Origin of the sequence: Alloalcanivorax gelatiniphagus (assembly GCF_005938655.1) — a bacterium.
Classification (GTDB): Bacteria; Pseudomonadota; Gammaproteobacteria; order Pseudomonadales; family Alcanivoracaceae; genus Alloalcanivorax; species Alloalcanivorax gelatiniphagus.
Genome location: NZ_VCQT01000044.1, coordinates 112,839 through 168,923, shown reverse-complemented (window position 1 = coordinate 168,923; position 56,085 = coordinate 112,839). Strand labels below are relative to the sequence as shown.

Sequence of the window (56,085 nt, the reverse complement as noted above, 5' to 3'; positions counted from 1 at the left end):
GGTCCGGGTGCTATAGTCGTTGCGGAGGAACCTGTCTTCGCGGAGAGACCAGTCTTCGCAACGGTACGCATAAAGGTGAGGAGAAACGGGATGGCTTCATTGCTGGTGAAGGATTTGATGGTGAGCCACCCCCTGGCGATCCAGGAGGGCACCGAGCTGACCTCGGTGGTGGCCACCCTGCTGCAGAGCCGCTTCAGCGGCCTGCCGGTGGTGGACGGCGAGCGCCGGGTGATCGGCTTCGTTTCCGAGCAGGACTGCCTGCGCCGCCTGCTGGTGGCCAGCTACCACCAGGAGGGCTCGCCGCGGGTGGAGGAGCTGATGCACGACCAGCCGCTGACCGTGCGCGAGAACGATTCGGTGGTGGACGTGGCCGGCATGATGGTCAAGCAGAAGCCGAAGATCTATCCGGTGCTCGACGGCGAGCACGGCCGCCTGGTCGGGCTGTTGACCCGGCGCATGGTTTTGCGCGCGCTCAATGCCAGCCGGCGCGCCTGACCGCTTCGTACAAGTTTGGTTGGAATTGGCACGCTAGTGTTACTGGACCAATAACAAAAAGGAGTGCGTGCCATGCGTGATCTCGCCACCTTTCTCGCCGACTACGGCGAAAGCCACCGTCACCCGGTCAATCAGTGGGTGCATATTGTTTGCGTGCCGATCATCTTCGTCGCCACCCTGGGCCTGTTCTGGCTGATCCCGGTGGGTCAGTGGCTGGGCCTGGAGGGCGCCGCCGCCTACTGGGTCAATGGCGGTACCCTGCTGGCGCTGGCCTGCATGCCTTTCTACGCGCGCCTGTCCCTGGGCGTGTCGCTGCTGATGCTGGGCTGGCTGCTGGTGTCCCTGTGGCTGATCACCACCGTCGACCGCAGTGCCCTGTCGCTGGGCTGGAGCGCCCTGGCGGTCTGGCTGGGTGCCTGGGTGGTGCAGGTCTGGGGCCACAAGGTGGAAGGCAAGAAGCCCTCTTTCCTGGATGACCTGGTGTTTCTGCTGGTGGGGCCGGTGTTCGTCAGCCTGGAGCTGCCGTACAAGCTGGGCCTGAGCCACACCCCGGGTCACGGCGGCAAAACTTCCTGAGACGTGAGCGTGCACCGATCACCCCTGTATCTGTGGGAAGGTGGCTGGTGCATGCTGGCGCCGCACCTGCACAACCGGCCCCACCGGCATGTGGCGGCATCGCTGCTGGTGGGGCTGACCGCGCCGATCCGGGTGCAGCTGGCCGGCCACGGGCTCACCGCCGAGGCGGTGTGGGCGGCGCCGGATGTGGAGCAGGCATTGAGCAGCGACGGGCCGGTGGCGGTGCTGCACCTGGACCCGGATCACCGGGCCTGGCGGGCGCTGCGCCTGCAGGGGCCCGGCGGCGAGTTTTCCCTGGCCGCCCACGGTGAGGTGGCCGCCGCCCTGAACGCTCTGGTGGCGGCCCCGTCGGCGGCCGGCGCCCTGGCCCTGCGCGCCGCCCTGGAAGCCGGTGAACCGCGCCCCCTGGACGAGCGTATCCGCGCCGCCTGCCTGTGCCTGCGCCGTGGCGACGGCGAGGTGGGCGGCGCCGAACTGGCGGCGGCGGTGGGGCTGTCGGAGTCCCGCTTCCGCCATCTGTTCCGGGAAGAACTGGGGGTGAACCTGAAGCGTTTCCAGCTGCATCTCAAATGTCAGCGGGCGCTGACCCTGTGGCGCGACGGCATGAGCCTCACCGATCTGGCCCTGGCCGCCGGCTTCTACGACCAGCCCCATCTCAACCGCACCCTGCGCGCCATGTTCGATACCCTCCCTTCCCGCTATGCTAGGGCCTTTCCCGTCCGGGTCGAGCACCTGGACCCGGCCTGACGGGAACAACCCGGCCTTTCCAGCGGCACCGCGAATCCGGGCGCAGGCAGCGCTCAACCGTGACCGAGAATACGCCGGTAGCCGCCTGCGATAAGCGCGGCGATATCCAGCTGCAGCGTGGACAGCCGTGTGTCCGGCGGATAGGCCAGATACATCGACTGCCACTCGGGGTGCCATTTGTCCTTGAACGCTTTCAGACCCTTGTAGTTGTGGAAGCGGTTGCCGTGCTCGAACGCCAGCCGGGCAAGCTGTTCCGCCGGCCGTGCCCAGGGCGTATCGCCGACGCCGGACAGCGGCGCCATGCCCAGGGAAAACCAGTGATAGCCCTCGGCCTGGGCGCTTTGCATAAGCCGCACGAACAGAAAATCCATGGTGCCGCCGGGCGCATCGCCCAGATGCCGCATCAGGTCGATTGAATACTCCTCGCGGTGCCCATAGCTGGGCAGAATGCTGGCAAAGGCGATCAGCCGCTGATCCGCGTCGCGCACGATGGCAATCGGCGCGCGCTGCAGATAGTCGCGATCGAAACAGCCCAGCGAGAAGGCTTTTTCGGCCGGTTTTTCGCCCATCCAGTCGTCGGACACCGCCGCCAGGGTGTCGAGCAAGGCCTGGTCGAAGGGCGGCTTGAGGATCTCGAAACTCAGACCCAGCCGCTCGGCGCGGTTGAGCGCGCCGCGCTTGTCGCTGTTGTGTTTGCCCTGCATGGAGAATTCCCGCAGGTTCACACGGGCGATCTCGCCCAGCTTGAACAGCGCGAAGCCGTTGTCGAGATAGGCGGACAGATCGTCCGGGCCCACCTGATAGAACACCGGCGTGCAGTGCTGGGCATCCGCCAGGCGCCGAAAATCCATGATCGCGGCCCGCCGCGCGGCCGCGTCTCCCACCGGGTCGGACAAGGCGACCAGGCGGTTGCGCACGCTGGCATAGCCAATCATGGCGTTTTGCTCGTCGCCGCTATAGCGGATCGCCTTGTCGCCCAGCAGCATCAGATGGGAATAGCCGTTGGAGCCGTGGCTTTCAAGCCAGGCGGCCAGCCCGTCGAGCTCGGCGGCGCCGGGCAGCACCAGCGTCGGCGCGGCCCAGCGCGGCCAGGTCCAGATCGCCAGCACGATCACGCTGATCAGGCCGACGAAGGCGCCGCGCAGAAAACGGGGGGAATGCAGGTCGACACCAAACACCAGCGGGTTGAGTGAGCCGCCTTTATAGAACGACTGCCCCAGCACCAGATAGCCCATCAGGGCCAGCACCAGTGCGATGGTCCAGGGCCAGGCGCCGATCTGGCGCGACAGACTGCCCTGGCGCTCGAACGAACCACGGCTGACATAGAGCAACACCGCGATGACCGCCAGCAGCAGACTGGTGCCCCAGTCGAGCCCCCGGGTCAGGCCGAACACCGCGCCGGCGATCAACAGGCCCACCGCCAGCCACAGGGCCCGCCGCAGCCGTAGCGACAACCCGCGCGCGGCCACGATCAGGCTGAGCCCGATCACCACACTGGCCAGATGGCTGGCCTCCACCGCCGCCAGCGGCAGCCACTGCGACAACAGGCGGTTGTGCGATAACAGATTGGGAAAGGCGGCACCGGCCAGCGCACGACACCGGCCGCCGCCGTCAGTCCGGACAGCAGGCGAATGCCCAGATCCACCGCCCAGGCCACCGGCCAGGCGAGAATCGACACAATCGGATGATGGCGCAGGTTGGCGGCCAGCTTCGAGCTGGCCAGCGCATTGGCGCCCAGAAACAGCGACGCCAGCAATGGCACCAGATAATAGGCCACGCGATAGAGCACCAGCGCCGCCAGCGCGGTTTCGGTATCGGTGCCCTGGGCCACCAGCAGCCCGGCGAGGGTGGCATCGAACACGCCGAAGCCGCCGGGCAGAAAACTCAACATGCCCAGGGTGGCCGCCAGCACGAACGCGGCCAGCACCCCCGCCAGCGGCGGCTGGGCACCGAGCACCCACAGCGCGCCCCACAGCACCGTGGCCGCCAGCAGCCATTCCAGTATCGAGGCGGCGACGAAGGCACCGGCCTGGGGCCCGCTCAGACGTTCCAGCGTGGCCAGCCGGCCGATCCGCAACAGCGACGTCATTGCCAGCAGCAGATACAGCGGCAGATACAACGCGATCACGGCCAGCGCCGTCAGCATCAGCCACTGGGGCACCGGCGTGGCGGCCAGAATCGCCGGCCGTGCGATCAGCGTAATCCAGGCCAGAACGGACAGGCCCAGCGGCGAGGCGGTGGCCACCATGCCCGCATAGCGCAACGCCGGGGCGGAACCCACGCCGTCGCCGGTGACCAGCAGCACGCGCAGGCTCGAACCGGTCAGCCCGGACAGGCTCACGGCGTTGTTGATGCCGGTGGCCAGCATGCCCACCCGCAGCCCGGCCAGCGTGGTTCTGGCATAGCCGATCACCCGGGCGGCGATCACGTCATAGGTGGCCGCCGCCGCCACCGCCGCCAACCCCACCAGGGCCAGCGCCGCCAGCCAGGGCGGCGCGATCGCGGCCAGCTGTTGCTGGATGGCATGCAAATCCACATGCCCGGCCTCGAACACCAGCAAGGTAATCACAATCGCCACCAGGGCGACCGGCATGACTTTTCGCAGAAGATGCCAAGGGAAATCGGAGGTGGTCTGATCGTTCATTTGCAACTCATTGGACAGGGGCGCCACACAGCATACCGTCGGGCCCAAGTTGTGGCACGAAGGCGGGGCCCGGGAAGATCGGCATTATTCACCGTCCCGGTTTGCAACGCCGGCTTTACCGTGCCTGTCATCGGTTATGGCCCGCCCATCAGGGGCGCCCAGGCGCGCCATGTTCGATACCCTCCCTTCCCGCTATGCTAGGGCCTTTCCCGTCCGGGTCGAGCACCTGGACCCGGCATAACGGAACAACCCGGGGAGCCCCCATGGACTACCAGCACATCCAGACCGATCTGGCGGACGGCATCGTCACCATCACCCTGAACCGCCCGGACCGGCTGAACGCCTTTACCCTGCGCATGAAGGACGAACTGGTGCACGCCTTCGGCGAGGCGGACCGGGACAACGATGTGCGCGCGTTGATCGTCACCGGCGCCGGGCGCGCCTTTTGCGCTGGCATGGAAATGCAGCCGGAGGACGGCGGCCATGTGTTCGGCTACGACCACGCGGAGGGCGAAACGCCGCCCCTGGACACCATCCGCGATTCCGGCGGCGAGGTGTCCCTGGCCATTTTCAATTGCCGCAAGCCGGTGATCGGCGCTCTTAACGGCGCCGCCGTGGGCGTCGGTATCACCATGACCCTGCCGATGGATTTCCGGCTCGCCGCCCACGGCGCCAAGATCGGCTTTGTGTTCAGCCAGCGCGGGCTCACCCCGGAAGCCTGTTCGTCCTGGTTCCTGCCCCGGCTGGTGCCCATGCACAAGGCCCTGGAGTGGGTCTACAGTGGCGATATCTTCCTCGCCGAGGAAGGCCTGGAGGCGGGCCTGTTCCGCAGCCTCCACGACAAGGAATCGGTGCTCGACGCGGCCCGCGAGCTGGCCCTGAAACTGGTGGCCAAGAGCTCGCCGGTATCGGTGGCCCTGGCCAAGCAGATGCTGTGGCGCAATCCTGCGTTCGAGCATCCGATGCGTGCCCATGCGGTGGAAACCAGTATGATCTACCGCGCCAATGAGTTTTGGGACGGCAAGGACGGCTTCACCGCCTTCCTGGAAAAGCGGGACCCGGTGTTCGACACGGATCTGAACGACCTGCCCCGCGACTTCGGTTTCTGGCCGGAGCCGCCGCTCAAATAACTGAGCCGCTCAAACAACAGAAAAGCAGTGAGGACCCTGATGAAACGAGAAACGATCGCCATCCATGGCGGCTTCGCCGGTGACCCGGAAACCCACTCCGTGGCGGTGCCGGTCTATCAGACCACCAGCTACTACTTTGACGACACCCAGCACGGCGCCGACCTGTTCGACCTGAAAGTGCCGGGCAACATCTACACCCGCATCATGAACCCCACCAACGCGGTGCTGGAGGAGCGGGTGGCGCAACTGGAAGGCGGTATCGGTGCCCTGGCCATGGCCTCCGGCATGGCCGCCATCACCGCCGCCATCCAGACCCTGGCCCGGGCCGGCGACAACATCGTCTCGGTGAGCCAGCTGTACGGCGGCACCTACAACCTGTTCGCCCACACCCTGCCGAACATGGGCATCACCGTGAACATGGCCGATGGCCGTGATCTGGATGCCATCGCCGCCGCCATCGACGACAACACCAAGGCGGTTTTCTGCGAGTCCGTGGGCAACCCGGCGGGCAACATCGTGGACCTGGCCGGCCTGGCCAAGGTCGCCCACGACGCCGGCGTGCCGCTGATCGTCGACAACACCGTGGCCACCCCGGCCCTGTGCCGTCCCTTCGAGCACGGCGCCGACATCGTGGTGCACTCCCTGACCAAATACATGGGCGGCCACGGCACCACCGTGGGTGGCGCCATCGTCGATTCCGGCCGTTTCCCGTGGAAGGACAACCCGCGCTTCAAGCAATTCAACGAGCCGGACCCCAGCTACCACGGCGTGGTCTACACCGAGGCCATGGGCGAAGCTGCTTTCATTGGCCGCGCCCGGGTGGTGCCGCTGCGCAGCACCGGTGGTGCTTTGTCGCCGATGAATGCCTTCCTGCTGCTGCAGGGCATCGAGACCCTGAGCCTGCGCATGGAGCGCCACTGCGAAAACGCCATGAAAGTGGCCCGCTACCTGCGCGACCACGAGAAAGTGGAATGGGTGAACTTCGCCGGCCTGGACAGCGACCGGGACCACGCCCTGGCCCAGCGCTACATGGACGGCGGCGTGCCGGCCTCGATCCTCAGCTTCGGCATCCAGGGTGGCCGCGACGCCGGTGCCCGCTTTATCGACGCACTGGGCATGGTCAAGCGCCTGGTGAACATCGGCGACGCCAAGTCCCTGGCCTGCCACCCGGCCACCACCACCCACCGTCAGCTCAACGATGAAGAGCTGCGTACCGCCGGCGTCAGCGCCGACCTGGTGCGGCTGTCCATCGGCATCGAGCACATCGACGATATCCTGGCGGACATCGAACAGGCCCTGGCGGCGGTTTAAGAGGGTTCCTCACGGCGAAACCGGGCCGGCGTCTCGCCGGTCCAGCGCTTGAAGGCCTTGGTAAAGGCGCTCTCGTCGGAAAAGCCCAGTTCGCCGGCCAGGTCGGCCACCCGGCGGCCCTGACGCAGCGCCTGTTCCGCGCGCTCCCGCAGCAGGGTGTCGCGCAGCAGTTTGAAGCTGGTGCCTTCCTCGGCCAGCTTGCGGATCAGATGCCGGCCGCTGATGCCCAGCTGGTCGGCGATCCGCTCCTTCCCCCAGCCGGGATTCTCCCGGATCAAAGTGCTCACCCGGGCGCCCAGCGAACGGTGGTCGAGCCGTTCCAGCAGCTCATCGGCGAGCCCGCGCAGATGGCGGCAGAGCGCCGGATTGGCGTGCACCAGCGGCAGCCCCAACTGGTCGGCGTCGAACAGCAGCGCGTTATCCGGCGCCCGGAACACCACCGGCACCCCCAGCTTGTCCTGGTAGCGGCCGGGTTGATCCAGGGGCTCGTGGCACAGGGTCAGCCCGCGGGCGCGGAATGCCTCGCCGGTGCTCCAACGGCTCAGGTTGAGCAGGCTGGCGAGCACCGCTTCCACCCGCTCCGGGCGGCGGGTGGCATAGCGCGGGTGGTAGCGCACCGCCACCTGGCCCTGTTCCTCGGCGACCTGGAAATCCCCGCCCTCGCCGACAATCGGGTGGTAGTCCAGCAGGCTCTCCAGGGCTTCGCCCACGGTCTCGCAACTCATCAGGATCATGCCGGCGGTATCCAGATGCCCGACCTGCAGGGCCAGGCCCAGATCCAGCCCCACCAGCGGGTCGCCGGCGGCCTGGCAGAAGTGCTCCCAGAGCCGGTCCTGGTGCGCCAGGTCCACCCGCTCCCGGTCCGCCGGGGTGGCCCATTCCTCGGGCAGGCGCAGGCCCAGCCGGCGGGCCGCCTGGACGATGGCCTGGGAGAAATGGACGGTAACCGTGGGCGTATGGGTCATGGCGCTGGCCGTTGAAGCCGCTCCCGCGGGTTGTGGGGGACAGGGTGCCTGTCCTGAATTAACCGGTGGTTGGTCACGAATAAGCCGTGCCCGGCGGGTGGGCCCTGGCTAACCTGAAAGCATAACAATAAACCGGAGCAAGCATGTACGCAGTGATCGGAGCCGGCCCCATGGGCCTGGCCACCGCCCGTAATTTGCAAAAGCAGGGGCTGCCGTTCGTGGGCTACGAGCTGCACGACGACGTGGGCGGCTTGTGGGACATCGATAACCCGCACAGCACCGTCTACCAGAGCGCCCACCTGATCTCCTCCAAGCGGATGACCGAGTTCCGGGAATTTCCCATGGACGAGTCGGTGGCCGCCTACCCCCACCACTCGGAACTGAAGCGCTACTTCCGCGACTACGCGGAGCACTTCGACCTGCGCCGCCACTACCGCTTCGCCACCCGGGTCACCGCCCTGGCGCCGGCCCCCGGCGGCGGCTGGCAACTGACCGCCGAAACCGGCGGGGTCAGCGATACCCGCCATTTCGACGCGGTGCTGATCGCCAGCGGCACCCTGCACACCGCCAATCTGCCGACGCTGCCGGGCCGCTTCGACGGCGAGCTACTGCACGCCAGCCAGTACCGCCGGGCGGACCAGTTCCGGGACAAGCGGGTGCTGATCGTCGGCTGCGGCAACTCCGCCTGCGACATGGCGGTGGACGCGGTGCACCAGGCCGCCCGCGTGGACCTGTCGGTGCGCCGGGGCTACTACTTCCTGCCCAAGTTCATCGGTGGCCGGCCCGCCGACACCCTGGGCGGCAAGCTGAAGCTGCCGCGCCGGCTCAAGCAGTGGCTGGATGCGCGGCTGATCCGCCTGATCGTGGGGCGGCCCAGTGACTACGGCCTGCCGGACCCGGACTACCGGATGTACGAATCCCATCCGGTGGTCAACTCCCTGGTGCTGCACCACCTGGGCCACGGCGACATCACCCCGCGCCGGGACCTGCGGGCGGTGGACGGCCACACCGTCACCTTCAGCGACGGCGAGCGGGCCGACTACGACCTGATCCTGATGGCCACCGGCTACAAGTTGGATTACCCCTACATCGACGCCGCCCACCTGAACTGGCACGGCGATGCGCCCCGGCTGTACCTGAACCTGTTCCATCCGGAGCGCGACGATCTGTTGATGATGGGCATGATCGAGGCCGCCGGCCTGGGCTGGGAAGGGCGCAACGAACAGGCGGAGCTGGCGGCGCTGTACCTGCGCCGCCTGGCCGAGGGGCACCCGGCGGCCCTGGAACTGCGCCGCCTCAAGTGGGAACGGGCCGGCCGGAACCTGGACGGCGGCTACCAGTATCTGAAACTGGCGCGCATGGCCTACTACGTCCACAAGGACAGTTACCGGGTGGCGGTGGCCGACCACGTGCGCGCGCTCCGCGCCGAACAATAACAACATGCCCGGCGCCCGCGCCGGCAAGGAGGAGGGGTGCAGAGCACCGTTGATTTCAACACCGGCAGCCTGATCGCGCTCAACGGCATCCTGGCCTGCATGATGTTCGGGGTCTCCCTGTCGTTGCGCGCCGACGACTTCAAGCGTGTGCTGGTCAGGCCGGCGGCGCCACTGGCGGGCCTGCTGGCCCAGTTTCTGCTGCTGCCGGCGCTGACCTGCGCCACCACCTGGTGGCTGGACGTGGACCCGCAACTGGCCCTGGGCATGATCCTGGTGGCGTCCTGTCCCGGCGGCACCTTCTCCAACATCATGACCTGGCTGGCGCGGGCCAATGTGGCGGTGTCGGTGAGCATGACCGCGGTATCCAGCCTGGCCGCCACGGTGCTGACGCCGCTCAACTTCGCCTTCTACGGCTGGCTCAACCCGAACACCCGCGAGCTGGTCACCGACATCGCCCTGGACAGCACCGGCATTCTGCTGCTGGTGGGGACGGTGCTGGCGGTACCGCTGCTGCTGGGCATGGTGGTGGGCAAACACTATCCGCGCTTCGCCGACGCCGCCCAGAAACCCATGCGGGTGTTTACCCTGCTGGTGCTGCTGGCCTTTGTCGGCATCGCCTTTGGCAAAAACATGGACGTGTTCCTGGCCAACGCGGACCGCATCGTTGCCCTGGTGATCGGGCAGAATGCCCTGGCGCTGGCCCTGGGCGCCCTGGCCGGGCTGGCGGTGGGGCTCAGCCGGGCGGACCGGCGGGCGGTGACCCTGGAGGTGGGCATCCAGAATTCCGGGCTGGGGCTGTCCATCCTGTTCACCTTCTTCCCCCAGGCGGCGGGCATGATCCTGATCGCCGGGTTCTGGGGTGTCTGGCATCTGGTCAGTGGCCTGCTGCTGTCGCTGCTGTGGTCACGCAGCGCCGGTGACCGGGCCGGGGAGACCACGCCATGAGCCGCATTCTGATCACCGGCGCCGCCGGCTACATCGGCCGCCAGCTGGGCGAGCGGCTGGCCGCCCACCACCAGGTGCTGGGCCTGGATGTGCGGGTGCCGGAAGGCCTGCCGTTCGAATGCCGCCAGGGCGATATCCGCGACCCGGCCCTGGGTCGGTGGATGGCCGAGCAGGGCACCCGGGTGGTGGTGCATCTGGCGGCGGTGCTGGAGGACTCCGGCGACCGGGCCCGGGACCACGACATCGATGTGAACGGCACCCGCAATGTGCTGGAGGCCTGCGTGGCCAACGGCGTGGAACAACTGATCGTCACCAGCTCAGGGGCCGCCTACGGCTACCACGCGGACAATCCGCCCTGGCTGGACGAGGACGCCCCCCTGCGCGGCAACCCGGAATTCGCCTATTCCGACCACAAGCGCCAGGTGGAGGAGCTGCTGGCCCGCTATCGGCATGACCACCCGCGACTGGGGCAGTTGATCCTGCGCCCGGGCACGGTACTCGGCGCCACCACCCACAATCAGATCACCGCCCTGTTCGAGGGCCGCCGGGTGCTGGCCATCGCCGGCTCCGATTCACCGTTCGTGTTTATCTGGGACCAGGATGTGGTGGGCGCCATTCTCCATGGCATCGACACCGGCGCCCGGGGCGTCTACAACCTGGCCGGCGACGGCGCCCTGCCGATCCAGCGGGTGGCGGCGTTGCTGGGCAAACCCCTGCGGGTGGTGCCGGCCTGGCTGCTGGCCGGGGCCCTGGCGGTGGGCAAGCGTCTGCGGCTCACCGGTCACTCGCCGGAGAAGGTGAACTTCCTGCGTTACCGGCCGGTGCTCGACAACCGCCGCCTCAAGCAGGAGTTTGGTTACCGGCCGCGAAAAACCTCGGAGGAGACCTTCCGCTTTTTCATCGAACAGGCCCGCGCCCGGGGGCGGTTATGAGCACCATGCTGATCACCGGCGCCGCCTCCGGCCTGGGCTGGGCCCTGGCCCGGGCCGCCTGGCAACGGGGCTGGCGGCTGATCCTGGTGGACCGGGACGGCCAGGCACTGGCGGAAAGGAGCGCCCGCCTGGCCGGCGTGGACACCGAACGGCTGCGGCACTTCGCCCTGGACCTCACCGACGCCGAGGCCCGGGACCGGCTGGTGGCGACGCTCCGTGACCAGCCCCTGGACGTGTTGGTCAACAACGCCGGCATCACCCACCGGTCGGCGGCGGCGCGCACCGAGATGGCGGTGTTTCGCCAGGTCATGGCGGTGGACTGGGAAGCGCCGGTGGCGCTCACCCTGGGCCTGCTGCCGGCGCTGCGCGCGGCGCGTGGCACGGTCGTCAATATCGGCTCCATGGCGGGCTGGATGCCGGTGCTGGGGCGGGCCGGCTATTGCAGCGCCAAGGCGGCGCTGGCCCAGTTTTTCGAGGTGTTGCGGGGCGAAGTGGCCGACGATGGCATTGGCGTGCTGATGGTTTACCCCAGTTTTCTCGCCACCCCCATCGAACGCAACGCCCTGGGTTTTGACGGCCGGCCGGCGGCCCATGCCCGCTCCTCGGTGGGGCGGGTGCGCGACGCGGACTGGATGGCGGCGCGCATTCTCGATGCCCTGGCCGCCGGCCGCCGACGCCTGTTTCCGGATCGCTTCACACTGTTGGCCAGCCTGCTGTGGCGGCTGGCGCCGGACCTGTATCATCGGCTGATGCGCCGCCGTTTCGCCGGTGAACTGGATCACTGAATGCTGGATGTTCTGACCTCGCCCTGGGCCCTGGTGGCCCTGTTCGTGTTGCTGGCCTACACCACCGAAGCGATGACCGGCTTCGGCTCCATCGTTATCGCCCTGTCGCTGAGCGCCCTGGTGCTGCCGCTGAGCCAGCTGATGCCGGTGCTGGTGCCGCTCAATCTGCTGCTCAGCGGCTATATGAGCCTGCGGTACCGGCGGCTGGTGGATTGGCGCCTGCTGCTCACCGGCATCCTGCCGATGATGGCGCTGGGCACCCTGGCGGGTTTTCTGGCGCGGCCGGCCCTGGGGCACGGTGCCCAGTGGCTGTTCGGCGCTCTGGTGGTGGCGTTCAGCGTGCGTGAGCTGTGGCGGTTGCACCGTGCCACCGCGGTGGCCGCCCACGGCCCGCTGTGGAGCCGCTTCTGGATGCTGATGGCGGGCCTCACCCATGGCCTGTTCGCCTCCGGGGGGCCGTTGCTGGTGTACGCCCTGAGCGGCGTGCAGCTGGACAAGAGCCGCTTCCGCGCCACCCTGGTGCTGGTCTGGTTCAGCCTCAACCTGCTGCTCACCGTCGGTTTCCTGCTGGACGGTGCCCTGCTGGCGCAATGGCCACATCTGCTGGCGCTGGTGCCGGTGGTGCTGCTGGGCATTCTGCTGGGAGAGGCGCTGCACCACCGGGTCGATGAGCGTCGCTTTCGTCAGGTGTTGTTTTCGGTGCTGCTGCTGGCCGGCCTGGCCCTGCTGATTCGCTAAAGCCCGCCGGTATACCAAAGCCCGCCGGTATACCAAAGATTGACGTGGGTGGGTGACCGCGCCCGGTGATCCGGCTAGCATCGGGGCCATCATCATTGGCGGGCCCCGGGAGAACATCATGTCGGCAGTGGAGATTCGGCCGGTCAGCGGCATCGCGGTGGAGCCCTGGCTGGATGAACTGGCGGACCTGCGCATTCGCGTGTTCCGCGACTACCCCTACCTGTACGACGGTTCACCGGTTTACGAGCGGGATTACCTGGACCGTTACGCCCGCTCCGAGCAGAGCCTGTTCGTGCTGGCCCTGGAATACAACCGTCTGATCGGCGCCGCCACGGCGCTGCCGCTGATGGACGCGGACCCGGAATTCCAGACCCCGTTCCGGGCCCACGGGCCGGCCCCGGAGCGGGTGTTCTATTTTGGCGAATCGGTGCTGTTGCCCGAGTATCGGGGCGAGGGCGTGGGCCATCGCTTCTTCGATCTGCGGGAACTGTACGCCCGCGATTTCGGCTTCGACTTCACCACGTTTTGCGCCGTGGTCCGCGACCATGACCATCCCCGGCGGCCCCGGGATTACCGGTCCCTGGAACCGTTCTGGCGCAAACGGGGCTACCAGGCCGAGCCGCGGCTGATCACCCGCTTCCCCTGGCGCGACCTGGGGGACGAGGAACAGACCGAAAAGACCATGCAGTTCTGGCTGCGGGATGTGACCGCCGTCGAGATTCCCTGATACATATTGAAAAAAAACGTCTCTCTAAGACGTTCGGCGCATGAAGAGCACGTGAAGGTCGGTCTACAGTCGGACCTTCGGAGGCCCTTTATGATGTGTTCCTACTGGCTGCGCCGCGTGGCGCGAGCCCTTTTGGTGATCGTGCCCGTGGCGCTGTTGGCGGTGCTGGCGGCCCTGCTGCTGGCCGGTTAACCGCCGGCGGGCACCGCCACGTTCACGCCGTTGCCGCCTCGGCCGGCGCCCCTTGCCGCTGCCCGGCTTTTCCCCGCCTCAGTAACGCCACCGGATTATCCAGCCAGACCACCTCCCAGCCGTCCCGGCGCGCCAGCCACTCAAAGGTGTGCGGCTGCCAGAAGCACACATGGGTGGGGTCCCGGCGATAGTGCCAGCGGGGGAAATGCCCGTCGTCCACCAGGAAGCGGGTCATCACCGCCAGCCAGCCTCCCGGCGCCACCAGGGTTTGAAAGCGCGCCCATTCCCGCTCCGGCTGATGCAGATGCTCAAGCACCTCGGTGCAGGTGACGAAATCGTACTGGTCCGCCAATACCGCCGGCTGGTCCGCGTAGATCGGGTCCCACAGGCGCATGGTGAAACCCGCTTCCTCCAGCATGCGGGCCAGCGCCGGGCCCGGCCCACAGCCGAAATCCAGCCCCCGGGCGCCGGCCGGCAGGCGGGCCGTCAGCGGCGCCGCCACCTGATCCAGAAAGCGCCGGTAGCCGGGGTCGTCCGGGTCGTTTTCGTGCAGGTCGTACTGCTGCTTCTCCTGGCTCCGGTCCGGCAGCTGGTCGCGGCTGAGAAACGTCAGCCGGCATTGCGGGCAGCGCAAATAGCGCCGCCCCTCCACGGTGGCGAACAGGTCGGCGCCGGCATGGCCACACAAACAGCAAAGGGTCATCGGGCGAGCAGCCACTCCTTGAGGCAGTCGTAGGTGCGCGGGTCTTCCAGCATGGCCATATGGCCGAGGCGGTGGAGCAGCCGGCGGGTCAGGTTGGCGGCGTCCGGGTAGAGCCGCTCGGCCAGGGCGCTGTCCACCCGCACCAGCCAGTCCCCCACCGGCGCGTCGTTGCCTTCCTCGCTGAGGCTGCCGGCCAGGAACAGCTGCTCGACCCGGTCGTCCAGAGGCACCTTCAGGCTGGGGCGGGGCTCGTCCAGGGGCCGGTCGCGCCACTGATCCTCCACCACATAGCCGAAACGCAGGTCACGAATACCGTCCGAGCGCAGATTGCCCAGCCGCATCAGCGGCCGGGAGTAAGGCGTCAGGCCGAGCAGGCGATTGGCCTGATTGCCCAGCCGCTCCAGCATGGCCCCCTGGTGGGGCGCCCCCAGGCAGGCCAGGTGGCTGACCTTGTCCACCCAGGCATCGCCCCGGGCGCGGCCCTGGTGCAGGGCGCTGCGCGCCACCAGGCCGCCCATGCTGTGGCCCACCAGCACCACCCGTTCCGGCAGGGCGGTGGCGGCCAGCAGATCGGCCAGGTCGCGGCCATTCTCGGAAATATGCAGCCCGGTGTTGTAACGCAGGGTGCGGGTATGGGCATCCAGGGCCGGGCCGGCCCAGCGCTGGAAGTCGCTGGCGGCGGGGTTGTCCCAGCAGCCCTCGTTGAGGCACAGGCCGTGCACCATCAGCACCAGGGTGCTCCGTTCCAGGGAGGGCGGGCCGGGCAGCATGGTCATGGGCAGCGCGTAGTGGCTGTCGCGGGCCGCCAGCAACTGACCGAACACGCCGTTGACGATGCTCTGCAGGTCCGGATGCCCGGCCGCCGGGGTTTCGCCTTGGGTGGCGTTTTGCAGCAGATGGACGGCGTTGCCGGCCTGCCGGAAGCCGTAGCGGATCATGTCATAGACCAGCGTGGCGGGCAGTCTGCCCCGGTTGAACGGATGCGCGATGGCGCCGTGCATTTCCTGCACGGTGTCGGTGATTTCCCCGCCAAGCAGGGTGGCCAGGCGGGCCAGCCCCCCCGAAGTCCGGCTGATTGTTTTCACTGCCGCTCCTTTCTTATTCACCGGATGCTTTTTCATCCGATTCTTATTCACCCGATCCCCTCTCGCCGGATCCGTTCTCACCCGATAATAGCAACACCGGACGCGAACACCTATCCACCAAGATCGCGGCGGAGCCTCCATCTTGTTCGTAAAATAGAGGAAAATCAAAGCGCCCGCCCTGTTCATCCGGCGCCGACGCGGATAGATTCCTTTCCAACGTCAACGACACGTCGAGGAGTGACTATGCGTACGTTCAGCAAAGGACTTGTGGTTCTTCTGTTTGGCACCATGCTTGGCCTGGCAGGCTGTGATCAGCAAGGTCCGATGGAAAAAGCCGGTGAAAAGGCGGATAACGCCGTTGATGAAGTCACCGGGCAGGGCCCGATGGAACAAGCAGGCGAAAATGTGGATGACGCCTGGGAAGATACCAAGGACGCCGGTAAGGAAATGGGCGAAGCCGTGGACGGCGACAACCAGTAAGGTTGTAGCCTGCTCCCGCCGCCAGGGACGGTGGCGCGCCGACCGCGATAAAATGGAAATGCGTCGCGCCGGGACAGCCGGTAAAAAAAGGACTCTCGCCATGGATGGCGAGCCAATCAGGACGATTGATAAAAGGCCGCTGGGGGTGAATCGCCCGGCGGCCTTTTTGCGTTCAGAGGGGCCCATGGCGAAGCCGATACATTCCACTACATCCGTTCACTCAAAATTGACTCATTGCTTCTTTGGTATGGCGCGGCAGGCTGGCTACAGTAGAAGGTCCGAGCCGGCGGCACCCGCCCCACCCGCCGAAGCAATCAACAAGGAGTCGTTCGATGGGTTCCCAGGTGAAATGGGCAGGTCCGAGGAAACGGACGTGTCTGGCCATTGAGGCGGTGGAGAACCGCATCGTGGCGCTTACCGAATACCTGCTGGTGTATCGTGCCGGCGCCGGCTCCCCCGGCCGGGGCCGCCACCAGAGAATCCGGGAATTGCGTCACGATATCGCCCGCCTGCGGGCCTGGGGCCAGTATTTGCGTGGCGCCGATCACCGCCCGCTGTGGTGGCGGCTGCTGCGGCGGCTGGGAACCTGGCTCGGTGGCGCCCGCCATGCCCGCCCCGGGCACCGCTGCGCGCGCCGCGCCGGCGTGCAGCGTCTCAGCGCCTACAGCGTGGTGGACCGGGCCTATGCCGCGCAGATGGAAGACTGCCAGGGGCGCCTGCTGACCCTGGGGTTGGCGGCGGGACCCTGGGTGGCGGATTTGCGGGCCAGCCGGGAACGCCTGCTGGCGGAGGTGGAGCTGTTGCGCGATGAACGCCGCCAGCTGGCCGAGGAAGCCGGCCGCGTGGCGGTGGTGTGCTGGGTGCTGAGCCGGACGGCCCGGGTGCGTGGCTGGCTGGGGTTCAGCGAGGGCAGTTCACGGATCATGGACCCGTGAGCGGCGAATCCGGGCACCCGCCGCTCCCGGCGGTCTTCACCCTGGCCGACCTCAAGCAGCAAATGGGCGGTGACGAACAGGCGGCCATGGATCTGGCCGGCCGCTGGCTGGACAGCGGCCAGGTGCGCCAGGTGGCGCCGCCCCGGCCGGTGTTTGTGCGGCTGAATGGCGCCGAACCGCCGGACGAGGCGCAGCTGTGCCTGGCACTGGCCCGTACTTTCCCCTCGGCGGTGGTGGTCGGCGGCTCGGCGCTGTGGCGCCAGGGCGTCAGCCATCAGCGTGACGCCCTGTTGCATTGCGCGGTGGCCGAGCCGGTGGACAACTGCGCCTTGCCCGGCGTGCGTTTGCACCGCCGCCCGGCCGGCTGGCTGGAGGCGGTATCCCGGGCCGACGGACTGCGCGGCCACGTCCATCAGCTGCCCATGCTCAGCGCGGAAATGGCGGTGGCCGACGCGGCCCTGTTCGCCGATGTGTGGGTGCCGGACCGGGAGCGCCTGGACCTGGACCGGCTGGCGGCGGAGGGCGTGGCCGCCGCCCAGGCGCAACTGGCCACGCTCGGCGACCACCTCTGATCCGTCCGATCCCCGGCGCCTCGATTGACCGGGCGGTGCCGGGCGCGTATAAATGCGAATAATTGTCAGTATCGTTATGTGCGCGCCATCATGCCTCTTCTTCTGCTCGCCGTGCAGCTCGGCGGCTGCTTTCTTCTGTATCTCTCCGACCGCCAGCAACGGGCGTTGTATCGCCCGTTGCCGCCGGCCGCCCGGCTCGCCGGTGGGGTGCTGGTGGCCGGCGCCGCCGCCGGCTGGGCCTGGCAACTGGGCATCGGCGTCGGGCTGTTCACGGCGCTGTGGGTGTTCGCCCTGGGGGCCATGGCCCCGGCGCTGATGGTCGGCCACTGGGTGGACGGCTACCGCCCCGGGCGCCGCCAGGGCGCGGGAGAGCGCCCATGAGAGGCCTGCTGGGCACCTTGCTGGGTCTGCCGCTGGCAATGATGCTGTGTGGCCTGCTGGCGGCGGCGGTGCCGGTGGACTGGCGCCAGTGGCTGGTGCCGCTGATGCTGCTGTCGCTGCTGGTCTGGGCGGCGTTGATCGTGCTGGCCGGGTTGGCTCGCACCCCCTGGCGGCTTGGCGCCGGTCTGCTGGTGGCCAACGGCCTGGCCTGGCTGTTGCTGCAAACCACCTCGCTGTATGGGGGAGCCTGATGCGCGCCGCGACCCTGAAACGGCACATCGACCTGCACGCCTGGGTGGGCATCCTGGCCGGCCTGGCGCTGTTCGTGGCGTTCTTCGCCGGTGCCCTGAACATGTTCCACCATGAGTTGCACCACTGGCAGGAGCCGGCCCATGACGACGCCGGCCCGGCCCGGGACGCCAGCCTGCAGGCCCTGCTCGACACGGTGCTCGCCAACCATCCCGAGGCCGGCCAAAGGATGTATCTGATTCCCGGTGACGACCCCTCGGCGATCTGGCGGGACACGGTGGACGGTGAGCCGGTGTGGCGCACCGAACACGCCGGCGACTTCAACGACGCCGGCGAGAACCTGGCGGTGGAAGGCTCCGGGCTGTCGGAATTCGTCAACCAACTGCACTACGAGCTGGCCCTGCCCAAGGTCGGTATCCACCTGATGGGCATCGTCTCGGTGCTGTATGGCGCCGCCCTGATCGGCGGCCTGTTGATCCACTGGTCCCGGCTGAAGAAGGAACTCTTCGCCCTCAAGCACCAGGGCAACCTGCGCCGCTACTGGAAGAACCTGCACAATCTGGTGGGCGTGCTCAGCTTTCCCTTCCATGTGATCTTCGCCTGGACCGGCGCCGCCATGTGCTGCGTGGCGTTGTTGGCGCTGGTAATGAGCGGCCTGGTGTTCGGCCCGCAATTCCAGAGCGCCTTCACCGAGGCCACGGAAGCCTGGCCCACCCCGGAGGCCAGCGGTAATCCGACAGCCATGGCCGGCGTGGACCGTTACCTGGCCCGGGCCGAACAGGCCCTGCCGGAGCTGGAGGTGGGCTGGATCGAGCTGCGGCAGTACGGCGATGAAAACGCGGTGGTGGACGTGGGCGGTTCGGTGCACGGCAACGTGGGCCATTACGCCCATGTGGTGATGCGCGGCGACGATGGCGCCCTGCTCACCACCACCGGGCCGGGCAACCGCACCCTCAACGACCGCTTCCTGGCGCCGGTCTATTCGTTGCACTTCGGCGACTACGGTGGCCTGTTGGTGCGTCTGCTGTATTTCGTGCTGGCGTTGCTGGGCTGTCTGCTGTTTTTCTCCGGCAACATCATGTGGTGCGAGCGGCGCACCGACCGCCAGGGCCCGAGCCGGGCCGCCGCCGTGATGCTGCGGCTGACCCTGGGCGTGACCTTTGGCGTGATCGCCGGCCTGGCGGTGAGCTTCCTGATCAGCAAGCCGGTGCTGTATTCGCCCTGGTCCGCCTGGACCGCCCCGGCGGAAAGAATCGCCTTCCTGGTGACCCTGTTGATCGCCCTGGCCGCCGCCTTCCGGGCGCCGCCGTTGACCACCGCCCGGCTGGGCCCGTTGCTGTGCGCGGGCCTGTACGGCCTGGCGCCGCTGGTGCAGGGGGCCTTCGAGGGCTTCGGTGGCTGGCGGGACCCGGACATTCTGCTGGTCAACGGCGCGCTCTGGGCGGTGGCCGCCAGCCTGCTGCTGGTGGCGGGGCTGAGGGGACGCCGCCAGCGGCGCGCGGCGCCCCACCCGTTGTGGACCGGCACGGCGCGGGCCGCCGCTGGTGCCGCCGCCGACCCGGCCTGACACCGGCCGCCGGGGCCGGTCCGGCCCCATGTTAGGCTGGCGTTTTGCTGCTGATAGCGAGAGGCCAACCATCATGAGCGCGGAACCGATAAGCGCTGAACAGTTGCAACGGGACTGGGCGGCGATCACGCCGGCCCGCGCCAAAGCCCTGCAGTTGGAGACCGCCCGGCAGGTGCGGCTGCAACCGGACCTGCCGACCCCGGCCACCGTGGCCGGGGTGGACGTGGGCTTCGAGAATCGTGACACCGCCCGCGCCGCCATCGTGGTGCTGCGCCATCGGGACCTGGAGCCGGTGGACTACGCCCTGGCCCGTCTGCCGGTGCGCTTTCCCTATGTGCCCGGCCTGCTGTCGTTCCGCGAGTGTCCGGTGATTCTCAAGGCCCTGGAACAACTGCAAACCCTCCCGGACGTGCTGCTGTGCGATGGCCACGGCGTGGCCCATCCGCGCCGGCTGGGCATTGCCGCGCACCTGGGCGTGCTTACCGGTCTGCCCACGGTGGGGGTGGCCAAGAAGAAGCTGTATGGCTGGCACGGGCCGGTGCCGGAAGGGCGCGGGGAATGGACCCCCCTTATGGCGGGCAGGGCAAGCGCCGGTAAGGCGAGTGCGGGAAAAGAAAACCAAGCTGGAGAAACCCTGGGCGCGGTGCTGCGCACCCGGCCCGGGTTCAAGCCGCTGTTCGTGTCACCGGGGCACCGGTTGGATCTGCAAGGGGCCCTGGATCTGGTGATGCACTGCACCACCCGTTACCGGCTGCCGGAAACCACCCGCTGGGCGGATGGCCTGGCGTCCAACCGGGGCCAGCGTTGGCTGGCCCGGCTGGAAGCGTTGCCCGGCGCCGGGGGGTAGCCGCTCAGGGCGCCAGGGACAGGCGGTGCTTGGGGCTCAGCGCGGTGCCGCTGACCGACTCCACCCGGGACAGGGTGGCGCCGACCCATTCGGCCACCCGCGCCTTGCCGACCACCTGGCCGGCCCGCCAGGCCACTACCTGACCGGTGGGCGAGCGCACCGCGCGGCCCGGCTCACGCACTTCCAGTTCAGTGCCTTCCGCCAGACCGTTAACGCGGCCGGCGGCGATGTACAGATCATCGCCCTCGCCCACGAACGGGCGGGCGGACCACTCCGCCGCCGCTACCTGGTTGCCCAGGCTCTCCAGCAGCCGGGCGGCGCCCTGGTCGTCATTGGCGACCCGCTCTTCCAGTTCCTTGTTCAGCGCGGTGTCCCAAACCCGTACCGAAGCCTGGCCGCCGCTGGCGGCGTCGATGCGTACCACCAGGCGCGCGCCGGGATAGACCGACAGCGCCGAGCGGCAGGCCTCGCTGGCCAGGTCATCGCAGCCGGGGGTGTTGTTGAGGGCGTCCTGGACCAGCCCCTTGGGCAGCACCAGCATGCCGTGCTCCGCGGCGCCGGCGGTCAGCGCCCGGGGCAGGGTGGCGTCCAGCCCGTCGTCGAGAGCGATGGCCACGTTCGCCAGGGGCGCGTCGCGGCGGGTAAAGCTGGGGGCCGTCTTGCCATCGTCGGCGGAACCGGCGCGATTGCCCCGTTCCCAGAACGGCGTGCCCCATTCTGCCTGCGGTGTATTGAGAGCGGTGGGGCTATCGACGATGTCCATGGCCTGCTTCGCCTCGGTGTCGGTAAGCGCGCAGCCGCTCAGGCCGAAAGCGGCGAGGGCGCCGGAAAGCAAAACGGTGCGGGAATTGAACTTGATCATGAAAGGGTTTCCGTATCAGAAGAACCGGTAGCGCGGACAAAAGAGTTTGGGCAAGGAAGGGAGGCCTTGTCCAGTACCGTAAGACGCTTCGAAAAAACGGATGCTGAAAAGAAAACGGGGCGACCAAGGTCGCCCCGTTTCCACGTCGGAAAGTGACAGCCCCGCGAACTTAGAAGTTCACGGTCATGTTCAGGCTGGCGGCTTTCACGTCTTCGTTGGCGAAGGTGCCGAGGCCACCACCGACCAGGTCGTTACCGGCCAGGGTGCCCACGTCGTTCTTCTCGATCATGCCCACGGACAGCCAGGTGCGCAGTGCTTTGTTGGCCTGGTAGGCGAACTGCAGGTCGTACACCATGCTGTCGTCGTCGTTGGTGCCGTTGTCGATGGACAGCTGGCCAACCGCGCCGGTAACGGAGAACTTCGGCGTGACGTTGAACTTGGCGCGAGCGATCAGCAGATCCTCGTCGAAGTCCTTCAGGCCCAGGGTGCCGCCCATGCGGTACATGCTGCTGGCGCTCTGGGTGGCTTCCGGGTTGGAGTTGATCAGGCTGGACCAGGTGTCGAAGCCGGGGGAGATCAGGCCGCCGTCACGGGTAGCAGCGTACTGCACGCCCAGATCAACCATGCCCAGGTTGGTGCCGAGGCGCAGGTAGGCGGACGGTGCGTCTTCCTGGAAGAAGCGATCGTCATTCGGGGCACCGGTTTCCACGTTGCCGTTGGTGAACAGGTTGAAGCCCACGGCCATGTCCAGTGCTTCGGTCAGGCTGCCGTCCAGGTAACCGGAGAACAGGGTGACGTTGGACAGGGGGTAGGCGTCCGGGTTGGAGCCGGGGTTACGCGCGCCTTCGTAGTTGTTGTACCACTGAACCCACAGGATGCCCGCGCTCCAGTCGCTGATCTTGGTGGTCAGACCCAGCAGGCTCATGTCGCCGTTATCCTGGTTGCGATAGCCGCTGGTGTCGGAGCGACGGTCGTAGCCCGCTACCACGCTGGTGGTCTTGCTGAACGGCTGAACCACCAGGATCCGGTCACGGCGGTCGTCACACACCAGGAAACAGTTGTTGTAGCTGGTGGCCTGACGGCCCACGCGGAATACGGTGTGGCCTACCGGAATCTGTACATAGCCCAGGTCCAGACGCACGTTGTCGCCACGGCTGGTGCTGTTGAAAGAGGGGTTCACGGCGCCGCCGTGGTTGTCGCCAGCCCAACGGTCACCGGCCACTTCCACACTGGTGTAGACGGAGATGCCGGTATCTTCGTCCAGGAAGTTGCCTTTGATGCGGATCAGGTGGCCGAAGCCGGTGTCGGTATCAGTGGTGCCGCCGTTTGCCTGGCCATCTTCATCGATCTGGTTGGCGAAGGCGGTGGCACGGTATTCCATGCCGAAATCGGTTTTCAGCGCCTGGGCTGCCGGAGACAGAGCGGTCATGGCACCGAACACGGTGGCCGCGCCGATGGCTTTGGTCAGTTTGGAAAGGCGGGGTTGGTCAGCACTGCTGTTCAGCGCTCCCGGAGCGTTTTTGGTCCACTTAAGTGCCATTGTTTTTGTCCTGTTCTTCGAAGTTTTGGTATTGCGAGGGCCGTAATCCGGTCATCCCTGGAACCGGCCACCACCCCCTGGGTGAAAGACCCGTTTCGGGCGATGAACGTAAACCCCTCTTTTATGTGCCCTTCCCAGGGCATCGTCTCCCGAGCGGACACGTTCGCGCTGAACAAGTCCACTAGACTTTCGGCGAAGGCCCCGAAAATACAGGCTTCACCCGGTCGTCACGAGCTATCTTAGAGCCCCTTTTGTCGGCGAAGCAATACTGTAAAGAACCAAAATACCGCGCGGTATGTAAGGGCCGTTGCCGTATTAAGAGCGTCTTTTGCACTTAATGTGCACAGCTGTTAACTATATGGGCCGGCTCCGGATCATTTGTTGGTAGACAGAAATTGCTGACGATGTTTCCGGGCCTTTGAGCCCCCCTGATTCCGCTATACAAGCGCTCTGGGCGATTTCGTGGAATGGAATACCGAAAAAAAGAAGAGAATCTTTTTTAAACAGAAAACAAGTGTTCACTCATTCAGGTTGGCATGGCGCGACCCCGGACAGCGGGGTCGGACCACGGGAAAAATGTTGCAAGATGTGTCGACCGGGAACCTTCACACCTGATCGACGGTGACGATTTTCAGGGTGTTGGTGCCGCCGCCCTGCCGCACCGCGTCGCCCTTGGTAAGAATCACCCGGTCCCGGGGCTCGATCAGGCCGGCCTCCAGCAGATGGGCGATGGCGGCCCGGTTGGCCTGGTCGGCGGGCAGGGTGGTGTCGAAGCGCAGCGGTTCCACGCCCCGGTAGAGGGCGACCCGCCGCAGGGTGCGCGGGTTGGGGGTGAACGCGAAGATCGGCAGCCCGGAGCGTACCCGGGACATCAGCAGCGCGGTGGTGCCGGTTTCGGTCATGGCGATGATGGCCCGCACCCCGTCCAGATGGTTGGCCACGTGCATGGCGGCCCGGGCAATGGCTTCATCGGTGCGCTCCATGGCATGTTCCAGCCGGTGCGCCGGCGGCCGGTTCTGGTAGGTGCGCTCGGCGCCGAGAATGATGCGGTCCATGGCCTGCACGGTGGCCACCGGGTAATCGCCCACGGCGGTTTCCGCCGACAGCATCACCGCGTCGGTGCCGTCGAGCACCGCGTTGGCCACGTCCGACACCTCGGCGCGGGTGGGCTGGGGGCTGTGGATCATCGACTCCATCATCTGCGTGGCGGTGATCACGAACCGGTCCAGGTCCCGGGCGCGGCGGATAATGTGCTTCTGCACCCCCACCAGTTCCGCGTCGCCGATTTCCACCGCCAGATCCCCCCGCGCCACCATGGCGCCGTCGGAGGCCTGGATCAGCGCATCCAGGGTGGCCGGGTCGGCCACCGCCTCGGCCCGCTCGATCTTGGCGACCATGGCGCCGTGGCCGCCGGCGTCCCGGTACAGGGCCCGGGCCTGGTGGATATCGTCCGCGTGGCGGGGAAAGGACAGCGCCAGGAAGTCCAGGTCCAGTTCGGCGGCCAGCACCAGGTCGCGCCGGTCCTTGTCGGTGATGGTCTCGGCGTTGAGGCCGCCGCCCAGCCGGTTGATGCCTTTATTATTGGACAGCTCGCCGCCCACCTTGACGCGGCAATGCACCCGCGTGTTCTCGATGGAGGTGACCTCCAGCTGTATCAGGCCGTCGTTGAGCAGCAGAACATCCCCTTCACGGCAGTCCTGCGCCAGGCCCGCATAGTCGGTGCCGACCACGCTGGCATCGCCGGCGTCCTTGTCCAGGGCGGTGTCGATGGCGAAGGCTTCGCCGACGCGCAGCCTGACCGGCCCGTCCCGGAACCGGGCCACGCGGATCTTCGGGCCCTGCAGGTCGCCCAGCAGGGCCACGGTGCGGCCCAGGGCCGCCGCCTGATCGCGCACCCGGGCGGCCACCGCGCGGTGGTCGTCGGCGCTACCATGGGAGAAGTTGAGGCGGAACACGTTGACCCCGGCGTCGATCAGCGCGGCGAGGGTGTCGGTATCGGAGGAGGCGGGGCCGAGGGTGGCGACGATTTTGGTGCGGCGGAACATGCGGTGGTTTCCCCGTGGGCGATGAACGGTGACGCTATTGTGGCAAAAAATGGTGACGGTTTGGTGGGTATGTAGGAGCGGCTTCAGCCGCGATGGGGAGGCGGGGTGCGGCCTGCCGTGGGCCGGTGGGAAGAGGCGTGGAGGAGAGGATTGATGGAAACGGCTTTTGGCCGTTTCCACCCCTGCGGGGCTTCGCGGCCTTTGGCCGCTCGTCGCCGACTCGCTTTTGAAGCGAGTTGGTCGAACCTGGAGAGGTCGATCCGACGGGCGTGCCAAATAAAAAGGGGCCACCCAAGCGGGTGGCCCCTTTTTATTTGGCACGCCCGAGAGGATTCGAACCTCTGACCTTTGCCTCCGGAGGGCAACGCTCTATCCAGCTGAGCTACGGGCGCAGAACTCTTTTTTATTTGCGTTTGGCGGTGGCAGCTTCACCGCCTGACGGCGCTTCGCGCCGTTAACGCTCCCCGACTTCGTCGGGTCCGGCCTCCCGCGCTGCATCGCGGGAGGCGCTTCGCCGGGCGGAAGCGGTGCTTCCGCTTGTCCGGCTACGCCCAGCTGAGCTACGGGCGCAGAACTCTTTTTTACTTGCGTTGGGCGGTGGCAGCTGCACCGCCTGACGGCGCATTGCGCCGTTAACGCTCCCCGACTTCGTCGGACCCCATCGAAGGGACGCGCATAATACCGGGTTGTGGCGGGGGAGTCCATGGACCGGTGGGGTTCGGGCATTTTACAATCTTTTCCCGCCAAGCGGCGGCGCTTTCGTTACCCTCAGGCGGCATAAGGATGGAGAACCAACGGTGCGTATTGCTTACCTAGAAGACGATCACGCCCAGGCCGAGCTGGTCACGCACTGGCTCAGAGAGGCCGGGCATACCTGCACGCATCTCTCCAGTGGGCGGGAGTTCATGAGCCTGCTGCGCAGGGATACCTTCGACTTACTGGTGCTTGATTGGGAAGTGCCCGACATGAGTGGCTACGCCGTACTTGGAGAAGTACGCGCCAGTGGCAACAAGACGCCGGTACTGTTCGCGACCCAGCGTGATGACGAATCCTCCATCGTCGGCGCGCTGAGCCAGGGGGCCGACGACTATATGGTTAAGCCTGTTAAACAAGCGGAACTGCTGGCTCGTCTGACCGCCCTGGGGCGCCGGGCGGGTGTGGCCGACATGGATGATCAAGGAATGATGACCGTGGGACCCTGGACGATCGATCGTGGTCGGCGCCAGATCTTCCTCGACGAAGAACCCGTCAAACTCACCGACAAGGACTACGAGCTCGCCTGCTATTTGTTTCAGAACGTGGGCAAGCTGATGTCCCGCGCCCACCTGCTGGAAAAGGTCTGGGGCATCATGACCCCGATCGAGTCGCGCACGGTGGACGTGCATATCAGCCGTATTCGTCGTAGTCTGCAAATCCGGCCCGAACGGGGCTATCGGATCAAAACGGTGTATCAGCACGGCTACCGCCTGGAACCGGTGGACGAATAGCCGCCACCGCCGGCGGGCCTGCCCCGTCCGGCCAGTCCGAGGTGCCTGTCTGGCCGGGCCGTCCGTTGATTGTCGATACCTCCCCGGAGCCGGGCATCCCCGCGCGCGCGGAGGGGCGAATAACAAATGTTTGACGGCTGCGCAGTAACGAATTTCTAGGGGCACCATGGCGAACTCGGGTTCCGAGCAGAAACGCTACTTTGTTGAACACCTGTCGGTGCTGTTGGTCGTGGCCGGGCTCTGTGTGCTGCTCTCGATCAGCGGTGCGCTCTCCTTTTTCAATCGTTACGTCTACGACAGCATGATGCAGTGGCTCCCCATGGAGCCCTCCGGCGACGTGCTGATTGTTGGCATCGACGAGTACAGCCTGCGGGAAATCGGCCGCTGGCCCTGGGACCGTCGGGTCCACGCCCAGATCATCCAGCAACTGGAAAAACAGGGCGCCCGGGCCATCCTCATGGACCTGATCCTGTCCGAGCCGGACCGTGCCCGGCCGGAGTCCGACCAGGCCCTGGTCAAGGCGATCCAGGACGCCGGCAGTGTCTATCTGCCGGTGCACGTGGAGCAGCTGCGCTCCGGGGGCCAGTTGATCGAGGTGCTGCCCCACTCCTTCTTTGCCCGGGCCGCCAAGGGGCTGGGCCACGTGGACCTGGAACTGGACGGCGACGGCGTGGCCCGCTCGGTGTATATGCGCTCGGGCATAGGCCAGCCCTGGTGGCCGCACATCACCCAGGCGCTGCTGGAAGGCGAGGGTCTGTTGTCCCCGGACAAGTACCCCGCCGGCGAGGACGAGGGCTTTTCCGGTCTCGCCAATGTGCGCAAATACCAACGCTATATCCCCTTCGCCGGCCCGGCCGGTACCTACCCCCAGGTGTCCGCGGTGGACTTGCTGGAGGGCCGGGTGCCGGATCAGCTGGTCAAGGACCAGTTCGTGCTGATCGGCGCCACCGCCGCCGGCCTGGGCGATGTGCTGCCCACGCCGCTGGCCGGGCAGGGCGAGCTGATGGCCGGGGTGGAGATCAACGCCAATATTTTCGACGCGCTGCGCCGGGACAAGCTGATCCAGGCCATGGGCCAGGTCTGGGCGCTGGTGCTGGGCGTGTTGCTGGCGCTGCTGGCGCCCCTGTGTCTGCCGCTGGTGCTGCCGCGCTGGAGCATCCCGGTGGTGATCGGCTTCCTGGGCCTGACCCTGGCGGTCTGCTATGGCCTGCTGGCGCTGTTCAATCTGTGGTTCCCGCCGGCGGCGGCGTTGCTGTCCGCCATCGTCGCCTACCCGCTGTGGACCTGGCGGCGCCTGGAATACTCCATGGCCTATATGCGCAACGCCCTGGCGCGGCTGGCGGAATACAGCGACCTGAACCGGCGCCTGACCGAGCCGGCGCCCATGTCGCGGATGCTGCGCATGCTCGACCAGGTGCTGCCGGTGCGCGCCTGGCGGCTGCAGACCCAGGGCGGTGCGCCGGTCACCGGTGGCGAGCAGCTGGCGCCGGTGGACTGGCGCGGTCAGCTGGCCCGCCGGTATCCGTTCCGCCATGAGGGGCGCCGCTACGAGCTGTGGGTGGCCTGGCGCCAGGGGCTGGACGCGGACACCTACGACTATTGGATTCGCGCCATGCTGTCGCGCACCGAGGCGCGGGGCCGCAATACCGGCCCGCGCTACGAGGTGATCGAAAAGCACGTGGAGAAACTGCGCAATGAAGAGCAGCGCCAGCAGGCGCTGACCCGCTTCTTCCAGGTGGGCCTGGCGCAGATGAGTGAGGGCGTGCTGATTTGCGACGCCTGTGGCGGGGTGGTGTTCATCAACCCCCAGGCCGCCTACCTGCTCAGCCTGGAGGGGGTCGGCCAGGATACCCTGGGGCTGGCGGACATCGGCCGCGAGCTGGAATTCGGCGGTGACCGCCACTGGATCGAGCTGGTTCAGGCGGTGCTCGCCGACGGCCGGGTGCAGAAGGAGTGCCGCAACCGGCGCGGCATGGACCTGTACCTGGACATGATTCTGGTGCACGCCGGCGATCAGCCCGGGCGCATGCTGATCATCAGCCTCAAGGACATCTCCGACGTCAAGCAGGCCATGCGCACCCGCACCGAGATGCTGGATTTCCTGTCCCACGACCTGCGCTCGCCGATGGTGTCGGTGCTGGCGCTGATCGGCAAGATGCGCCACGGCGAGGATGGCGAACGGCTGCGCGACTTCCTGGACAATGTGGAACACTACGCCCAGCGCAACCTGAACATCGCCGAGCAGTTCCTGCAGTTGGCGCGGGTGGAATCCGAGGAAGCGGTGGAAATGATCGAGCAGGACATGCTCGACGTGGTGGAATCGGCCATCGACCAGGTGCAGATCCAGGCCCAGACCCGGGACATCGGGCTACGCTTCGTCTACGACCAGGACGTGGATGTGTGGGTGCGCGGCAACAACGAGCTGCTGGAGCGGTTGGTGGTCAACCTGCTCACCAACGCCATCAAGTACAGCCAGGAAGGCGGTGCCGTGGAAGTCAGCCTGTACGCCGACCAGGACAAGGTGCTCTGTCAGGTGCGTGACAGCGGTGTCGGCATCCCCGAGGAATTCCAGGACAAGCTGTTCGAGCGCTTCAGCCGGGCCAGCACCAGCGGGGGTGCCCGGACCCGTGGCGCGGGCCTGGGGCTGCGCTTCGTCAAGGTGGTCACCGAGCGCCACGGCGGCGATATCGAAGTGCAAAGTACCCCCGGCGAGGGCAGCTGTTTTACCCTCTCCCTGCCTCGTATCCAGGTGGATCATCTGTAATCCTGGGTCGATGTGCCTTTTTCCCCGTGTTTTCTACGGGTATAATCCGGCCGCCCCCGGGGCAAGTCACAGCTATAATGAGGTGTCATCGTGAGAAAAATGCTGTCCGCCAGCCTGGTCCTTCTGGCTACCCTGTTCGCCGGAATGGCCGCGGCCGCCGAGAGTTCCTCCTACCCCCTGGGTCAACGCTCCATTTTCAGTGATCGCGCCACCGCCGAACGCCTTAAGCCGGTGGGTAGCGTGTGCGTGGAAGGGGAAGAGTGTGGCAGCCAGGTGGCCGCCGCCGAAGGGTCCGCTGAACCGCGTTCCGGGGAAGAAGTGTACAACAGCGGCTGCGCCGCCTGTCACGCCTCCGGTGCCGCCGGCGCGCCGAAACTGGGCGATACCGCTGCCTGGGCGCCGCGCATCGACAAGGGCATCGACACCCTGGTCAAGCACGCCTACGAAGGCTTCAACGCCATGCCCGCCAAGGGTATGTGCGCCAACTGCTCGGAAGACGAAATCCACGCCGCCGTGGAATACATCGTCGGCAAGAGCAAGTAACAGCCCCACCGAACACCTCTCCGGCCCGGGCCTGCCCGGGCCCGAGCCGGGCGCCGGCGTTCAGCCGAGCAGCGCCTTCAGGTTGGCGATGCTGGTTTCCGCCACCTGATCCTCTCTCTCCTGGTCCTTCTCCACGCCCTCGCCGATGCGCAGCAGGTCGTCCAACGGCAGTTCATCCAGAAAACGGCTGGCGATGGTGTCCACCTTCTCGCCGTACTGCTTGCGGGTCAGCGCCTGGGTCAGCGCCAGGCTTTCCCGGGCCCGGGTAATGCCCACGTACATCAGCCGCCGCTCCTCGACGATGTTGTCGTCCTCGATGCTGGCCCGGTGCGGCAGCAGTTCTTCCTCCACGCCCATCATGTAGACATGGGGAAACTCCAGGCCCTTGGAGGCATGCAGGGTCATCAGCTGCACCCGGTCCGAGTCGTCGTCCTCTTCCTGCTGTTCGAGCATGTCCATCAGCACCAGCTTGCCGATCACCGCTTCCAGGTCCGAGGCGCCGTCGTCGTCCTCTTCCTGTTTTTCCAGCATGCGCTGGATGTTGCGCACCAGCTGCCAGACGTTTTCCATGCGTTTCTCGCCGATGCGCGGGCTGGAGGCGTTCTGCATCACCCAGCCCTCGTAGTCCATCTCGGTGATCAGCTCGTGGATCGCCTGCAGGCTGTTGTGGCCGAAGCAGGCGCGGCGCTTCTCGTCCAGCCATTGTTTGAGGGCGCGCAGCTTCTCCGCCGCCTTGCCGGGCATCACCTCGGCCAGGGCGAAGTCGTCACAGACGTGGTACAGCCCCTGGTCCCGTTTCGCCGCCCAGCCGGCCAGCTTCTCCAGGGTGGCGGGGCCGATCTCCCGGCGCGGGGTGTTGATGACCCGCAGGAAGGCATTGTCGTCGTCCGGGTTGACCAGCAGCCGCAGGTAGCACATCAGGTCCTTGATCTCGCCCCGGGAGAAGAAGCTGGTGCCGCCGGACACCTTGTAGGGGATCTGCAGGGCCTGCAGCTTCATCTCCAGAATCCGGGACTGGAAGTTGCCCCGGTAGAGCACCGCGAAATCCTTCCAGTGCAGGTTGCCCTGCAGGCGCCGGTGGAAGATGTCGCCGGCGATCCAGTCGGTCTCCGCGTCCTCGTCGCGCAGCGCCGCCACCCGGATCGACTCGCCGTAGCCGTGGTCGGACCACAGGCTTTTCTCGAACACGTGGGGGTTGTTGGCGATCACCGTGTTGGCCGCCTTGAGGATACGGCCGGTGGAGCGGTAGTTCTGCTCCAGCTTCACCACCTTGAGCGCCGGCCAGTCCTCCTGCAGGCGCGCCAGGTTCTCCGGCCGGGCGCCGCGCCAGGCATAGATCGACTGGTCGTCGTCGCCGACCACGGTGAAGCGCCCCTCGGGCTGGGTGAGCATGCGCACCAGCTCATACTGGGCACCGTTGGTGTCCTGATATTCGTCCACCAGCAGGTACTGAATGCGGTGCCGCCATTTCTCCAGGATGCGCGGCTGCTCCCGGAACAGCACCGCCGGCAGCAGAATCAGGTCGTCGAAGTCCACCGCGTTGCAGGCCCGCAACATGCGGCTGTAGCCCTCGTAGGCCATGGCGGCGCGCAGGGTGCCGGCGTCCTCGGCGTGGCTGACCGCCTCCTGGGGCAGGATCAGCTCGTTCTTCCAGTCGGAGATGCGTTTTTGCACCGCGTCCACCGCGTTCAGGTCGTCCTCGGATTCGCCCTGGCGCAGGATCTCCTTGAGGATTTCCTTGCTGTCGGTCTGGTCCAGGATCGAGAAGCCCCGGCGCAGCCCGCTGCCGGCCAGCTCCTGCTTGAGGATGCGCAGGCCCAGGTTGTGGAAGGTGGAAACGATCAGGCCACGGGTCTCGCCGCGCCGCACCAGGGTCTGCACCCGCTCCTTCATTTCCCGGGCGGCCTTGTTGGTGAAGGTCACCGCCGCGATACGCCGCGCCGGCACCCCGCGCTCCTGGATCAGCCAGGCGATTTTGCGGGTGATCACGCTGGTCTTGCCGGAGCCGGCGCCGGCCAACACCAGCAGGGGGCCGTCGGTGTACAGCACCGCTTCCTGTTGACGGGGGTTGAGCGTCGACATAAGGCTCCGGGGAAGGGATCGTGAAAAGGCGTATCATACCAGCGAAACCCCGCGATTCCTGCACGAGGCTGCAATGCGACTGGACCGTTTTCTGGCCCGGGAGACCGACTTGGGCCGCCGTGGCGTGCGCCTGGCCCTGGCCGCCGGCCGGGTCAGGGTGGATGGGCAGCCGGTGGGCGATGGCCTGTACCCGGTGGATGGGTTCAGCGCGGTGACCCTGGACGGCGTGTCCCTGCGCCGCGGCGTGCCCCGTTACCTGATGGTGCACAAGCCGGCCGGCTGCGTCAGTGCCACCCGGGACCGCCACCACCCCACCGTGCTCGACCTGATCGACGAGCCGGAGCCGGTCAAGGCCGGGCTGCATCTGGCCGGGCGGCTGGACTTCAACTCCACCGGCCTGGTGCTGCTCACCAATGATGGCCGCTGGTCACGGCGGCTCACCGAGCCCGGCAGCGGCGAAAAGATCTATCACGTGCGCACCGAGGACCCCATCGGCGAGCACTATGGGGAGGTGTTCCGGCGCGGGCTGTATTTCCGCTACGAGGACCTGACCACCCTGCCCGCGGAACTGGAGATCCTGGGGCCCCGGGAGGCGCGGGTGACCCTGCGCGAGGGCCGCTACCACCACATCAAGCGGCTGTTTGGCCATTTCGACAATCGGGTGGTGGCCCTGCACCGGGAAAGCGTGGCCGGGATTCGCCTGGACCCGGCCCTGGCGCCGGGCGGGTACCGGCCGCTCAGTGACGAGGAGCTCAGGACCAGCCGGCGAACAGGCGGCGCAGATGTTCGCCGCCCAGCCGGTTGAGGGTGGCGATGTTGCGCTCGGGAATGGCCTCGGCGTCCGGGTAGGCGGCCAGGGCCCGCTCCAGGCTGTCCTCGCGCAGCACATGCAGGATCGGGTAGGGCGCCCGGTTGCTGTAGTTTTCGGCGTCCCCCGGGTCGGTGCCGGCGAACTGGTAGTCCGGGTGGAAGCTGGCCACCTGGTAAACACCGCCGCCGCCGTGTTCCTCCAGCAGCGCGTCCACCGGGTCCAGAAAATCGTTGTAGTCGAGGAAATCGGCGAGCGCCCGGGGCGTCACCAGCAGGGTGGTTTCCACCACCGGGGTGCGGTCCAGGTGCAGCAGTTCCTCCTGCAGCTCCGCCAGGACCTGCTCGGGAGTGGTGGCCTCGCTGACCACCAGGCGCACCCGGCCGTCGGCGTAGGGGCGGGCCGCGAACGGGCACAGATTCAGGTCCAGCACCGCCCCTTCCAGCCAGGCGCGCACCTGCCGCTCCACGGCGCTCAAGCGGACGGCTCCGGCTCGTGGGCGCGGATCGGGTCGCCCTCGCGCAGCACGCCGGACGCCAGCACCTCGGCGCGCAGGCCGCCACGGCCGGTGAGCCCGCGCACCACCTGGGCCGGGCTCAGCGACGGCCCGGCCAGCAGATGGCCCACCACCGAACAGGGTTCGCACAGTTCGATGCCGCGCATCAGAATGCCACCGACCTGGAACAGCCGGCCTTCCAGGGCGTTCAGGTCCACCCCCTCGGTGATCACATTGCGGCGCAGGGCGCCCGGTTCCACCCGCACACCGAACTCCCGGTTGAAGGCCGCCACCTGTTCACTCTCGATCAGGGTGATCTGCTCCGCCGGCGGCGTGTTCCGGCGGTAGCGGCGATCGCCGACGATGCCGCGACCGGCCTCCACCTTGAGCGCCGGATGGCGGCTCACCGGGCCGCGCTTCTCGGCGGCGATATAGAGGGCTTGCACCTGGGCCATGACCGGCTCCGCTGTGGAACGAAGCGGCCATGTTACTGCAGCGCGGCGGGCTTTGCAGGGCCTGGCCCGGGCCAGCGGGAGCTGTCATTTTCGGACAGCGGCGAAAAAAGCGGTATTCTTGCCCCATGGACACCACCGCCACCGGCTCCGGGCAGCGTGTCGATGACCGCTCCCCCATGCCCGTGAACTATGTACGCAACCTGCTGGAACTGATCGGCGACTTCGGCCTTGACACCGACCAGTTGCTGGCCCGTGTCGGCCTGGACGCGGACGCCGTGTACAGCCCCCGCCCGGCGCTGCGCTTTGACCAGTTCCGGCGCGTCATGGAAGGCGCCCGCGCCATGGGCGGCGACCCGGCCATTGGCCTGGCCCTGGGCCAGCAGCTGACGGTCACCGCCCACGGCCTGCTGGGCTACGCGGCGATCAGCAGCGCCGACCTGGGCGAGGCCCTGGAGTTGCTGGAGCGCTACTTCCGCACCCGCACCCGGCTGTGTCTGCCGCGCCTGCGGGTGCAGGGCCCCTGGGTGCGCTTCTGCCTGGCCGAGCCCTACGACCTGGGTGACATCCGGGTGCCCTACCTGGAGGTGGTCACCGCCGCTCTGGTGGGCGGGCTGCGCTATCTGCTCGGCGACCGGTTCCGCGACGCCACCCTGGAGCTGCCCTACACGGAGCCGGCCCATGCCCGCCGGTACGCCGAGGTGCTCGCCATGCCGGTGAGTTTCGGCGGCGATGTGGCGGCGCTGCGCTTTCCCGCCGCCCTGATGAGCGAACCCCTGGCGCTGGCGGACCCGGCTTCCCGCCAGATGGCCGCGCAAAAATGCGAGGAAGAACTGCAACGGCTGGAAGCGGACCAGGATTGGGCGTCCCGGGTGCGCGGCCGGCTGATGCAGGCGGAGGGCATGCTGCCTTCCCTGGAACAGCTGGCCGCCAGTTTTCATCTCACCTCGCGCACCCTGCGCCGGCATCTGGCGGCGGTGGGGGTCAGTTACCGGAACCTGCTTGAGGAGGTGCGCATGACGCGCGCCGTGCGCTACCTGCAGGCCAACCTGCCGGTGCAGAAGGTGGCCGATCTGCTGGGCTACGCCGACCCCAGCAATTTCACCCGGGCGTTCCGGCGCTGGACCGGGCACCCGCCCAGCTTTTACCGCCACTGAGCGGTGATCCGCCGGCCGCCGACCCGCCATGGCGGAACCCCGGCTCCCCGCCGCGCCCCCATTCCGTTACAGTAAAGTCCTTTGACTGAATTGCCCCTTTTTTGAATCGTCAGCCGTCCGCCGAAGGCGGAGGGAGAGGAGAGAGCATGAGCGAATCGCGTTTCGATATTACCGGCAAACGGGTGCTGATCACCGGCGCCTCCAGCGGCTTTGGCGCCCACTTTGCCCGGGTGCTGGCGGAAAACGGCGCCGATCTGGTGCTGGCCGCCCGCCGCGTGGACAAGCTGCAGGAAACCGCCGAGGCGGTGCGCGCCCAGGGCCGTGACGCCCTGGTGCTGCCCATGGACGTGTCCGACCCGGCCAGCGTGGAAGCGGCGTTCGCGGACATGCCGGCCCTGGACGTGGTGGTGAACAACGCCGGGATCTCCCGCGAAGGCGCCCTGGACACCCTGGACGAGGCCGACTGGAACGCGGTGATCGACACCAACCTCAACGGCGTCTGGGCGGTGAGCAAGTTCGCCATCCAGCAATGGCGCCGGGACGGTCGCCCGGGCAACATCATCAATATTGCCTCCATCCTCGGCCTGCGGGTGGGCGCCCTGCTGGCCCCTTACACCGCCTCCAAGGCGGCGGTGGTGCAGCTCACCAAATCCATCGCCCTGGACTACGCCCGCCACGGCATCCGCTGCAACGCCATCTGCCCCGGCTATGTGGAAACCGACATCAACCGGGACTTCTTCCAGGGCCCTCACGGCGAGAAGCTGATCAAGCGCATTCCGTTCCGGCGGCTCGGTCAGATCGACGAACTGGTGGGCCCGCTGCTGCTGCTTGCCTCGGACGCTTCGTCCTACATCAGCGGCGCCGCCATTCCGGTGGACGGCGCCCACCTCTGCAACTCCCTTTGATGTCTTTGTGAACCCGCGGGCGCCGTCGGCGCCCGCCGTGAGGAGTGTGTTTTGGCCTACCTGTTTCCGCTGGCCGCGGTGATGCTTTGGTCGGGCAACAACGTCGTCAACAAGCTGGTCGCCGGGGTGCTCTACCCGGCGGAGATCGGCTTCTATCGCTGGCTGCTGGCCGGCGTCCTGCTCACCCCGGTGATGCTGGTGCCGTTGTGGCGCCAGCGCCATGCGGTGCGCCCCTGGTTCTGGCACAACGTGGTGCTCGGCATCCTCGGCATGGTCGCCTACCAGACCCTGGCCTACTACGCGGGCATCACCACCAGCGCCACCAACATGGGCATCATCCTGTCGCTGATGCCGCTGCTGGTGCTGTTGCTGTCCGCCGCCTTGCTCGGCCAGCCGCTGACCCCGGGGGCGGTGCTCGGCGCGCTGATCTCGCTCACCGGCGTGGTGGTGCTGGTCTCCTCCGGCGACCCGATGGCGCTGATCGCCCACGGGGTCAACTTCGGCGACCTGCTGATGCTGCTGGCGACCATCGCCTACGCCACCTACGGGGTACTGCTGAAGCGCTGGAAACCCACCCTGTCGCCACTGCTGATGCTGTACCTGCAAATCCTGGTGGGCATCGTGGTGCTGCTGCCGCTGATGCTGCTGTCGCCCCGCCAGGGCCTCAGCGCCGAAGCGGTGCCGCTGGTGCTCTACGCCGGGGTGGCCGCCTCCCTGGCGGCGCCCTGGCTGTGGATGAACGGCATCACCCGGCTCGACCCCAGCCGGGTCAGCCTGTTCTTCAACCTGGTGCCGCTGTTCACCGCCGCCATCGCCTCGGTGATGCTGCGCGAACAACTGACCCTGGCCCACCTGTTCGGCGGCCTGCTCACCCTCACCGGGGTGATGCTGGCGGAGCTGTGGCGGCGGCGCGCTACGCCGGCGGCGCCCGATAGCTGAGCGCCTCGCGCAAATGGGCGCGCTGGATCTCGTCGCTGCCGGCCAGGTCGGCGATGGTGCGCGCCACCCGCAGGCTGCGGTGCAGACCCCGGGCGGTAAGATCGAGCCGTTCCATGGCGCCGCGCAGCCAGTCCCGGTGCGGGCCCAGGGTGGCATTGAGGGCGTCCGCCGGCAGGTCCCGGTTGAGCCGGCCCTGGCGCCGCCATTGCCGCCGCCGCGCCGCCGCCACCCGTGGGCGCACCGCCGCGCTGGGCTCGCCGTCCGGCTCCCCCAGCAGGGTGTCCGCCGCCACCGGCGGCACGTTCAGATGCAGATCAATGCGGTCCAATAGTGGCCCGGACAGCCGCTGCTGGTAGCGGCGCGCCTTGTCGCAGCGGTAGCCGCAGCCGCGCTCCGGGTCGTCCAGATAGCCGCAGGGGCAGGGGTTCATGGCCGCCACCAGTTGAAAACGGGCCGGGAAACGCAGCTGCTCGGCGGTGCGCGCGATGTGCACCTCGCCGGTTTCCAGCGGCTCGCGCAGCACCTCCAGCACCTGCCGGCCGAACTCCGGTAACTCATCCAGGAACAGCACGCCGTGGTGGGCCAGGGAAATTTCCCCGGGCCGGGGCCGGCTGCCGCCGCCCACCAGGGCAGTGGCGGAGATGGTGTGGTGGGGGCTGCGGTAGGGACGCCGCAGGAAGGCCGCCGCCGGCCGCGCGCCGCGCAGGGAATACACCGCCGCCACTTCCAGGGCCTGGTCCCGGCTCAGGGGCGGCAGCAGGCCCGGCAGGCGCGAGGCCAGCAAGCTCTTGCCGGCCCCCGGCGGGCCGCACAGCAGCAGCGAGTGGCCGCCGGCGGCGGCGATCTCCAGCACCCGCTTGCCGGCGGGCTGGCCGCGCACATCGGCCAGACAGGGCTGCTCATCCAGGGGGGCCTCCGGCACCGCCGGCGGATCGTGCCAGGGCAGGACGGTGGTGCCGCTCAGGTGGGCGCACAGCGCCGCCAGGCTGGCCGGTGCCAGGGTGCGGGCCCCGGCCAGGGCGGCTTCGTCGGCGTTGCCCGGCGGTGCCACCAGGGTATGGCCGGCGCGGGCGCAGGCCAGGGCCGCCGGCAACAGCGCCGGCACCGGATTCAGATGGCCGCTCAGCGCCAGCTCGCCAATGAACTCCAGGCCGTCGGTGTCCACCCGGCCCAGCTGGCCGCTGGCCAGCAGGATGCCCAGGGCGATGGGCAGATCGAAGCGGCCGCCGTCCTTGGGCAGGTCCGCCGGCGCCAGGTTCACGGTGATGCGCCGCTGGGGGAAATCGAAGCCGGCGTTGACCAGGGCGGAGCGCACCCGGTCACGGCTCTCGCGCACGGCGGTGTCCGGCAGGCCGACAATGGTGAAGCCGGGCAGGCCCGGGGCCAGGTGGGTTTCCACGCGCACCGGCACGGCGTCCACGCCCCGGGCGGCGCGGCTGTTGAGGCTGGTGATGTTCATGGGCCCAGCCTAACCCGGCGGGCCGGGGCGGCCTGTGCGAGATCCGCCCGGATTGGCGTGCGTCAATGGCGCTGTCTGGTGTAAGCCCGGGCGCTCAGCGTTTCTCCCTATTTCATGTATCCCGCCAACGCCGGATAATGCAGCCTTGGCATGTAAATGGATTTGCGTATTCTTGATGGGCGGTGCACAACAAAAACAGCCGCTCCAGGTTTTTTTGGGGGAACTATGGTCGTTTTGTCCAGACGCCGGACCGCTCTGCCCGGCTCCTTGGTGTTTCTGCTCGCCGCCGGCCCGTTGGCCGGCCCCGCCCTGGCCGCGCCGGATGATCATCTGATCGATCACGGTGCCATCGTGAACCTGCCGGGTGACCGGCCCGATCCATGGACAGTCGATATCAATCTGTTCGTTGGTTTCGAAGGCGCGGGCACCTTGAACGTGACCGATGGCGTCGAGGTGAATGCCGGTTTCGCCATCCTGGGTAACCTCGTCGGTTCCGCGGGGACGCTCACGGTGACCGGGCCGCAGACCCGCTTCAACAGCCCGAATGGTCAGGCTTACGGAACCCACGGGAGCGCCGATGTACGGTTCGCCGACGGGGCCCGTATTGTTTCCGGCGGCACCGTCCTGGGCCAGGAAGAGGACGGCCGGGCCAGCGTGCTGTTGGAGGACGAGGATACCCAATGGGACCTGTCCGGGTCGCTCGCCGTCGGTCGTTGGGGGCAGGCCGACCTGACCGTCCGTGATGGCCAGGTAAACGTGGGTACCTTTATCCAGCTGGCCCGCCGTGACGGCGCTGAAGGGAGCATCACGCTGGACGGCGGTTCCCTGAGCAGCCAGCGGTATACCTACGTGGGCATGGGCGGCCGGGGTGTGATGACGCTGATCAACGGCGCGCGCATGGATACCGCCCAGGGGCTGCTGGGGTACGAGTCCACCGGCAGCGGTGAATTACACCTGTCCGGCGCCGACACGCTGTGGTCCGGTAAGACCTATCTCTATGTCGGCTACGGTGGCGAGGGGCTTGCCACCGTGGCCGATGGCGCTACCGTGCGCATCGCTGCCACGGGCGACGATCCCTCCCTGGTGATCCTGAGTGGGCTGGAAGGCTCCAGCGGTACTCTGTATATCGGTGGCGAGAACGACGTCACCGGCGCCGGTGTCTTGGATGTGCAAGAAGTGCGCTATGGGGCGGGAGAGGGGACCCTGGTGTTCAACCACTCCGACGCGGATTACCGCTTCCTGCCGGTGTTGAACGGGCATGGCCGGGTGGAGCACCGCGCCGGCGATACCTGGTTGACCGGTGTATCGGAGGGCTTCAGCGGTGAAGCCTCGCTCACCGGCGGCACCCTGACCCTGGCCGCCAACGATGCCCTGGGCAGCGCCACCCTGGAACTGGACGGCGGTACCCTGGCCACCTGGGGCGACATCACCCTGGGCCATGACACCGTGCAGCTCAGCGATACCACCCTGCGCGCGGAGAGTGGCACCGCCACCTTCACCGGCGCCCTGGATCTGGGCGATTCCCTGCTCACCGTGGATGGTCCCGGCAACACCGTGCTCAGCGGCGATATCAGCTCCGGTACCGGTGCCCTGGACATGATCGGCAGCGGCCGTTTGACGCTTACCGGCGACGCCAGTGCCTTCAGTGGCGAACATCGGGTCAACGACGGCGTGCTGTCCGTGGAGGGCACCCTGGGCGGGCAACTGAGCGTTTTCAGCGGTGGCCGGTTGCAGGGCAACGGCCAGGTGGGTGCCACCGAGGTGGGGGCCGGCGGCGTTCTGGCGCCGGGCAATTCCATCGGCGCGCTCACCGTGAACGGGGATCTGACCCTGATGGACGGCGCTGTTTTCGAGGTGGAGGTGGACCCGGCGGGCAGCGCCGCGGATCACGTCCACGTCACCGGGCAGGCGACCCTGGCCGGCTCGGTGGTGCACCTGGGCGAGGTGGGAGAGTACCGGCCGATCAGCCGCTACCGGATTCTCACCGCCGACGGCGGCCTGGTGGACCGTTTCGACCAGGTGACCTCGGATTTCCTGTTCCTGGACGCGGGCCTGATCTATGACGCCAACAACGTGGACCTGGAACTGCGCCGTAACGACCTGGACTTCGCCGAGGTGGCCGGCACCGACAACCAGCGGGCGGTGGCCGTGGCGGTACAGAGCCTGGCGGCCGGCAACGCCCTGCATGATGCGGTGGCAATGCAAACCGGTTCGCCGAGGGCGCTGGCCAACGCCTACGACACTCTGTCCGGGGAGGTGCACGCCAGCGCCGCCGGGGCGCTGCTGGAAGACAGCCGGCTGCTGCGGGACGCGGCGCTGGAGCGCTTCGGCGACGACGACCGGCTGGCCGCCGGCACCACCCTGGCCCGGGGCCAGGGCGTTACCGCCTGGCTACGGGCCTACGGCAACGTGGGCAAGACCGATGGCGAGCCGGGCACCGCTGATCGGCGGCGCGACAGCCACGGCGCCCTGCTGGGCGTGGACCGGGTGTTCACCGGCGCCGGCCGTGTCGGCGCCCTGCTGGGGGCCGGCAGTACCGATCTGACCCTGGCGGACCGGCGCGGCGGGGGCGATATCGACAGCGTCCACGCCGGCCTGTTCGGCGAGTACCGCCATGGGCCCGGTGCCCTGCGTGGCGGCCTGTTCTACAGCCATCACCGCATCGACACCCGGCGCCGGGCGGTCCTGGAAGGCCTGGATGAATCCCTGACCGGCCACCGGGACGCGGACACCTGGCAGGTGTTCGTGGAAGCCGCGCACCGGTTTGGTACCACTACCCGCCATGCGGAGCCGTTCCTGCGGCTGGCGCAGGTGCGCACGGTGTTGCACGGTGGCGATGAGCACGGCGGCGACGCCGCTCTGCACGGCGCCCGGGAAAGCCTGGACGCCACCTTCAGCACCCTGGGGGCGCGGCTTTCCACCACCCTGCCCGGCGAGCCGACCACCCGTCTGTATGGCAGCCTGGGCTGGCGGCATGCGCTGGGGGACACCACGCCAGAGGCGTCGCTACGCTTCGCCGGCGGTCAGGCATTCACGGTGGAAGGGGCACCGCTGGCCCGCGATACCCTGGCGACGGAGGTGGGCTTCAGCTGGCTGCTGGCACCGCGCGCCACCCTGACCCTGGGTTATCTGGGCGAGACCGGCGATGGCCGGGCCGACCACGGTGGTCAGGCCCGCTTCGGCTGGTCGTTCTGATTCCCTTCCTGACGCTTTCTTATATCAAGGTTGCCCGGCGGCGCTTTCCAGCGCCGCCACTTGCTTCTCCAGCGCTTCCAGACGGGCGCGGGTGCGTTCCAGCACCTGGCGCTGCACCTCGAATTCCTCCCGGCTGACCAGATCCAGGCGGGTCATGGTCTCGCCCAGCACGGCACGCACGCTGTGCTCCACATCCTGACGCAGACGGCCCAGATCGGTGGGCAGATGGCGGCTGATGTCAGCCATCAGGCGGTCGATAAAGGCTTGGCTTTGCATGGCCGGAAGCTCCACTATTTGCGGGTCGGGCTGAATGAGGTCCGATGGTAGCATGACGGCGGCTTTGCGGAGCACCGCATCGGCGTGCACTATTTTGGGGTGCGCCCCAAAACAGTGCTCCATATTGCCGCGGTCGACCCGGCAGGATGCCAGGATCCAGGTTCCAACCCTCTGAAAATGCGTGACTTTTTAAAACTGGCATGGGTCGTGCAGAAAACGGGCTAGAGCGTTCGATCATGTGGACGGATCGGGAACCAAAGCGGGGCCTGAAACCCGGCGAACGCGTCAACGGACGCAGCATAAGCGTTTGAAGGAGATAGAAATGAAACTGGTTACAGCCATCATCAAGCCGTTCAAATTGGACGACGTGCGTGAAGCACTGTCCGAGATCGGCGTCCAGGGCATCACCGTTACCGAGGTGAAGGGCTTCGGGCGTCAGAAAGGGCACACCGAGCTCTACCGCGGCGCGGAATACGTGGTCGATTTCCTGCCCAAGGTAAAGATTGAAGTGGCCATCGCGGAAGCCAGCCTGGATCAAGTGATCGAAGCCATCACCAAGGCGGCCAACACCGGGAAAATTGGCGACGGTAAGATTTTCGTCACCACCCTGGAGCAGGCCATTCGTATCCGCACCGGCGAGACCGGCGAGGACGCGATCTAAGTCAAGCAACGTGTAAAACGACCCATGCCAAGGTCCTGATCACGCTTCCAAATTCTCGGAGGGTTGCAACGTGGAAAATCAAATTTTCGAGCTTCAGTACGCCATCGACACCTTTTATTTCCTGGTGTGTGGCGCGCTGGTAATGTGGATGGCCGCCGGCTTCGCCATGCTTGAGGCGGGTCTGGTGCGTGCCAAGAACACCACTGAAATTCTTACCAAGAACGTGGCGCTGTATGCCATTGCCTGCATCATGTACCTGGTGTGCGGCTACGCCATCATGTACGACGGCGGCATCTTCCTGAACGGCATTGAGTCCTTCGATCTGGCCGGCGTGCTGGCGGATTCCGCCTCCAACGGCTTCGACGGCGACTCCGTGTACTCCACGGCGTCTGACTTCTTCTTCCAGGTGGTGTTCGTGGCCACCGCCATGTCCATCGTCTCCGGTGCCGTGGCCGAACGGATGAAGCTGTGGGCGTTCCTGGCGTTCGCCGTGGTGATGACCGGTTTCATCTACCCGATGGAAGGCTCCTGGACCTGGAACGGTGCCGACGTGTTCGGCATGTACAACCTGGGCGACCTGGGCTTCTCCGACTTCGCCGGCTCCGGCATCGTGCACATGGCCGGCGCTTCCGCCGCCCTGGCCGGTGTGCTGCTGCTCGGCCCGCGTAAAGGCAAATACGGCCCCAACGGCCAGATCCACGCGATCCCCGGCGCCAACCTGCCGCTGGCTACCCTGGGTACCTTCATCCTGTGGATGGGCTGGTTCGGCTTCAACGGTGGTTCCGTGCTGAAACTGGGCGACGCCGCCAATGCTCACTCCGTGGCCATGGTGTTCCTGAACACCAACGCCGCCGCCGCCGGTGGCGCCGTGGCCGCCCTGATCGTCGGTCGCTTCCTGTTCGGCAAGGCCGACCTGACCATGCTGCTCAACGGCGCCCTGGCCGGTCTGGTGACCATCACCGCCGAGCCGTCCACGCCCACCGCCCTGACCGCCACGCTGTTCGGTGCCATGGGTGGCGTGCTGGTGGTGTTCAGCATCATCGCCCTGGACAAGATGAAGATCGACGATCCGGTCGGTGCCATCTCCGTGCACGGTGTGGTCGGTCTGCTGGGTCTGCTGCTGGTGCCCTTCACCAACGACGGCTCCACCTTCGTCGGTCAGATCGTCGGCGCCATCACCATCTTCGTGTGGGTGTTCGTGGCCAGCCTGATCGTCTGGGGCGTGCTCAAGGCGGTGGTCGGTATCCGTGTCAGCGAAGAGGAAGAGTACGAAGGCATGGACCTGATCGACTGCGGGATGGAAGCCTACCCGGAATTCGTGAAAAGCTGATTCTGTTTCCTTCCTTGGAACAAAGCTGGGCGCCTTCGGGCGCCCTTTTTTATGGCCGCAAGCCGGGACTACCGTAGGAGCGGCTTCAGCCGCGAAGAAGTTGGCACCGCCGGGATCGCGACTAAAGTCGCTCCTACAGGGTTTATCGCCGACCCAGGTCGGGTGTGTTGTAGGAGCGGCTTCAGCCGCGAAGAAGATGGCACCGGGCCGGATCGCGACTAAAGTCGCTCCTACAGGGTTTGTCGCCGACGCAGGTCGGGGTGTTGTAGGAGCGGCTTCAGCCGCGAAGAAGTTGGCACCGGCCGGATCGCGACTAAAGTCGCTCCTACAGGGTTTATCGTCGGCGCAGGTTGGGTGTGTTGTAGGAGCGGCTTCAGCCGCGATGAAGTTGGCACCGGCCGGATCGCGACTAAAGTCGCTCCTACAGGGTTTATCGCCGGCGCAGGTCGGGGTGTTGTAGGAGCGGCTTCAGCCGCGATGAAGATGGCACCGCCCGGATCGCGACTAAAGTCGCTCCTACAGGGTTTGTCGCCGGCGCAGGTCGGGGTGTTGTAGGAGCGGCTTCAGCCGCGATGAAGATGGCACTGGGCCGGCATCAGGTCATGCGGCGGACCAGCGACAGGGGCAGCACCCGCATGGCGAAGCCCAGCGGCGCCCAGGGCCAGGACGGCACATAGGCCTTGGCCGGCTCCTTCTCGATGGCGGCCACCAGGGCCCGGCAGCCGGTCTCGGTGTCCACCATGAACGGCGCCTTCTCCACCTTCTCGTTGATTTCCGAGCGGATATAGCCGGGGTAGATGGTGCTCACCTTGATCGGCTTGCCCAGCATCTCCATGCGCAACCCTTCCGCCAGGCTGGCCACGCCGGCTTTGGTGGCGGCGTAGGTGTTGATGTTCTTGCGCATGCCGCGCATGGCGCTCATCGACGACATCATTACCAGATGGCCGTCGTTCTGGGCCCGGAAGATTTCCATGGCCGCCTCGCACTGGGCCAGGGCCGCCACGAAGTTGGTTTCGGCGGTCTGCCGGTTGGCGTGGAAATAGCCGGTGCCCAGCGGCTGGCCCTTGCCCAGGCCGGCATTGACGATCACCCGGTCCAGGCGGCCCAGCTCCCGCTGGAAGCCCTGGAACACCTCGAACACCCGGTCGTAATCGTTCACATCCAGCGGCTGGATCGCCACGGTGATGGCGGGGTTGATCGCCAGCAGTTCATCACGCAGCGCTTCCAGCCGGTCCAGGCGCCGGGCGCACAGGGCCAGATTGCGTCCCTTGGCGGCGAACAGGCGGGCCATGCCGGCCCCCAGGCCGGAACTGGCGCCGGTGATCAGAATGTTGGCGCGGGTGGTCATCGGGCAATCCTCTTTAGCGGTAGGTCAGCAGGTCTCCGCTCAGATGCAGGTGCTCGTTGAGCGTGGCCAGCCGCAGCCGGCCGGTGTTCACCAGCAACCGCGTTACGCTGGTATTGATCAGCCCCCGATTGAAGGTGATCAGGGCTTCGTCGTCCAGCCCGAGCAGGTGCTGGATCGCCACGCTGATGGCGCCGCCGGAGGTGAACACCAGAGCGCTGTCGCCCTTCTCCAGGCCGTTGCCCAGACTGTAAAGGGACGCCAGCACCCGCTCGCGGAACGCCGGCCAGCTCTCCGGGTACTGATCCTCGCCCCGTTGCCAGCGCCGCAGTGCTTCCTCGAAGCGCGCCTGAAAGGCGCGGCGCGGCTGGGCCTGTTCGGCCATCCAGCCCGCCACCACGGCCCGGTCCCGGGACTCCGGCCAGTGCACCTGCATCAAGCTCTGGTGATCATACTCATTAAAGCCGGGATCAGTGTGCCATTCCCGTGGCAGGTCCAGGGCACCGAGGGCGGCGTCGGCGGTTTCCCGGTGCCGCCGCATGGCGCCGCACAGCACCCTGGGGGCGCCCAGGTTCTGCTCGCGCAGATGGCGGCCCAGCACCCGGCTCTGTTCCCAACCCAGATCCGACAGGGCGTCGTAATTCTCCGCGCCAAAGCTGGCCTGGCCGTGACGGATCAAGTAGATAACCGGCATGAGGACTCCTGATGTGCTGCTTGACCTCATGCTAGGGAGCGGTTTTGAATAAATCGAATGAATCTTGGAAATAATCTGGAATAAATCCCATGCATGTATCGCGCTTCGATCTGAACCTGTTCGTGGTCTTCGACGCCATCTACACCGAGGGCTCCCTGACCCGGGCCGCGCGGGTGCTCAACCTGACCCAGCCGGCGGTGAGCCATGCGCTGGGGCGCCTGCGGGAACGGCTGGACGACCCGCTGTTCGTGCGCCAGGGCGCGCGTATGGTGCCCACCAGCCGGGCCCGGGCCATGGTCACGCCGGTGCGCCATGCCCTCGGTGGCCTGCAGCGGTGCCTCAGCGACGAGGGCGGCTTCGATGTGGACGAGGCGGAGCGCACCTTCGTGCTGGGGCTGCGCGATGGCCTGGAAGGCTGCCTGCTGCCGCCGTTGCTGGCCGGGCTGGTGGACGAGGCTCCGGGGGTGAAGCTGCAATCGATGACGGTGGCGCGCCGGCAACTGGCCACCGAACTGGCCAGCGGCCGGCTCGACATGGCCGCCGATATTCTGCTGCCGCTGCCGGAGGCCATCGAGCACCGGCCGATCATGAGCGGCCCGCTGGTGGTGCTGATGCGCCAGGGCCATCCGCTGGTGGGCAAGCTGGACCTGCCCGCCTATCTGGCCGCCCAGCACGTGCTGGTGTCGTCCCGCCGGGAGGGCCCGGGGATGGAGGATTTCGGTCTTTCACGGCTGGGCTACCGGCGCAATATCCGCCTGCGCTGCCAGCACCACATGGCGGCCCTGGCCACGGTGATGGGCACCGACCTGCTGCTCACCCTGCCGGGGCTGCTGGCGCGGCAACTGGCGCCGGCGGGCAGCCATCTGGAACCCCTGCCGGCGGAGGTGCCGGGTCTGGAACTGCATCTTTACTGGCACCGGGATCAGAGCGCCGACCCGGGCCACAGCTGGTTGCGTCAGCGGGTGATGGCGATGCTGGCGGAGCAGCAAATCAATGACTTGAAAGATGGCGTCTGAGCGGCGCCGGCGGCGGAAGGTGATGACGATATCTTCGTAGTGCCTTGACGAGTGCTTCACGCCTTCGCCTGATTGCGTGAAGGCGGCCCCGGGAGCAGGATCAAAATTGTGAACAATTTCACATTTTGGCTGTAAAAAAATATGCGTAAAAATTCCCGGGGGGGACCCAAAGTGAGCTTGCCGAAAGAACTGGCACATGTGGATTGGAATGCGGTGACGCGTCGGGCGCTGTTGGTTGTGGTGCTCGGTGTGCTGGCCTGTTCCCTGGCCATTATCGTCAGCGGCTGACGTCTTCCACGTCAACACCGGCTTCCACCAGAGCCTCATCGCCAAACGCCGGATTTTGCCGCACCCGCAGGTCCCGCGGCCCCACCGCCTCACCGCAGGCGGTGCAGGTAAGTTGTGCCTGAAACCGCTCGCCACAATCACGGTGCTCATGAATCAGCGGCGCCCCGCGCCCGTCGGCCAGATAGCGGTCGCCCCACTGCACCAGGTGCACGATCACCGGATGCAGGGCGAGCCCCTGTTCCGTGAGCCGGTATTCCTCGCGGCGCGGGCGTTCCTGATAGGGCGTTTTCTTCAGTACACCGTTTTCCACCAGCTTGCGCAGACGATCACTGAGCACATGCCGGGTTACCCCCAGCCGGCTCTGAAAGTGTTCGAAGCGGCGCACGCCCAGAAAGCAATCGCGCAGCACCAGTAAGGTCCAGCGGTCGCCGATCACGGCGAGACTGCGTGCCAGGGAGCAGGGTTGCTGATCCAGTTCTTGCCAGCGCACGGGTGCCTCCAGTTGATCCTTTGTGCCAGTGTACGGGTTTGACAGGTTCCAAAAAAGAACCCACCATCCGGATACCCACAGGAGACCGCCATGTCCGCCCCCGCCATGCTGGTAATCGGTGCCGGTGACGCCACCGGTGGCGCCATTGCCCGACGCTTCGCCCGAGAGGGCTACACCGCCTGCGTGACCCGCCGCCATGAAGAGGCGCTGGCGCCGCTGCTGGCGGCCATCGAGGCCGAGGGCGGACGGGCCCGGGGCTTCGGCTGCGATGCCCGCGACGAAGCCCAGATGGTGGCGCTGTTCGACACCATCGAGGAGCAGGTGGGGCCGCTGGAGGCGGTGGTCTTCAACATTGGCGCCAATGTGAACTTTCCGATCCGCGACACCAGCGCCCGGGTGTACCGCAAGGTCTGGGAAATGGCCGCCTTCGCCGGCTTCCTGACCGGCCGGGAAGCGGCGCGGGTGATGGTGCCACGGCAGCGCGGCACGCTGATCTTCACCGGCGCCACCGCGTCGCTGCGCGGCGGCAAGGGCTTCAGCGCCTTCGCCGGCGCCAAGTTCGCGCTGCGCGCCCTGGCCCAGAGCCTGGCGCGGGAGCTGGGCCCGGAGGGCATCCATGTGGCCCATCCGGTGATCGACGGTGCCATCGACACCGCCTTTATCCGCGATAATTTTCCGGACCGCTACGCGCTCAAGGACCGGGACGGCATTCTCGATCCGGAGCACATCGCCGACCAATACTGGATGCTGCACAGCCAGCCCCGGGACGCCTGGACCCACGAGCTGGACCTGCGGCCCTGGATGGAAACCTTCTGACTCCCCACCGCCAACCGCGAGGACACCCGATGAGCCAGACCCTGGAGTTTTTCTTCGACGTGGGCAGCCCGGCCTCCTACCTGGCCTGGACCCAGGCGCCGGCCCTGGCGGCGCGCACCGACGCCACCCTGCGTTACCGGCCGATGCTGCTGGGCGGGGTGTTCAAGGCCACCGGCAATGCCTCACCGGCGGCGGTGCCGGCCAAGGGCCGCTACAGCCGCCACGACATGCAGCGCTTCGCGCGGTGCTACGGCGTCACCCTGACCATGAACCCCCATTTTCCGGTCAACACCCTGATGTGCATGCGGCTGGCCACGGCGGCGCTGGACAGCGACCAGCACGACACCATGCTGCGGGCCCTGTTCGAGGGATTGTGGTTGCGGGAGCGGGACCTGTCGGACCCGGAGGTGCTGGGCCGGACCCTGGCGGAAGCCGGCCTGGACGCGGAACACTGGGCGGCCCGCGCCCAGACGCCGGCGGTGAAGGACGCGCTCAAGGCGACCACCGAGGAAGCGGTGGCGCGCGGCGTGTTCGGCGCGCCCACCTTCTTTGTCGGCGAGGAGATGTTCTTCGGGCAGGACCGGATGGACTTTGTTGAAGCGACGTTGAGTGGTTACTCAATCTGACCCGCCAGGCGGGTGATCGCGGCTGAAGCCGCTCCCACGGATTCCCGTACCCCCCCCCCAGGGTTTTGTAGGAGCGGCTTCAGCCGCGATTACTGAAGAACATCCTGCATGAACGGCGGCAGCACCAGCGCCGCCTTGTGAATGTCGGCGCTGTAATAGCGGGTGGCGAAGTCGCGGCCGGCGGCATCGCTGGCGCGGAACTCGCCCACGTCGTGGTTCTTGCCCGCCAGGGTGCAGCTCCACCAGCCGCTGGGATAGACCGGCTGCGGGAACGGCAGGGTGCGGGTGTGGCTGAAACCGGCCTCGCGCATATTGTCGTGCAGGTCGCGGATAATGGTATCGGTGTGCAGCAGCGGCGACTCGGATTGCTGCACCAGCACGCCGCCGTCCGCCAGGGCGCGGTGGCAGTGCCGGAAGAACTCGGCCTTGAACAGTCCCTCCGCCGGGCCCACCGGATCGGTGGAATCGACGATGATCACGTCGAAACGCTCCGCCTCGCACTCCTGCATGAACTTGACGCCGTCCTCGAAGCGCAGCTCGGCGCGGGGATCGTCGTTGGATTCACACAGCTCCGGGAAGTACTTCTCTGAAAAGCGGGTGACCTGCTCGTCGATATCGATCTGGATGGCGCTGGCCACGCCGCCATGGCGCAGCACCTCGCGCAGGGTGCCACAGTCGCCACCGCCGATGATCAGGACATTGCGGGCGCCGGCGTGGCTGAACAGCGCCGGATGGGCCATCATCTCGTGATAGAGAAAATTGTCCCGGGTGGTCAGCATGGTGGCGCCGTCGATGGTCATCAGGTAGCCGAAGGTTTCGGTGTCCCACATCTCGATGTGCTGGTAGGGGGTGCGCGCCTCCTCCAGCTTGCCCTTCAGGCGCAGCCCGAAGGCGGTGCCGGCGGAGTCGAAATGTTCGATGAACCAGTTATCGTCTTGGTTAGCCATGGCAAGAAATCCGCTGCGTTAAAGACCGGCATTGTACGGTGGCAAGGATGATTTGCCAGCGTCCGAGCAGGCATAATGCCGGTATCCGTTTCACAACCCCATAGACCCGCCGCCGAAGGAAAGCCCATGAGTCAGACCGCCACCCCGTTCGACGCCATCTACAACGTGGATCGCTGGGGGGACGGCTATTTCCGGATCGGCGCCGATGGCCATCTGCGGGTCCGTCCCCAGGGCGGCGAAGGCGGCGAGGCGACCCTGGAGGCGGTGCTCGCCGCCTGCCGCGCCGCCGGCCTGCGCACCCCGGTACTGGCCCGTTTCTCCGGCATTCTGCGTGACCGGGTGCGACGCCTGGCCGGGGCGTTCCGCGATGCCATCCAGGATCAGAACTACCGTGGCCACTACACGCCGGTGTACCCGATCAAGGTCAACCAGCAGCGCCGGGTGGTGCACGAGATTCTGCGCGCCCGGGAGGAAGGCGAACGGGTCGGCCTGGAGGCCGGCTCCAAGCCGGAACTGCTGGCGGTGCTGGCGCTCTCCAATCCCGGCGACACGGTGGTCTGCAACGGCTACAAGGACCGCGAGTACCTGCGGCTGGCACTGATGGGCGAGAAGCTCGGTTTTCAGGTGCAGATCGTGGTGGAGAAGCTGTCCGAGCTGCCCATGCTGCTGGAGGAGGCGGAAGCCCTGGAAGTGGCCCCGCGCATCGGCCTGCGGGTGCGGCTGATGAGCATCGGCAAGGGCAACTGGCAGAACACCGGCGGCGAGAAGTCCAAGTTCGGGCTCAGCGCGCCGCAGCTGATCGAGGCGGTGGAGCACTGCCGCCGGGCCGGCAAGCTGGATTGCCTGCGCATGCTGCACTTCCACCTCGGTTCGCAGATCGCCAATATCCAGGACATCAAGGCGGGCATGCGCGAAGCGGCCCGCTACTACACCGAATTGCGCGGCCTCGGCGCGGCCCTGGACACGGTGGACGTGGGCGGCGGCCTGGGCGTGGACTATGAAGGCACCCACTCGCGCTCCTACTGCTCGATGAACTACAACCTGGCGGACTACGCCTGGCACATCGTCCACACCCTGACCGAGCAGTGCGCCCGCCACGATCTGCCCGAGCCGCACCTGATCTCCGAATCCGGCCGGGCGCTCACCGCCCACCACGCGGTGCTGCTGCTCAACATCACCGATGAGGAGCGGCTGTCGGCGGCGCCGGTGGCGGAGCCCGGCGACGATGCCTGCATCGAATTGCGCGAGCTGTGGCGGCTGAACGGCCTGCTGGAGGCCGGCGGCGTCAATCTGCTGGAGGTGCACCCGGAACTGGTGGGGGCCTGGCAGGACCTGCACCGGCGCTATCTCAACGGCGAACTGGACATCCGTGGGCGCGCCGCCGGCGAACAGCTCTATATCAACGGCCTGCTGACGCTGCGCGACCGGCTCGATCCGCGCCGCCGCCAGCAGCGCGACCTGCTCGACCGGCTGAACGAACTGCTGGCGGACAAGCTGTTCGTGAACTTCTCCGTGTTCCAGTCGGTGCCGGATGTGTGGGGCATCGATCAGGTGTTCCCGATCCTGCCGCTGTCCGGTCTGGACCAGCCCGCCACCCGGCGCGGCGTGCTGCAGGACATTACCTGTGACTCCGATGGCCGCATCGACCAGTACGTGGACGGCGAAGGGGTGGAGGCCACCCTGCCGTTGCCGGAAACCCTGAACGGCCATCTGGCCATCTTCATGGTCGGGGCCTACCAGGAAATCCTCGGCGACATGCACAATCTGTTCGGCGACACCGACTCGGTGGATGTGAATCTCAACCCAAGCGGCGAGATCGAGTTGACCCACGCGATCCAGGGCGACACCGTGAGTTCGGTGCTGCGCTATGTGAATTTCGATCCGGAACGGTTGCTCGCCACCCTGGAGCAGCGCTGCCACCAATCGCAGCTGCGCGACGATGAGCGCCAGCGCTTTCTCGGTGAGATCCGCGACGGGCTCGCCGGCTACACCTACCTGGAATAATGCCGATGGACGAACAACGCCGGGCCCGCCAGGAAGCGGTGCTGCAACGACTGGACCGGTTCAGCCGGTTCACCGACTCCAGCCTCCGCATTCCCTTTACCCGCTTCGAGCTGGGCGCCGAGGCGCTGATCGGACTGATTCCCGGCATCGGCGACCTGGCCGGTTTGCTGCTGGCCTGCTACGTGCTGGTGGAAGCGCGCCGCGCCGGTGCCAGCGGCACCACCCAGCGGCGCATGGTGCGCAATATGTTGATCGATTTCGTGGGTGGCCTGGTGCCGGTGGTGGGCGACGCCTTCGACGCCATCTACAAGGCCAATACCCGCAACACCCGGCTGCTGCGCGAGGAGCTGCTGCGTGAGCTGGGGCGGGAACAGAAAAAGCCTTTCCCGTGGGGCACGCTGGTGGGGCTGTCGCTGCTGTTCGGCGTGCTCACGCTGGCGCTGCTGGCGTTGCTGTAAGCGCCGCACCGGCACCCGGTTTTATTCCGTTCCGCCGCTGAAGGTGAACCTCGTTGCATCTTCACGGCGCGGTAAAATGCTGTAACAGTTTCCTGGTTTCATTTTTCTCCGCACCGGTTCTACCGAATACTCCTTGAGTGAACGACACGATTCGGAATGGCCCATGGGTCCGCCGGTGAGTTCGCCATCATTCATGCCTCCCCGGCCGGCTTTTCGGATCACCTTGAACGATAAGCTTGCCACTCAAGGAGCACTGGATGAGCACGACTTCTTCCTCGGACACCGGTCCGCTGGACCGGCAGGATGGTATCAATCCCCTGGTCTTTTACGGCTCGGTCATCGTTATCGTGCTGTTTTCGTTGTGGGCCATGTTTTTCACCGAGTCCGCCAGCGCGGTGATCTACGGCATTCTCGCCTGGATCTCCAACAGCTTCGGCTGGTTCTATTTTCTCGCCGTGGTGGCGTATCTGGTATTCGTCATCGCCATCGCCTTTTCCCGTTACGGCTCCATCAAACTGGGGCCGGACCACGCCGAACCGGAATTCAATATCGTCACCTGGGCGGCCATGCTGTTTTCCGCCGGCATCGGTATTGATCTGATTTTCTATTGCATCGTCGAGCCGGTAACCCAGTTCCTGCAGCCCCCGGTGGGGGAGGGCGGCAGCGTGGAAGCCGCCCGCGAAGCCATGAAGATCACCTTCCTGCACTGGGGTCTGTCCGGCTGGGGCATCTATACGCTGGTGGGCATGTCACTGGCGTTTTTCAGTTATCGCCACGGCCTGCCGTTGACCATCCGTTCGGCGCTCTACCCGATTTTCGGCAAGCGCATCTACGGTGGCGTGGGCAACGCGGTGGACATCGCCGCGGTGCTCGGCACCGTGTTCGGCGTGGCCACCAGCCTGGGCATCGGCATCATCCAGCTCAACTTCGGCCTGAACTATATGTTCGGCGTTCCGGAAAGCACGCTCACCCAGGCGATCCTGGCCACCACCATCGTGGTGTTCGCCGCCATCTCGGCGGTCACCGGGGTCGACAAGGGCATCCGCCGTCTGTCCGAATTCAATATTCTGCTGGCGGTGCTGTTGATGGTGTTCGTGTTGATCGCCGGGGATACCCGCTTTCTGCTGGACGCCCTGGTCATGAACGTGGGCGACTACCTGGCCGGCTTCGTGCCCATGTCGTTCGACACCTATGCCTTTGATCCGCCCCAGGACTGGCTCAACACCTGGACGGTGTTTTTCTGGGCCTGGTGGATCGCCTGGGGGCCGTTCGTGGGCCTGTTCCTGGCGCGTATTTCCCGGGGCCGCACCATTCGCACCTTCGTGGCCGGCACTCTGATTCTGCCGCTCACCTTCATGATGGTGTGGATGTCGGTGATGGGGAACTCCGCCATCGACCTGGTGATGAACGGCGCCACCGAATTCGGCCAGGAGGCGGTGGGCAATCCGGGGTCGGCGATCTACCTGTTCCTGGAAAACCTGCCCTGGGTGTGGGTCACCACCGTGGTGGTGACGGTGCTGGCCATCGTGTTCTTCGTCACTTCCGGCGACTCCGGCTCCCTGGTGCTGTCCAACCTGACCTGTTTTATCCGCGACCCGAGCAACGACGCGCCGGCCTGGATGCGTGTGGTGTGGGCGGCGGTGATCGGCGTCGTCACCCTGGCGTTGTTGTCCACCGACGGGCTTGAGGCCCTGCAAAGCGCGGTGGTGATCATGGGCCTGCCGTTCGCCTTCGTGCTGTTTTTGATCATGATCGGCCTGTTCAAGGCGCTCAAGGTGGAAGGCATGAAAGTGGCCAGCAGCCGCGACGCTCTTGCCGGGCACCTGTCCGCGCGTACCAGCTCGCCGCGCGGTCACACCAACTGGACCCACCGCCTGGGCCGGGCGATCAGCTTCCCCAGCCAGAAACAGATGCGCCAGTTCCTCGATGAGGTGGCGGCGCGGGCGTTCGCCGACGTGAAATCCGCGCTGGCGGAAAAGGGCCACCACGCGGAGGTGGTACGGGGTGAAGGCGACCAGGAGCATCTGTCGTTCAACGTGGACCTGGGTGGCGAGGAAGACTTTACCTACCAGCTCTGGCCCCGTGCCTGTGCCATGCCGTCGTTCTCGATTCGCGCCCAGAGCAGCCGCGCGGTGTATTACCGCGTGGAGGTGCACCTGCGCGAAGGCGGTCTTGGTTATGACGTGATGGGCTACACCCACGATCAGTTGATCGAGGATGTGGTGGACCATTTCGAAAGTCACTTGCAGTACCTGCATCTGCGCCGCGAAACCGCCTCCGGCGGTGCCTCCGACGTGCGCGGCGAGGAGTGATCGATGAGCGAAACATCCTTTGATGAAATGTTCGACTATGTGATCGTTGGCGCCGGTTCCGCCGGCGCGGTGCTCGCCAACCGGCTTTCGGAAAGCGGCGAACACACCGTGCGCGTGCTGGAGTACGGCGGCAGCGACCGCTCCATCTTTATCCGCATGCCCACCGCGTTTTCCATTCCCATGAACATGAAGCGCTATAACTGGGGCTTTGAATCCGAGCGCGAACCCGGCCTCAAGGGGCGCCGGATTCACCAGGCCCGGGGCAAGGTGCTGGGCGGCTCTTCCTCGATCAACGGGCTTGCCTATGTGCGCGGTAACGCCGGCGATTTCGAGGAATGGGTGGAACGGGGCGCCGAGGGCTGGAGCTATCAGGAGGTGCTGCCTTACTTCAAGCGCGCGGAAGACTGTGTTTATGGAGCCGATGCCTACCGGGGCGACCAGGGTGGCCTCACCACCTGTAACGGCAACAATATGGAAAACCCGCTCTACCGGGCCTTTATTGAAGCCGGCGAGCAGGCCGGCTACGGGCGCACCGAGGATTACAACGGCTACCGCCAGGAAGGCTTCTGCCGCATGGACATGACGGTGCGCGACGGCGTGCGCTGCTCCACGGCGGTGGCCTACCTGAAGCCGGCCATGTCGCGCCCCAATCTGGACATCCAAACCCATGCCCTGACCACCCGGGTGATCATGGAAGGCAAGAAAGCGGTGGGGGTGGAATATCTGCAGGGAGGGCGCACCCGGCGGGTGGGCGCGCGCCGCGAGGTGATTCTGTCCGCCAGCGCCTTCAACTCGCCGAAACTGCTGATGCTGTCCGGCATCGGCCCGGCGCAGCACCTCAAATCCCACGGCATCGAGGTGGTCCATGACCTGCCCGGCGTGGGCCAGAACCTGCAGGACCATCTGGAAGTGTGGGTGCAGCAGGAATGCACCCAGAAGATCACGCTCAATGCCTGGCTGGGGCCGCTGGCCAAGGCCTGGATCGGCGCCAACTGGCTGTTCCTGAAACGGGGGCTGGGCACGTCCAACCAGTTTGAATCGAATGGCTACATTCGCAGCCGGGCGGGGCTGAAATACCCGGACCTGCAATACCATTTTCTGGCCGGCGCCATCGCCTATGACGGCTCCAGTGCCTTCAAGGGCCACGGCTTCCAGGTGCACCTGGGCGCCAACAAACCGAAGAGCCGGGGCTGGGTGAAACTGCAATCCGCCAACGCCGAGGACCCGCCGGAAATCGTCTTCAACTATTTGTCCGAGGAAGCGGACAAGGAGGCGTTCCGCTCCGGCCTGCGTCTGACCCGGGAAATCTTCTCCCAGCCGGCGCTGGACCCCTACCGGGGCCGGGAAGTGTCACCGGGGCCGGAGGTGAACAGCGACGCGGAGATCGACGAATGGCTGGCGGAGACCGCCGAAACCGCCTATCACCCGGCGGGCTCCTGCCGCATGGGTACCGATTCCATGGCGGTGGTGGACCCGCAATGCCGGGTGCACGGCGTGGCCAACCTGCGGGTGGTGGATTCCTCCATCATGCCCACCGTGACCAACGGCAATTTGAACGCGCCCACCATTATGATCGGCGAAAAAGGCGCGGATCATATTCTCGGCCGCGAGCCGTTGCGCAGTGACGCGCCCAGCTTCGCGCCGGA

Annotated in this window: 52 protein-coding genes and 1 tRNA gene (1 of these 53 cut by a window edge); 35 read left to right on the top strand and 18 right to left on the bottom strand. The window is 66.8% G+C overall.

Annotated elements, in window-relative coordinates; translation table 11 throughout:
* The first annotated feature begins 90 nt into the window (after positions 1–90).
* From FGS76_RS14955 to FGS76_RS19805, 3 genes are all read left to right on the top strand, one after another.
* The gene (locus FGS76_RS14955) at positions 91–495 is read left to right on the top strand and encodes a CBS domain-containing protein (protein WP_138773440.1); all 405 of its coding nucleotides are present in this window, start codon (positions 91–93) and stop codon (positions 493–495) included.
* Between the two features lie 72 nt (positions 496–567).
* Positions 568–1,071: an Mpo1 family 2-hydroxy fatty acid dioxygenase gene (locus tag FGS76_RS14950; RefSeq protein ID WP_138773439.1), complete on the top strand. Its 504-nt coding sequence runs from the start codon at positions 568–570 to the stop codon at positions 1,069–1,071.
* Between the two features lie 9 nt (positions 1,072–1,080).
* Positions 1,081–1,818, top strand: coding sequence for a helix-turn-helix domain-containing protein (locus tag FGS76_RS19805; RefSeq protein ID WP_276607936.1), 738 nt, complete (start codon positions 1,081–1,083; stop codon positions 1,816–1,818).
* 53 nt (positions 1,819–1,871) lie between these two features.
* Here FGS76_RS19805 and FGS76_RS14940 read toward each other — a convergent pair whose 3' ends face one another.
* Positions 1,872–3,362, bottom strand: a complete 1,491-nt coding sequence (locus FGS76_RS14940; RefSeq protein WP_138773438.1) for a phosphatidylglycerol lysyltransferase domain-containing protein — start codon at positions 3,360–3,362, stop codon at positions 1,872–1,874.
* The gene (locus tag FGS76_RS14935) at positions 3,305–4,462 is read right to left on the bottom strand and encodes a lysylphosphatidylglycerol synthase domain-containing protein (protein WP_138773437.1); all 1,158 of its coding nucleotides are present in this window, start codon (positions 4,460–4,462) and stop codon (positions 3,305–3,307) included. Before FGS76_RS14935 ends, FGS76_RS14940 begins: the two co-directional genes overlap by 58 nt.
* 263 nt (positions 4,463–4,725) lie before the next feature.
* Here FGS76_RS14935 and FGS76_RS14925 point away from each other — a divergent pair, with 263 nt between their 5' ends.
* Positions 4,726–5,592, top strand: coding sequence for a crotonase/enoyl-CoA hydratase family protein (locus tag FGS76_RS14925; protein ID WP_138773436.1), 867 nt, complete (start codon positions 4,726–4,728; stop codon positions 5,590–5,592).
* Between the two features lie 39 nt (positions 5,593–5,631).
* Entirely contained in the window at positions 5,632–6,903 is a 1,272-nt protein-coding gene (locus tag FGS76_RS14920; protein ID WP_138773435.1) for an O-acetylhomoserine aminocarboxypropyltransferase/cysteine synthase family protein, read from the top strand.
* Here FGS76_RS14920 and FGS76_RS14915 read toward each other — a convergent pair.
* On the bottom strand, positions 6,900–7,868 hold the full coding sequence (locus FGS76_RS14915) for an AraC family transcriptional regulator (RefSeq protein WP_138773434.1): 969 nt from the start codon (positions 7,866–7,868) through the stop codon (positions 6,900–6,902). The two genes, FGS76_RS14920 and FGS76_RS14915, sit on opposite strands and share 4 nt — an antisense overlap.
* A 143-nt stretch (positions 7,869–8,011) precedes the next feature.
* Between FGS76_RS14915 and FGS76_RS14910 the strand changes: the two genes are divergently transcribed.
* From FGS76_RS14910 to FGS76_RS14885, 6 genes are all read left to right on the top strand, one after another.
* Positions 8,012–9,304 (top strand): flavin-containing monooxygenase, encoded by a 1,293-nt coding sequence (locus FGS76_RS14910; RefSeq protein ID WP_138773433.1) that lies wholly within the window; start codon positions 8,012–8,014, stop codon positions 9,302–9,304.
* A gap of 99 nt (positions 9,305–9,403) precedes the next feature.
* The gene (locus FGS76_RS14905; RefSeq protein ID WP_138773582.1) at positions 9,404–10,249 is read left to right on the top strand and encodes a bile acid:sodium symporter family protein; all 846 of its coding nucleotides are present in this window, start codon (positions 9,404–9,406) and stop codon (positions 10,247–10,249) included.
* A complete protein-coding gene (locus tag FGS76_RS14900; RefSeq protein ID WP_138773432.1) occupies positions 10,246–11,181 on the top strand; it encodes an SDR family oxidoreductase in 936 nt (311 codons plus the stop codon). The genes FGS76_RS14905 and FGS76_RS14900 overlap by 4 nt, the downstream gene beginning before the upstream one ends.
* The gene (locus tag FGS76_RS14895) at positions 11,178–11,966 is read left to right on the top strand and encodes an SDR family NAD(P)-dependent oxidoreductase (protein ID WP_138773431.1); all 789 of its coding nucleotides are present in this window, start codon (positions 11,178–11,180) and stop codon (positions 11,964–11,966) included. The genes FGS76_RS14900 and FGS76_RS14895 overlap by 4 nt, the downstream gene beginning before the upstream one ends.
* Positions 11,967–12,704 (top strand): sulfite exporter TauE/SafE family protein, encoded by a 738-nt coding sequence (locus FGS76_RS14890; protein ID WP_138773430.1) that lies wholly within the window; start codon positions 11,967–11,969, stop codon positions 12,702–12,704. It abuts the gene before it with no gap.
* Between the two features lie 118 nt (positions 12,705–12,822).
* Positions 12,823–13,431, top strand: coding sequence for a GNAT family N-acetyltransferase (locus FGS76_RS14885; RefSeq protein WP_205717274.1), 609 nt, complete (start codon positions 12,823–12,825; stop codon positions 13,429–13,431).
* A gap of 214 nt (positions 13,432–13,645) precedes the next feature.
* Here the strand turns inward: FGS76_RS14885 and FGS76_RS14880 are convergent, their stop codons facing one another.
* Complete coding sequence (locus FGS76_RS14880; RefSeq protein ID WP_170214487.1) at positions 13,646–14,326, bottom strand: class I SAM-dependent methyltransferase; 681 nt, start codon at positions 14,324–14,326, stop codon at positions 13,646–13,648.
* Positions 14,323–15,411 (bottom strand): lipase family alpha/beta hydrolase, encoded by a 1,089-nt coding sequence (locus FGS76_RS14875; RefSeq protein WP_240692553.1) that lies wholly within the window; start codon positions 15,409–15,411, stop codon positions 14,323–14,325. Before FGS76_RS14875 ends, FGS76_RS14880 begins: the two co-directional genes overlap by 4 nt.
* Positions 15,412–15,654: 243 nt before the next feature.
* Here FGS76_RS14875 and FGS76_RS14870 point away from each other — a divergent pair, with 243 nt between their 5' ends.
* The 7 genes from FGS76_RS14870 to nfi all read left to right on the top strand — a co-directional run bounded on the left by FGS76_RS14870 (position 15,655) and on the right by nfi (position 20,442).
* Entirely contained in the window at positions 15,655–15,891 is a 237-nt protein-coding gene (locus FGS76_RS14870) for a hypothetical protein (protein ID WP_138773429.1), read from the top strand.
* A gap of 332 nt (positions 15,892–16,223) precedes the next feature.
* The gene (locus FGS76_RS14865; RefSeq protein WP_138773428.1) at positions 16,224–16,826 is read left to right on the top strand and encodes a hypothetical protein; all 603 of its coding nucleotides are present in this window, start codon (positions 16,224–16,226) and stop codon (positions 16,824–16,826) included.
* Entirely contained in the window at positions 16,823–17,398 is a 576-nt protein-coding gene (locus FGS76_RS14860) for a hypothetical protein (protein ID WP_138773427.1), read from the top strand. The genes FGS76_RS14865 and FGS76_RS14860 overlap by 4 nt, the downstream gene beginning before the upstream one ends.
* Before the next feature lie 90 nt (positions 17,399–17,488).
* On the top strand, positions 17,489–17,779 hold the full coding sequence (locus FGS76_RS14855) for a hypothetical protein (RefSeq protein WP_138773426.1): 291 nt from the start codon (positions 17,489–17,491) through the stop codon (positions 17,777–17,779).
* Positions 17,776–18,030: a hypothetical protein gene (locus FGS76_RS14850; RefSeq protein WP_138773425.1), complete on the top strand. Its 255-nt coding sequence runs from the start codon at positions 17,776–17,778 to the stop codon at positions 18,028–18,030. Before FGS76_RS14855 ends, FGS76_RS14850 begins: the two co-directional genes overlap by 4 nt.
* Complete coding sequence (locus FGS76_RS14845) at positions 18,030–19,595, top strand: PepSY-associated TM helix domain-containing protein (protein WP_138773424.1); 1,566 nt, start codon at positions 18,030–18,032, stop codon at positions 19,593–19,595. The genes FGS76_RS14850 and FGS76_RS14845 overlap by 1 nt, the downstream gene beginning before the upstream one ends.
* Positions 19,596–19,668: 73 nt before the next feature.
* Positions 19,669–20,442 carry a deoxyribonuclease V gene (gene nfi / locus FGS76_RS14840; RefSeq protein WP_138773423.1) on the top strand — a complete coding sequence of 258 codons (774 nt, stop codon included), beginning with the start codon at positions 19,669–19,671 and terminating at the stop codon, positions 20,440–20,442.
* 4 nt (positions 20,443–20,446) lie between these two features.
* On the opposite strand, the gene FGS76_RS14835 is transcribed toward nfi, so the two are convergent.
* From FGS76_RS14835 to FGS76_RS14820, 4 genes are all read right to left on the bottom strand, one after another.
* Complete coding sequence (locus tag FGS76_RS14835) at positions 20,447–21,304, bottom strand: hypothetical protein (protein WP_138773422.1); 858 nt, start codon at positions 21,302–21,304, stop codon at positions 20,447–20,449.
* A 169-nt stretch (positions 21,305–21,473) separates the two neighbouring features.
* A complete protein-coding gene (locus FGS76_RS14830; protein ID WP_138773421.1) occupies positions 21,474–22,844 on the bottom strand; it encodes a hypothetical protein in 1,371 nt (456 codons plus the stop codon).
* 605 nt (positions 22,845–23,449) lie between these two features.
* A complete protein-coding gene (gene pyk, locus FGS76_RS14825; RefSeq protein ID WP_138773420.1) occupies positions 23,450–24,889 on the bottom strand; it encodes a pyruvate kinase in 1,440 nt (479 codons plus the stop codon).
* A gap of 315 nt (positions 24,890–25,204) precedes the next feature.
* Positions 25,205–25,281, bottom strand: a tRNA-Arg gene (locus FGS76_RS14820).
* Between the two features lie 405 nt (positions 25,282–25,686).
* On the opposite strand from FGS76_RS14820, the gene FGS76_RS14815 reads away from it, so the two are divergent.
* The 3 genes from FGS76_RS14815 (at position 25,687) to FGS76_RS14805 (ending at position 29,683) form a co-directional block, all read left to right on the top strand.
* Positions 25,687–26,376, top strand: coding sequence for a response regulator transcription factor (locus tag FGS76_RS14815; RefSeq protein WP_138773419.1), 690 nt, complete (start codon positions 25,687–25,689; stop codon positions 26,374–26,376).
* A gap of 166 nt (positions 26,377–26,542) precedes the next feature.
* The gene (locus FGS76_RS14810; protein ID WP_138773418.1) at positions 26,543–29,140 is read left to right on the top strand and encodes a CHASE2 domain-containing protein; all 2,598 of its coding nucleotides are present in this window, start codon (positions 26,543–26,545) and stop codon (positions 29,138–29,140) included.
* 99 nt (positions 29,141–29,239) lie between these two features.
* A complete protein-coding gene (locus FGS76_RS14805; protein ID WP_138773578.1) occupies positions 29,240–29,683 on the top strand; it encodes a c-type cytochrome in 444 nt (147 codons plus the stop codon).
* A 60-nt stretch (positions 29,684–29,743) separates the two neighbouring features.
* Here FGS76_RS14805 and rep read toward each other — a convergent pair whose 3' ends face one another.
* Complete coding sequence (gene rep / locus FGS76_RS14800; RefSeq protein ID WP_138773417.1) at positions 29,744–31,765, bottom strand: DNA helicase Rep; 2,022 nt, start codon at positions 31,763–31,765, stop codon at positions 29,744–29,746.
* Positions 31,766–31,838: 73 nt separating this feature from the next.
* On the opposite strand from rep, the gene FGS76_RS14795 reads away from it, so the two are divergent.
* A complete protein-coding gene (locus FGS76_RS14795) occupies positions 31,839–32,570 on the top strand; it encodes a pseudouridine synthase (protein ID WP_138773416.1) in 732 nt (243 codons plus the stop codon).
* On the opposite strand, the gene FGS76_RS14790 is transcribed toward FGS76_RS14795, so the two are convergent.
* Both FGS76_RS14790 and FGS76_RS14785 read right to left on the bottom strand, forming a co-directional pair.
* Positions 32,518–33,042: a DUF1415 domain-containing protein gene (locus tag FGS76_RS14790; RefSeq protein ID WP_338081335.1), complete on the bottom strand. Its 525-nt coding sequence runs from the start codon at positions 33,040–33,042 to the stop codon at positions 32,518–32,520. The two genes, FGS76_RS14795 and FGS76_RS14790, sit on opposite strands and share 53 nt — an antisense overlap.
* A 5-nt stretch (positions 33,043–33,047) precedes the next feature.
* Positions 33,048–33,524, bottom strand: coding sequence for an MOSC domain-containing protein (locus FGS76_RS14785; RefSeq protein ID WP_138773414.1), 477 nt, complete (start codon positions 33,522–33,524; stop codon positions 33,048–33,050).
* A gap of 125 nt (positions 33,525–33,649) precedes the next feature.
* Here FGS76_RS14785 and FGS76_RS14780 point away from each other — a divergent pair, with 125 nt between their 5' ends.
* From FGS76_RS14780 to FGS76_RS14770, 3 genes are all read left to right on the top strand, one after another.
* On the top strand, positions 33,650–34,678 hold the full coding sequence (locus tag FGS76_RS14780; protein WP_138773413.1) for an AraC family transcriptional regulator: 1,029 nt from the start codon (positions 33,650–33,652) through the stop codon (positions 34,676–34,678).
* Between the two features lie 146 nt (positions 34,679–34,824).
* A complete protein-coding gene (locus FGS76_RS14775; protein WP_138773412.1) occupies positions 34,825–35,583 on the top strand; it encodes an SDR family NAD(P)-dependent oxidoreductase in 759 nt (252 codons plus the stop codon).
* Positions 35,584–35,634: 51 nt separating this feature from the next.
* Positions 35,635–36,522: a DMT family transporter gene (locus FGS76_RS14770; protein WP_138773411.1), complete on the top strand. Its 888-nt coding sequence runs from the start codon at positions 35,635–35,637 to the stop codon at positions 36,520–36,522.
* On the opposite strand, the gene FGS76_RS14765 is transcribed toward FGS76_RS14770, so the two are convergent.
* Positions 36,497–37,981, bottom strand: a complete 1,485-nt coding sequence (locus FGS76_RS14765) for a YifB family Mg chelatase-like AAA ATPase (RefSeq protein WP_138773410.1) — start codon at positions 37,979–37,981, stop codon at positions 36,497–36,499. The two genes, FGS76_RS14770 and FGS76_RS14765, sit on opposite strands and share 26 nt — an antisense overlap.
* 234 nt (positions 37,982–38,215) lie before the next feature.
* Between FGS76_RS14765 and FGS76_RS14760 the strand changes: the two genes are divergently transcribed.
* Positions 38,216–41,176, top strand: coding sequence for an autotransporter outer membrane beta-barrel domain-containing protein (locus FGS76_RS14760; protein ID WP_170214486.1), 2,961 nt, complete (start codon positions 38,216–38,218; stop codon positions 41,174–41,176).
* A gap of 24 nt (positions 41,177–41,200) precedes the next feature.
* Here FGS76_RS14760 and FGS76_RS14755 read toward each other — a convergent pair whose 3' ends face one another.
* Complete coding sequence (locus tag FGS76_RS14755; protein WP_138773408.1) at positions 41,201–41,452, bottom strand: accessory factor UbiK family protein; 252 nt, start codon at positions 41,450–41,452, stop codon at positions 41,201–41,203.
* A gap of 322 nt (positions 41,453–41,774) precedes the next feature.
* Here FGS76_RS14755 and glnK point away from each other — a divergent pair, with 322 nt between their 5' ends.
* Positions 41,775–42,113: a P-II family nitrogen regulator gene (gene glnK, locus FGS76_RS14750; protein ID WP_067612559.1), complete on the top strand. Its 339-nt coding sequence runs from the start codon at positions 41,775–41,777 to the stop codon at positions 42,111–42,113.
* Between the two features lie 70 nt (positions 42,114–42,183).
* Complete coding sequence (locus FGS76_RS14745; protein WP_138773407.1) at positions 42,184–43,443, top strand: ammonium transporter; 1,260 nt, start codon at positions 42,184–42,186, stop codon at positions 43,441–43,443.
* Between the two features lie 595 nt (positions 43,444–44,038).
* Here the strand turns inward: FGS76_RS14745 and FGS76_RS14740 are convergent.
* Positions 44,039–44,791, bottom strand: a complete 753-nt coding sequence (locus FGS76_RS14740; protein WP_138773406.1) for an SDR family oxidoreductase — start codon at positions 44,789–44,791, stop codon at positions 44,039–44,041.
* Positions 44,792–44,804: 13 nt separating this feature from the next.
* Positions 44,805–45,482 carry a histidine phosphatase family protein gene (locus tag FGS76_RS14735; protein WP_138773405.1) on the bottom strand — a complete coding sequence of 226 codons (678 nt, stop codon included), beginning with the start codon at positions 45,480–45,482 and terminating at the stop codon, positions 44,805–44,807.
* Positions 45,483–45,571: 89 nt separating this feature from the next.
* On the opposite strand from FGS76_RS14735, the gene FGS76_RS14730 reads away from it, so the two are divergent.
* Positions 45,572–46,498 (top strand): LysR family transcriptional regulator, encoded by a 927-nt coding sequence (locus FGS76_RS14730; RefSeq protein ID WP_138773404.1) that lies wholly within the window; start codon positions 45,572–45,574, stop codon positions 46,496–46,498.
* Positions 46,499–46,775: 277 nt separating this feature from the next.
* Here FGS76_RS14730 and FGS76_RS14725 read toward each other — a convergent pair whose 3' ends face one another.
* Positions 46,776–47,276 (bottom strand): winged helix-turn-helix transcriptional regulator, encoded by a 501-nt coding sequence (locus tag FGS76_RS14725; RefSeq protein WP_138773403.1) that lies wholly within the window; start codon positions 47,274–47,276, stop codon positions 46,776–46,778.
* Between the two features lie 90 nt (positions 47,277–47,366).
* Between FGS76_RS14725 and FGS76_RS14720 the strand changes: the two genes are divergently transcribed.
* Together FGS76_RS14720 and FGS76_RS14715 are read left to right on the top strand one after the other, a co-directional pair.
* The gene (locus FGS76_RS14720; protein WP_138773402.1) at positions 47,367–48,092 is read left to right on the top strand and encodes an SDR family oxidoreductase; all 726 of its coding nucleotides are present in this window, start codon (positions 47,367–47,369) and stop codon (positions 48,090–48,092) included.
* A 29-nt stretch (positions 48,093–48,121) separates the two neighbouring features.
* Complete coding sequence (locus tag FGS76_RS14715) at positions 48,122–48,718, top strand: 2-hydroxychromene-2-carboxylate isomerase (RefSeq protein WP_138773401.1); 597 nt, start codon at positions 48,122–48,124, stop codon at positions 48,716–48,718.
* Positions 48,719–48,807: 89 nt separating this feature from the next.
* On the opposite strand, the gene speE is transcribed toward FGS76_RS14715, so the two are convergent.
* Complete coding sequence (gene speE, locus FGS76_RS14710) at positions 48,808–49,665, bottom strand: polyamine aminopropyltransferase (RefSeq protein ID WP_138773400.1); 858 nt, start codon at positions 49,663–49,665, stop codon at positions 48,808–48,810.
* A 126-nt stretch (positions 49,666–49,791) separates the two neighbouring features.
* Here speE and speA point away from each other — a divergent pair, with 126 nt between their 5' ends.
* The 4 genes from speA to betA all read left to right on the top strand — a co-directional run.
* Positions 49,792–51,669, top strand: coding sequence for a biosynthetic arginine decarboxylase (speA, locus tag FGS76_RS14705; protein WP_138773399.1), 1,878 nt, complete (start codon positions 49,792–49,794; stop codon positions 51,667–51,669).
* 5 nt (positions 51,670–51,674) lie between these two features.
* Entirely contained in the window at positions 51,675–52,127 is a 453-nt protein-coding gene (locus FGS76_RS14700) for a DUF4112 domain-containing protein (RefSeq protein ID WP_138773398.1), read from the top strand.
* Positions 52,128–52,384: 257 nt separating this feature from the next.
* On the top strand, positions 52,385–54,439 hold the full coding sequence (gene betT, locus FGS76_RS14695; protein ID WP_138773397.1) for a choline BCCT transporter BetT: 2,055 nt from the start codon (positions 52,385–52,387) through the stop codon (positions 54,437–54,439).
* A gap of 3 nt (positions 54,440–54,442) precedes the next feature.
* Positions 54,443–56,085 carry the 5' portion of a choline dehydrogenase gene (gene betA / locus FGS76_RS14690; protein ID WP_138773396.1) on the top strand. The gene runs 64 nt beyond the window's last position, so only the first 1,643 of its 1,707 coding nucleotides appear in the window; its start codon is at positions 54,443–54,445; the stop codon falls past the right edge of the window.

Excerpts from the sequence above, each read along its gene's own strand:
- FGS76_RS14890 (WP_138773430.1), top strand. The coding sequence starts at position 11,967 with ATGCTGGATGTTCTGACCTCGCCCTGGGCCCTGGTGGCCCTGTTCGTG.
- FGS76_RS14805 (WP_138773578.1), top strand. The coding sequence starts at position 29,240 with ATGCTGTCCGCCAGCCTGGTCCTTCTGGCTACCCTGTTCGCCGGAATG.
- FGS76_RS14835 (WP_138773422.1), bottom strand. The coding sequence starts at position 21,304 with ATGATCAAGTTCAATTCCCGCACCGTTTTGCTTTCCGGCGCCCTCGCC.
- FGS76_RS14895 (WP_138773431.1), top strand. The coding sequence starts at position 11,178 with ATGAGCACCATGCTGATCACCGGCGCCGCCTCCGGCCTGGGCTGGGCC.
- FGS76_RS14830 (WP_138773421.1), bottom strand. The coding sequence starts at position 22,844 with ATGGCACTTAAGTGGACCAAAAACGCTCCGGGAGCGCTGAACAGCAGT.
- betT (WP_138773397.1), top strand. The coding sequence starts at position 52,385 with ATGAGCACGACTTCTTCCTCGGACACCGGTCCGCTGGACCGGCAGGAT.
- speE (WP_138773400.1), bottom strand. The coding sequence starts at position 49,665 with ATGGCTAACCAAGACGATAACTGGTTCATCGAACATTTCGACTCCGCC.
- FGS76_RS14855 (WP_138773426.1), top strand. The coding sequence starts at position 17,489 with ATGCCTCTTCTTCTGCTCGCCGTGCAGCTCGGCGGCTGCTTTCTTCTG.
- FGS76_RS14735 (WP_138773405.1), bottom strand. The coding sequence starts at position 45,482 with ATGCCGGTTATCTACTTGATCCGTCACGGCCAGGCCAGCTTTGGCGCG.
- FGS76_RS14715 (WP_138773401.1), top strand. The coding sequence starts at position 48,122 with ATGAGCCAGACCCTGGAGTTTTTCTTCGACGTGGGCAGCCCGGCCTCC.
- FGS76_RS14795 (WP_138773416.1), top strand. The coding sequence starts at position 31,839 with ATGCGACTGGACCGTTTTCTGGCCCGGGAGACCGACTTGGGCCGCCGT.
- FGS76_RS14950 (WP_138773439.1), top strand. The coding sequence starts at position 568 with ATGCGTGATCTCGCCACCTTTCTCGCCGACTACGGCGAAAGCCACCGT.
- pyk (WP_138773420.1), bottom strand. The coding sequence starts at position 24,889 with ATGTTCCGCCGCACCAAAATCGTCGCCACCCTCGGCCCCGCCTCCTCC.
- rep (WP_138773417.1), bottom strand. The coding sequence starts at position 31,765 with ATGTCGACGCTCAACCCCCGTCAACAGGAAGCGGTGCTGTACACCGAC.
- FGS76_RS14730 (WP_138773404.1), top strand. The coding sequence starts at position 45,572 with ATGCATGTATCGCGCTTCGATCTGAACCTGTTCGTGGTCTTCGACGCC.
- FGS76_RS14765 (WP_138773410.1), bottom strand. The coding sequence starts at position 37,981 with ATGAACATCACCAGCCTCAACAGCCGCGCCGCCCGGGGCGTGGACGCC.
- speA (WP_138773399.1), top strand. The coding sequence starts at position 49,792 with ATGAGTCAGACCGCCACCCCGTTCGACGCCATCTACAACGTGGATCGC.
- FGS76_RS14935 (WP_138773437.1), bottom strand. The coding sequence starts at position 4,462 with ATGAACGATCAGACCACCTCCGATTTCCCTTGGCATCTTCTGCGAAAA.
- FGS76_RS14785 (WP_138773414.1), bottom strand. The coding sequence starts at position 33,524 with ATGGCCCAGGTGCAAGCCCTCTATATCGCCGCCGAGAAGCGCGGCCCG.
- FGS76_RS14870 (WP_138773429.1), top strand. The coding sequence starts at position 15,655 with ATGCGTACGTTCAGCAAAGGACTTGTGGTTCTTCTGTTTGGCACCATG.
- FGS76_RS14850 (WP_138773425.1), top strand. The coding sequence starts at position 17,776 with ATGAGAGGCCTGCTGGGCACCTTGCTGGGTCTGCCGCTGGCAATGATG.
- FGS76_RS14740 (WP_138773406.1), bottom strand. The coding sequence starts at position 44,791 with ATGACCACCCGCGCCAACATTCTGATCACCGGCGCCAGTTCCGGCCTG.
- FGS76_RS14720 (WP_138773402.1), top strand. The coding sequence starts at position 47,367 with ATGTCCGCCCCCGCCATGCTGGTAATCGGTGCCGGTGACGCCACCGGT.
- nfi (WP_138773423.1), top strand. The coding sequence starts at position 19,669 with ATGAGCGCGGAACCGATAAGCGCTGAACAGTTGCAACGGGACTGGGCG.
- FGS76_RS14925 (WP_138773436.1), top strand. The coding sequence starts at position 4,726 with ATGGACTACCAGCACATCCAGACCGATCTGGCGGACGGCATCGTCACC.
- FGS76_RS14910 (WP_138773433.1), top strand. The coding sequence starts at position 8,012 with ATGTACGCAGTGATCGGAGCCGGCCCCATGGGCCTGGCCACCGCCCGT.
- FGS76_RS14915 (WP_138773434.1), bottom strand. The coding sequence starts at position 7,868 with ATGACCCATACGCCCACGGTTACCGTCCATTTCTCCCAGGCCATCGTC.
- FGS76_RS14865 (WP_138773428.1), top strand. The coding sequence starts at position 16,224 with ATGGGTTCCCAGGTGAAATGGGCAGGTCCGAGGAAACGGACGTGTCTG.
- FGS76_RS14810 (WP_138773418.1), top strand. The coding sequence starts at position 26,543 with ATGGCGAACTCGGGTTCCGAGCAGAAACGCTACTTTGTTGAACACCTG.
- FGS76_RS14955 (WP_138773440.1), top strand. The coding sequence starts at position 91 with ATGGCTTCATTGCTGGTGAAGGATTTGATGGTGAGCCACCCCCTGGCG.
- FGS76_RS14880 (WP_170214487.1), bottom strand. The coding sequence starts at position 14,326 with ATGACCCTTTGCTGTTTGTGTGGCCATGCCGGCGCCGACCTGTTCGCC.
- FGS76_RS14755 (WP_138773408.1), bottom strand. The coding sequence starts at position 41,452 with ATGCAAAGCCAAGCCTTTATCGACCGCCTGATGGCTGACATCAGCCGC.
- FGS76_RS14775 (WP_138773412.1), top strand. The coding sequence starts at position 34,825 with ATGAGCGAATCGCGTTTCGATATTACCGGCAAACGGGTGCTGATCACC.
- FGS76_RS14780 (WP_138773413.1), top strand. The coding sequence starts at position 33,650 with ATGGACACCACCGCCACCGGCTCCGGGCAGCGTGTCGATGACCGCTCC.
- FGS76_RS14900 (WP_138773432.1), top strand. The coding sequence starts at position 10,246 with ATGAGCCGCATTCTGATCACCGGCGCCGCCGGCTACATCGGCCGCCAG.
- FGS76_RS14885 (WP_205717274.1), top strand. The coding sequence starts at position 12,823 with ATGTCGGCAGTGGAGATTCGGCCGGTCAGCGGCATCGCGGTGGAGCCC.
- FGS76_RS14905 (WP_138773582.1), top strand. The coding sequence starts at position 9,404 with ATGATGTTCGGGGTCTCCCTGTCGTTGCGCGCCGACGACTTCAAGCGT.
- FGS76_RS14700 (WP_138773398.1), top strand. The coding sequence starts at position 51,675 with ATGGACGAACAACGCCGGGCCCGCCAGGAAGCGGTGCTGCAACGACTG.
- FGS76_RS14920 (WP_138773435.1), top strand. The coding sequence starts at position 5,632 with ATGAAACGAGAAACGATCGCCATCCATGGCGGCTTCGCCGGTGACCCG.
- glnK (WP_067612559.1), top strand. The coding sequence starts at position 41,775 with ATGAAACTGGTTACAGCCATCATCAAGCCGTTCAAATTGGACGACGTG.
- FGS76_RS14845 (WP_138773424.1), top strand. The coding sequence starts at position 18,030 with ATGCGCGCCGCGACCCTGAAACGGCACATCGACCTGCACGCCTGGGTG.